This window comes from Planococcus maitriensis (genome assembly GCF_003289925.1).
Taxonomy (GTDB): domain Bacteria; phylum Bacillota; class Bacilli; order Bacillales_A; family Planococcaceae; genus Planococcus; species Planococcus maitriensis.
Map to the genome: position 1 here is coordinate 922,747 of NZ_QLZQ01000001.1, position 57,671 is coordinate 980,417.

Annotated in this window: 57 protein-coding genes (2 of these 57 only partly in view); 38 read left to right on the forward strand and 19 right to left on the reverse strand. The window is 49.7% G+C overall.

Annotation, left to right across the window (positions count from 1 at the left end; translation table 11 throughout):
- The 10 genes from DP119_RS04430 to DP119_RS04475 all read left to right on the forward strand — a co-directional run.
- Nucleotides 1-639, forward strand: partial view of a M42 family metallopeptidase gene (locus DP119_RS04430; RefSeq protein ID WP_112231211.1) — the 3' portion only. It extends 411 nt beyond the left edge of the window; only the last 639 of its 1,050 coding nucleotides appear in the window; its start codon lies off the left edge, out of view; the stop codon is at nt 637-639.
- A 17-nt stretch (nt 640-656) separates the two neighbouring features.
- Nucleotides 657-2,120 (forward strand): UDP-N-acetylmuramoyl-L-alanyl-D-glutamate--2,6-diaminopimelate ligase, encoded by a 1,464-nt coding sequence (locus DP119_RS04435; RefSeq protein ID WP_112231213.1) that lies wholly within the window; start codon nt 657-659, stop codon nt 2,118-2,120.
- Nucleotides 2,121-2,267: 147 nt separating this feature from the next.
- Entirely contained in the window at nt 2,268-3,836 is a 1,569-nt protein-coding gene (locus DP119_RS04440) for a peptide chain release factor 3 (RefSeq protein ID WP_112231215.1), read from the forward strand.
- Between the two features lie 185 nt (nt 3,837-4,021).
- A complete protein-coding gene (locus DP119_RS04445) occupies nt 4,022-7,108 on the forward strand; it encodes an efflux RND transporter permease subunit (RefSeq protein ID WP_112231218.1) in 3,087 nt (1,028 codons plus the stop codon).
- Nucleotides 7,109-7,210: 102 nt separating this feature from the next.
- Nucleotides 7,211-8,293: an SDR family oxidoreductase gene (locus DP119_RS04450; protein ID WP_112231220.1), complete on the forward strand. Its 1,083-nt coding sequence runs from the start codon at nt 7,211-7,213 to the stop codon at nt 8,291-8,293.
- Nucleotides 8,294-8,509: 216 nt separating this feature from the next.
- Complete coding sequence (locus DP119_RS04455; RefSeq protein ID WP_112231222.1) at nt 8,510-9,268, forward strand: TerC family protein; 759 nt, start codon at nt 8,510-8,512, stop codon at nt 9,266-9,268.
- A gap of 193 nt (nt 9,269-9,461) precedes the next feature.
- A complete protein-coding gene (sigI, locus tag DP119_RS04460) occupies nt 9,462-10,208 on the forward strand; it encodes an RNA polymerase sigma-I factor (RefSeq protein WP_112231224.1) in 747 nt (248 codons plus the stop codon).
- The gene (locus DP119_RS04465; protein WP_112231226.1) at nt 10,208-11,545 is read left to right on the forward strand and encodes an anti-sigma factor domain-containing protein; all 1,338 of its coding nucleotides are present in this window, start codon (nt 10,208-10,210) and stop codon (nt 11,543-11,545) included. The genes sigI and DP119_RS04465 overlap by 1 nt, the downstream gene beginning before the upstream one ends.
- A gap of 223 nt (nt 11,546-11,768) precedes the next feature.
- Nucleotides 11,769-13,118, forward strand: a complete 1,350-nt coding sequence (locus DP119_RS04470) for a TrkH family potassium uptake protein (RefSeq protein WP_112231228.1) — start codon at nt 11,769-11,771, stop codon at nt 13,116-13,118.
- An 81-nt stretch (nt 13,119-13,199) separates the two neighbouring features.
- Entirely contained in the window at nt 13,200-13,643 is a 444-nt protein-coding gene (locus DP119_RS04475; protein ID WP_112231230.1) for a MarR family winged helix-turn-helix transcriptional regulator, read from the forward strand.
- Nucleotides 13,644-13,671: 28 nt separating this feature from the next.
- On the opposite strand, the gene DP119_RS04480 is transcribed toward DP119_RS04475, so the two are convergent.
- Complete coding sequence (locus DP119_RS04480; protein ID WP_112231232.1) at nt 13,672-14,310, reverse strand: hypothetical protein; 639 nt, start codon at nt 14,308-14,310, stop codon at nt 13,672-13,674.
- A 99-nt stretch (nt 14,311-14,409) separates the two neighbouring features.
- A complete protein-coding gene (locus tag DP119_RS04485) occupies nt 14,410-15,024 on the reverse strand; it encodes a CPBP family intramembrane glutamic endopeptidase (protein WP_112231234.1) in 615 nt (204 codons plus the stop codon).
- A 136-nt stretch (nt 15,025-15,160) separates the two neighbouring features.
- On the opposite strand from DP119_RS04485, the gene DP119_RS04490 reads away from it, so the two are divergent.
- Nucleotides 15,161-15,349, forward strand: coding sequence for a hypothetical protein (locus DP119_RS04490; RefSeq protein WP_112231235.1), 189 nt, complete (start codon nt 15,161-15,163; stop codon nt 15,347-15,349).
- 237 nt (nt 15,350-15,586) lie between these two features.
- Complete coding sequence (locus DP119_RS04495; RefSeq protein WP_112231237.1) at nt 15,587-16,456, forward strand: NAD(P)-dependent oxidoreductase; 870 nt, start codon at nt 15,587-15,589, stop codon at nt 16,454-16,456.
- 36 nt (nt 16,457-16,492) lie between these two features.
- Here DP119_RS04495 and DP119_RS04500 read toward each other — a convergent pair whose 3' ends face one another.
- Entirely contained in the window at nt 16,493-16,954 is a 462-nt protein-coding gene (locus DP119_RS04500; protein ID WP_112231239.1) for a YkyB family protein, read from the reverse strand.
- A gap of 126 nt (nt 16,955-17,080) precedes the next feature.
- On the opposite strand from DP119_RS04500, the gene fadH reads away from it, so the two are divergent.
- From fadH to DP119_RS04530, 6 genes are all read left to right on the forward strand, one after another.
- Nucleotides 17,081-17,848 carry a 2,4-dienoyl-CoA reductase gene (gene fadH / locus DP119_RS04505; protein WP_112231241.1) on the forward strand — a complete coding sequence of 256 codons (768 nt, stop codon included), beginning with the start codon at nt 17,081-17,083 and terminating at the stop codon, nt 17,846-17,848.
- A gap of 100 nt (nt 17,849-17,948) precedes the next feature.
- Nucleotides 17,949-18,392: a cyclic-di-AMP-binding protein CbpB gene (gene cbpB, locus DP119_RS04510; RefSeq protein ID WP_058383441.1), complete on the forward strand. Its 444-nt coding sequence runs from the start codon at nt 17,949-17,951 to the stop codon at nt 18,390-18,392.
- Nucleotides 18,393-18,456: 64 nt separating this feature from the next.
- Complete coding sequence (locus tag DP119_RS04515) at nt 18,457-19,935, forward strand: MDR family MFS transporter (protein WP_112231243.1); 1,479 nt, start codon at nt 18,457-18,459, stop codon at nt 19,933-19,935.
- Nucleotides 19,925-20,800 (forward strand): LysR family transcriptional regulator, encoded by an 876-nt coding sequence (locus DP119_RS04520; protein WP_112231245.1) that lies wholly within the window; start codon nt 19,925-19,927, stop codon nt 20,798-20,800. Before DP119_RS04515 ends, DP119_RS04520 begins: the two co-directional genes overlap by 11 nt.
- A 66-nt stretch (nt 20,801-20,866) precedes the next feature.
- Nucleotides 20,867-21,580 (forward strand): 2,3,4,5-tetrahydropyridine-2,6-dicarboxylate N-acetyltransferase, encoded by a 714-nt coding sequence (dapD, locus tag DP119_RS04525; protein WP_112231247.1) that lies wholly within the window; start codon nt 20,867-20,869, stop codon nt 21,578-21,580.
- Between the two features lie 11 nt (nt 21,581-21,591).
- Entirely contained in the window at nt 21,592-22,707 is a 1,116-nt protein-coding gene (locus tag DP119_RS04530; RefSeq protein ID WP_112231249.1) for an N-acetyldiaminopimelate deacetylase, read from the forward strand.
- Between the two features lie 328 nt (nt 22,708-23,035).
- Here DP119_RS04530 and DP119_RS04535 read toward each other — a convergent pair whose 3' ends face one another.
- The 6 genes from DP119_RS04535 to DP119_RS04560 form a co-directional block, all read right to left on the reverse strand.
- Nucleotides 23,036-24,229: an MFS transporter gene (locus DP119_RS04535; protein WP_112231251.1), complete on the reverse strand. Its 1,194-nt coding sequence runs from the start codon at nt 24,227-24,229 to the stop codon at nt 23,036-23,038.
- A gap of 107 nt (nt 24,230-24,336) precedes the next feature.
- Nucleotides 24,337-25,413, reverse strand: a complete 1,077-nt coding sequence (locus DP119_RS04540; RefSeq protein ID WP_112231253.1) for an ABC transporter substrate-binding protein — start codon at nt 25,411-25,413, stop codon at nt 24,337-24,339.
- The gene (locus tag DP119_RS04545) at nt 25,410-26,216 is read right to left on the reverse strand and encodes an ABC transporter permease (RefSeq protein ID WP_112231255.1); all 807 of its coding nucleotides are present in this window, start codon (nt 26,214-26,216) and stop codon (nt 25,410-25,412) included. The genes DP119_RS04540 and DP119_RS04545 overlap by 4 nt, the downstream gene beginning before the upstream one ends.
- Nucleotides 26,200-27,024 (reverse strand): ABC transporter permease, encoded by an 825-nt coding sequence (locus tag DP119_RS04550; protein ID WP_112231257.1) that lies wholly within the window; start codon nt 27,022-27,024, stop codon nt 26,200-26,202. Before DP119_RS04550 ends, DP119_RS04545 begins: the two co-directional genes overlap by 17 nt.
- On the reverse strand, nt 27,017-28,120 hold the full coding sequence (locus DP119_RS04555) for an ABC transporter ATP-binding protein (protein ID WP_112231259.1): 1,104 nt from the start codon (nt 28,118-28,120) through the stop codon (nt 27,017-27,019). Before DP119_RS04555 ends, DP119_RS04550 begins: the two co-directional genes overlap by 8 nt.
- A gap of 15 nt (nt 28,121-28,135) precedes the next feature.
- A complete protein-coding gene (locus DP119_RS04560; protein ID WP_112231261.1) occupies nt 28,136-28,675 on the reverse strand; it encodes a helix-turn-helix domain-containing protein in 540 nt (179 codons plus the stop codon).
- A 360-nt stretch (nt 28,676-29,035) separates the two neighbouring features.
- On the opposite strand from DP119_RS04560, the gene DP119_RS04565 reads away from it, so the two are divergent.
- Nucleotides 29,036-29,341, forward strand: coding sequence for a hypothetical protein (locus tag DP119_RS04565; protein ID WP_240616380.1), 306 nt, complete (start codon nt 29,036-29,038; stop codon nt 29,339-29,341).
- A gap of 69 nt (nt 29,342-29,410) precedes the next feature.
- Nucleotides 29,411-30,070 (forward strand): potassium channel family protein, encoded by a 660-nt coding sequence (locus DP119_RS04570; protein WP_112231948.1) that lies wholly within the window; start codon nt 29,411-29,413, stop codon nt 30,068-30,070.
- Nucleotides 30,071-30,531: 461 nt separating this feature from the next.
- Here DP119_RS04570 and rnjA read toward each other — a convergent pair whose 3' ends face one another.
- On the reverse strand, nt 30,532-32,199 hold the full coding sequence (rnjA, locus tag DP119_RS04575; RefSeq protein ID WP_112231265.1) for a ribonuclease J1: 1,668 nt from the start codon (nt 32,197-32,199) through the stop codon (nt 30,532-30,534).
- Nucleotides 32,199-32,414 carry a DNA-dependent RNA polymerase subunit epsilon gene (locus tag DP119_RS04580; protein ID WP_112231267.1) on the reverse strand — a complete coding sequence of 72 codons (216 nt, stop codon included), beginning with the start codon at nt 32,412-32,414 and terminating at the stop codon, nt 32,199-32,201. The genes rnjA and DP119_RS04580 overlap by 1 nt, the downstream gene beginning before the upstream one ends.
- A 279-nt stretch (nt 32,415-32,693) precedes the next feature.
- Between DP119_RS04580 and DP119_RS04585 the strand changes: the two genes are divergently transcribed.
- Nucleotides 32,694-33,467 (forward strand): Cof-type HAD-IIB family hydrolase, encoded by a 774-nt coding sequence (locus DP119_RS04585; protein ID WP_112231269.1) that lies wholly within the window; start codon nt 32,694-32,696, stop codon nt 33,465-33,467.
- A gap of 72 nt (nt 33,468-33,539) precedes the next feature.
- Here the strand turns inward: DP119_RS04585 and def are convergent, their stop codons facing one another.
- Nucleotides 33,540-34,112, reverse strand: coding sequence for a peptide deformylase (gene def / locus DP119_RS04590; RefSeq protein WP_112231271.1), 573 nt, complete (start codon nt 34,110-34,112; stop codon nt 33,540-33,542).
- A 146-nt stretch (nt 34,113-34,258) separates the two neighbouring features.
- On the opposite strand from def, the gene DP119_RS04595 reads away from it, so the two are divergent.
- The 6 genes from DP119_RS04595 (at nt 34,259) to DP119_RS04620 (ending at nt 41,180) form a co-directional block, all read left to right on the forward strand.
- Nucleotides 34,259-34,903, forward strand: coding sequence for a YkyA family protein (locus DP119_RS04595; RefSeq protein ID WP_112231273.1), 645 nt, complete (start codon nt 34,259-34,261; stop codon nt 34,901-34,903).
- Between the two features lie 255 nt (nt 34,904-35,158).
- A complete protein-coding gene (gene pdhA, locus DP119_RS04600) occupies nt 35,159-36,271 on the forward strand; it encodes a pyruvate dehydrogenase (acetyl-transferring) E1 component subunit alpha (RefSeq protein WP_112231275.1) in 1,113 nt (370 codons plus the stop codon).
- 3 nt (nt 36,272-36,274) lie between these two features.
- Nucleotides 36,275-37,252, forward strand: a complete 978-nt coding sequence (locus DP119_RS04605) for an alpha-ketoacid dehydrogenase subunit beta (protein WP_112231277.1) — start codon at nt 36,275-36,277, stop codon at nt 37,250-37,252.
- 178 nt (nt 37,253-37,430) lie between these two features.
- A complete protein-coding gene (locus DP119_RS04610) occupies nt 37,431-38,819 on the forward strand; it encodes a dihydrolipoamide acetyltransferase family protein (protein WP_112231279.1) in 1,389 nt (462 codons plus the stop codon).
- A gap of 5 nt (nt 38,820-38,824) precedes the next feature.
- Nucleotides 38,825-40,234 carry a dihydrolipoyl dehydrogenase gene (gene lpdA / locus DP119_RS04615; RefSeq protein WP_112231281.1) on the forward strand — a complete coding sequence of 470 codons (1,410 nt, stop codon included), beginning with the start codon at nt 38,825-38,827 and terminating at the stop codon, nt 40,232-40,234.
- Between the two features lie 88 nt (nt 40,235-40,322).
- Complete coding sequence (locus tag DP119_RS04620; protein ID WP_112231283.1) at nt 40,323-41,180, forward strand: polysaccharide deacetylase family protein; 858 nt, start codon at nt 40,323-40,325, stop codon at nt 41,178-41,180.
- Nucleotides 41,181-41,236: 56 nt separating this feature from the next.
- On the opposite strand, the gene DP119_RS04625 is transcribed toward DP119_RS04620, so the two are convergent.
- Nucleotides 41,237-42,706 (reverse strand): aminotransferase class I/II-fold pyridoxal phosphate-dependent enzyme, encoded by a 1,470-nt coding sequence (locus DP119_RS04625; RefSeq protein ID WP_112231285.1) that lies wholly within the window; start codon nt 42,704-42,706, stop codon nt 41,237-41,239.
- A gap of 191 nt (nt 42,707-42,897) precedes the next feature.
- Here DP119_RS04625 and DP119_RS04630 point away from each other — a divergent pair, with 191 nt between their 5' ends.
- A complete protein-coding gene (locus DP119_RS04630) occupies nt 42,898-43,869 on the forward strand; it encodes an NAD(P)H-dependent flavin oxidoreductase (RefSeq protein WP_112231287.1) in 972 nt (323 codons plus the stop codon).
- 9 nt (nt 43,870-43,878) lie between these two features.
- On the forward strand, nt 43,879-44,154 hold the full coding sequence (locus DP119_RS04635) for a UPF0223 family protein (RefSeq protein WP_112231289.1): 276 nt from the start codon (nt 43,879-43,881) through the stop codon (nt 44,152-44,154).
- A gap of 14 nt (nt 44,155-44,168) precedes the next feature.
- Here the strand turns inward: DP119_RS04635 and DP119_RS04640 are convergent, their stop codons facing one another.
- Nucleotides 44,169-44,813: a YktB family protein gene (locus DP119_RS04640; RefSeq protein WP_112231290.1), complete on the reverse strand. Its 645-nt coding sequence runs from the start codon at nt 44,811-44,813 to the stop codon at nt 44,169-44,171.
- 156 nt (nt 44,814-44,969) lie between these two features.
- Here DP119_RS04640 and DP119_RS04645 point away from each other — a divergent pair, with 156 nt between their 5' ends.
- Entirely contained in the window at nt 44,970-45,164 is a 195-nt protein-coding gene (locus DP119_RS04645; RefSeq protein WP_068869495.1) for a hypothetical protein, read from the forward strand.
- A gap of 91 nt (nt 45,165-45,255) precedes the next feature.
- Nucleotides 45,256-46,053: an inositol monophosphatase family protein gene (locus DP119_RS04650; RefSeq protein ID WP_112231292.1), complete on the forward strand. Its 798-nt coding sequence runs from the start codon at nt 45,256-45,258 to the stop codon at nt 46,051-46,053.
- A 38-nt stretch (nt 46,054-46,091) separates the two neighbouring features.
- On the opposite strand, the gene DP119_RS04655 is transcribed toward DP119_RS04650, so the two are convergent.
- Entirely contained in the window at nt 46,092-46,301 is a 210-nt protein-coding gene (locus tag DP119_RS04655) for a YlaF family protein (RefSeq protein WP_112231294.1), read from the reverse strand.
- A gap of 108 nt (nt 46,302-46,409) precedes the next feature.
- Between DP119_RS04655 and typA the strand changes: the two genes are divergently transcribed.
- Both typA and DP119_RS04665 read left to right on the forward strand, forming a co-directional pair.
- Nucleotides 46,410-48,257 carry a translational GTPase TypA gene (typA, locus tag DP119_RS04660; RefSeq protein ID WP_112231296.1) on the forward strand — a complete coding sequence of 616 codons (1,848 nt, stop codon included), beginning with the start codon at nt 46,410-46,412 and terminating at the stop codon, nt 48,255-48,257.
- Between the two features lie 23 nt (nt 48,258-48,280).
- Nucleotides 48,281-48,610 (forward strand): YlaH-like family protein, encoded by a 330-nt coding sequence (locus DP119_RS04665; protein ID WP_112231298.1) that lies wholly within the window; start codon nt 48,281-48,283, stop codon nt 48,608-48,610.
- Here DP119_RS04665 and DP119_RS04670 read toward each other — a convergent pair.
- The 3 genes from DP119_RS04670 to DP119_RS04680 are packed head-to-tail and all read right to left on the reverse strand — an operon-like array spanning nt 48,604 to nt 49,774.
- Complete coding sequence (locus DP119_RS04670) at nt 48,604-49,053, reverse strand: hypothetical protein (RefSeq protein ID WP_112231300.1); 450 nt, start codon at nt 49,051-49,053, stop codon at nt 48,604-48,606. The two genes, DP119_RS04665 and DP119_RS04670, sit on opposite strands and share 7 nt — an antisense overlap.
- On the reverse strand, nt 49,053-49,256 hold the full coding sequence (locus DP119_RS04675) for a YlaI family protein (RefSeq protein WP_058383473.1): 204 nt from the start codon (nt 49,254-49,256) through the stop codon (nt 49,053-49,055). Before DP119_RS04675 ends, DP119_RS04670 begins: the two co-directional genes overlap by 1 nt.
- Before the next feature lie 11 nt (nt 49,257-49,267).
- On the reverse strand, nt 49,268-49,774 hold the full coding sequence (locus tag DP119_RS04680; RefSeq protein ID WP_112231302.1) for a peptidyl-prolyl cis-trans isomerase: 507 nt from the start codon (nt 49,772-49,774) through the stop codon (nt 49,268-49,270).
- A gap of 164 nt (nt 49,775-49,938) precedes the next feature.
- Between DP119_RS04680 and DP119_RS04685 the strand changes: the two genes are divergently transcribed.
- The 3 genes from DP119_RS04685 (at nt 49,939) to pyc (ending at nt 54,912) form a co-directional block, all read left to right on the forward strand.
- A complete protein-coding gene (locus DP119_RS04685) occupies nt 49,939-50,220 on the forward strand; it encodes an Fpa/YlaN family protein (protein ID WP_058383475.1) in 282 nt (93 codons plus the stop codon).
- 69 nt (nt 50,221-50,289) lie between these two features.
- Entirely contained in the window at nt 50,290-51,456 is a 1,167-nt protein-coding gene (locus DP119_RS04690) for an FtsW/RodA/SpoVE family cell cycle protein (RefSeq protein ID WP_112231304.1), read from the forward strand.
- 15 nt (nt 51,457-51,471) lie between these two features.
- Complete coding sequence (gene pyc, locus DP119_RS04695; protein ID WP_112231306.1) at nt 51,472-54,912, forward strand: pyruvate carboxylase; 3,441 nt, start codon at nt 51,472-51,474, stop codon at nt 54,910-54,912.
- Between the two features lie 35 nt (nt 54,913-54,947).
- On the opposite strand, the gene DP119_RS04700 is transcribed toward pyc, so the two are convergent.
- Nucleotides 54,948-55,865 carry a COX15/CtaA family protein gene (locus DP119_RS04700; RefSeq protein ID WP_112231308.1) on the reverse strand — a complete coding sequence of 306 codons (918 nt, stop codon included), beginning with the start codon at nt 55,863-55,865 and terminating at the stop codon, nt 54,948-54,950.
- Between the two features lie 347 nt (nt 55,866-56,212).
- Here DP119_RS04700 and cyoE point away from each other — a divergent pair, with 347 nt between their 5' ends.
- Together cyoE and coxB are read left to right on the forward strand one after the other, a co-directional pair.
- A complete protein-coding gene (cyoE, locus tag DP119_RS04705) occupies nt 56,213-57,130 on the forward strand; it encodes a heme o synthase (protein WP_112231310.1) in 918 nt (305 codons plus the stop codon).
- A 55-nt stretch (nt 57,131-57,185) separates the two neighbouring features.
- Nucleotides 57,186-57,671: the start of a cytochrome c oxidase subunit II gene (coxB, locus tag DP119_RS04710; RefSeq protein ID WP_112231312.1), read on the forward strand. It continues 597 nt past the right edge of the window; 486 of the gene's 1,083 nt are visible here — the first part of the coding sequence; its start codon is at nt 57,186-57,188; the stop codon falls past the right edge of the window.

Here is a 57,671-nt window from a genome sequence, read left to right on the forward strand (position 1 = left end):
CGTTCTGCGGACAATATGGAAGTGCGGTTGGATTTGAAATGCGATTCCGCGGAAGATGTCCGCAAGCAAGGCATCGAAGTGGGCGATTTCGTCTCCTTCGACCCGCGCTTCACGAAAACGGAAAGCGGTTTTATCAAATCCCGCCATCTGGACGATAAAGCGAGCACGGCACTTTTGCTGGAGCTGGCAAAACAATCGGCAAACGGTGATCCCTTGCCCCAGACGACCCATTTCTATATCTCAAACAATGAAGAAATCGGCTATGGCGGAAATTCGAATATTCCGGTGGAAACGGAAGAATACATTGCTGTCGACATGGGAGCGATTGGTGACGGGCAGGCTTCCGATGAATTCACGGTTTCCATTTGCGCAAAGGATTCAAGCGGCCCTTACCATTACGGGCTTACACGCCAATTGATTGCAATGGCCAAAGATCATAACATTGATTATAAAGTAGACATTTATCCGTATTATGGATCCGATGCTTCGGCAGCAATCGGTGCAGGAGCAGACGTGAAACACGCGTTGTTCGGCCCTGGAATCGAGGCATCCCATGCGTATGAGCGAACGCATACCGATTCATTGAAAGCGACGGCAGCGCTTCTTCATGCGTATATCAACTCACCGCTCGGGTCATAATACTAGGAGGATTTCAGATGGACAGCAAGCAACTATTTCATAATATTCCCATAGCATCCATAAAGGGAGAATTGCCGGAAACGATTTCACATATGACGATGGATTCCAGGGAGATTGAACAAGGTTCTCTCTTTGTCTGCATTGAAGGCTATACAGTCGATGGCCATGATTTCGCCGATCAAGCGGTACAGCAGGGTGCGGCGGTCATCTTGGCGGAAAAACCGCTGGATATAGAAGGGGCAGCTATCGTGACGGTAGCCGACACGGCAAGGGTCCTCGGGATTCTCGCAGCACGCTTTTACGGGCACCCATCCCAGAAGTTGAACATGATCGGCGTGACGGGGACGAACGGAAAGACAAGCGTCGCCGGCATGCTTCACGCCATGCTCATGGAGCTCGGGAATACATCCGCTTTGACAGGGACGATCGGCTTCAATTTGAACGGCGAATTGCATCCGTCGGCGAATACGACGAGCGATGCATTGACCACCCAGCAAATGATCAGCCGTGCATTGGAAGCGGGCAGTTCCCATATGACAATGGAAGTCTCTTCCCACGGCCTTGTTCTGGGGCGCCTTGCCGGCGTTGAATTCGATACCGCGATTTTCACGAACTTGACGCATGATCATCTCGATTTCCACGGGACAATGGAAGAATACGGCCATGCCAAAGGGCTGCTGTTCTCGCAGCTTGGCCAGGACCTGACACAAAACAAGCGGGCAGTGTTGAATGCAGACGACGAATGGTCTGAGAAATATGCAGCGATGACCCCATTCCCGGTCTACACATATGGCGTAGAAAACGAGGCCATGTTCCGCGCGTCAAACATCGAGCTCAAAGCACAAGGCACGTCGTTTACACTCGTTTGCCCCCAGGGGGAATTTCCGGTGGCGATGAATTTGCTCGGCCATTTCAATGTCTATAATGCATTGGCGGCGATAGCGGCTTTATCTGCAGAAGGCTATCCGCTCGAGCGGGTGATCGCTGCACTCGAAGCCATTTCACCTGTCGAAGGCCGTATGCAAAAAGTGGACATCGATGCACCGGTATCGGTTTTCATCGATTATGCCCATACACCGGATGCAATTGAAAAAGCCATAGCGGCTGTCGATGATTTCAAGACCGGCCGCCTCATTTTCCTGGTCGGCACAGGCGGGAACCGCGACAAGACAAAGCGGCCGATCATGGCGGAAAAGGCTTCAATCGCCGATTACGTCGTCCTGACGACGGATGACCCCCGCTATGAAGCGTATGACAGCATCTTGAATGACTTGGCAACGGGCATGCGGCATGATCGCTACGCCTGCATCGGCGACCGTGAACAGGCGGTGCGCCACGCAGTACAGCAGGCTGAGGCAGGTGATATCATCATCTTGGCCGGCAAAGGCCACGAAGATTACCAAATTATCGAAAATACGAAATATCCGCATAGCGACAAGGAAATTGCAGCAAATGAAGCCCAACGAAAATTCGGATCATAAAAATGGAACGGAGAAAAATCGCAGCATTTTTCTCCGTTCATTTTTTGCGTTTGGCCGGTGGCGTTTTCCGCGGCTTCAGGCGATAGTTCTTGTTTTTTGCACGTCCCTTCTCTAAGATAGAGAGAGGAAATTAAAGGAGCGTATACAATGTCAGACCAATTACAACAAGCAATCGAAAGCAGAAGAACCTTCGCAATCATCTCCCACCCGGATGCCGGGAAAACGACGTTAACGGAAAAACTCTTGCTGTTCGGCGGTGCAATCCGCGATGCGGGGACCGTCAAAGGGAAAAAGACCGGCAAGTTCGCCACATCCGACTGGATGGAAATAGAAAAGCAGCGCGGCATTTCCGTTACATCGTCCGTCATGCAATTCGATTATTCCGGACACCGTGTCAACATCCTCGATACCCCAGGGCACCAGGATTTCAGTGAAGACACATACCGCACGCTGATGGCGGTCGACAGCGCCGTCATGATCATCGATGTCGCAAAAGGGATTGAAGCGCAGACCGTGAAATTATTCAAAGTCTGTAAAATGCGCGGCATCCCGATTTTTACGTTCATCAATAAAATGGACCGCCAAGGGAAAGAGCCGCTTGAGTTGATGGAAGAGTTGGAAGAAGTGCTGGGCATCCAGTCTTACGCGATGAACTGGCCGATCGGCATGGGGAAAGAATTCATGGGGATTTACGATCGCTACAATAAGCGTATCGAGCCGTTCCGCACGGATGGGGAGCGTTTTATGGAACTCGATGAAAACGGGCATCTCGCCGGGGAGCACGAAATGACGAAAACTTCCTATTATACACAAGCGCTGGAAGACATCGAGTTGTTGGAAGAAGCGGGTAACGAATTTTCCATAGACCGGGTGAAAAAAGGTGAATTGACACCGGTATTCTTCGGCTCCGCCCTTGCGAATTTCGGGGTGGAGACATTCCTGGAGACGTATTTGCAATTTGCGCCGCAGCCGCAGCCTCGCCTGACGAAAGAAGAAGACATCATCGATCCGGTGGAAACGCCGTTTTCCGGGTTTGTCTTCAAGATCCAAGCCAATATGAACCCGGCACACCGCGACCGTATCGCTTTTGTCCGGATTGTCTCGGGGAAATTCGACCGCGGCATGAACGTCACCCTCTCCAGAACCGGGAAATCGTTCAAGCTGTCCCAAACGACCCAATTTTTGGCGGATGACCGGGAAATGGTATCCGAAGCTGTCGCTGGCGACATCATCGGCCTCCACGACGTCGGGAATTACCAGATCGGCGATACCATCACAAGCGGCAAGAAGTTCGAATTCGAAGCCTTGCCTCAATTCACCCCGGAACTGTTCATGAAAGTGACGGCGAAAAATGTCATGAAACAAAAACATTTCCACAAAGGGATCTTGCAGCTCGTTCAAGAAGGCGCGATCCAGTATTATAAAACGCTGCATCTGGAAGAGGTCATTCTCGGTGCGGTCGGCCAGCTCCAGTTTGAAGTGTTCGAGCATCGCATGAAAAACGAATACAATGTCGATGTCAGGATGGAGCCGGTCGGCAGTAAGATTGCGCGCTGGATCGAGAACGAAGAAGACGTCAAAGAGTCGATGTCGAGCGGGCGTTCGATGCTGGTCAAAGACCGCTATGACAACTTGGTGTTCTTGTTCGAAAATGATTTTGCAACGCGCTGGTTCCAGGATAAGAATCCGGAAATCCGCCTGTACAGTTTGCTTTGATAAATGGAATCTTCAACAGCCCGCCGTTTACGGCAGGCTGTTTTTATTTAATGAGGACAAGCCTGGGACGGTTTTCCGCCAGCCAGGAAAAACATGTCGTTCTTGTGAACACACGTCCTCAAGTTTGCGGTATAAGGCTTTTTTTCTTATGATAAAGGGACCAGGCATAGAGAGGGATTGAACAGATGAAACTAAGCGATTTTTCCATCAAACGACCAGTATTGACCATTGTCACGATGCTGTTGGTCATCATTTTGGGGGCAGTGTCATTTCTCCGCATCCCCGTCACTTTGATTCCCGAATTGAATCCGCCGATTGGCGTAGTGGTCACGAATTATCCGGGGGCCAGCCCGACGGAAGTGAATGAAAAAGTGACCAAACCGCTGGAAGAGAACCTGGCGACATTGCCCGGTATCGAATCGGTTCAATCAAACAGCCAGGAAGGTTCCAATTTCATCTTGCTGGAATTCGGATGGGATACGGATATTGATGATGTACAGGCGGAAGTCACCCAGCGGATCGACCAGACGCCGATTCCCGATGATTCGAACGACCCCCGCTTTCTGAAATTCGATCCTTCCCAATTCCCGATCATCCAATTATCCCTGCGTGCGACTGATGCAGAACAGGATGTCCGAGTCATCGCAGAAGAATTGGAAACGCAGCTGCGCCAGACAGATGGCGTGGCAAGCGTGAATATTTCAGGTTCATTGATAGAGGATATTTCAATCAAACTGGATCCTGAAGAACTTGAAGAACGTGGCCTGCAGCAGGCAGATATCGTCCAATTGATCCAGGCAAACAATATATCCTTGCCAGGTGACCCGATTGAAACGGAGGACGGGCGCAATTTGACGACGCGCATCGTCAGCACCTTGGAAAGTGTGGAAGACATTGAAGGCCTCATCGTTACGGTCGACCCGATGTCGGGCAACAATGTCACCGTGGCCGATGTAGCTGAAGTTGCAGTGACGGAACGGGAGGCCAGCAGCGAGACGCGGGCCAATGAAGAGTCTGCTGTATTGCTGTCGGTGCTGCAGGAATCCGGCGCCAATACAGCCGACGTCTCGACTGCATTCCAGGAGCGCCTGGATGACTTGCTGGCAGAAGAACGCTTTTCGGCTGTAGAGGCCGATATCCTATTCGACCAAGGGGATTACGTTAAGCTGGCAATCAATAATATCGGCCAGACCTTGATTCTGGGCGGGGTTTTCGCGATGCTCGTCTTGTTCTTCTTCCTTCGCGGAATCAAGAGCCCGATCATCATCGGGGTAGCGATTCCTTATTCGGTCATCGTGACTTTCGTATTGATGTTCTTTGCCGATTTCGCCTTGAACATCTTGACGCTCGGTGCCTTGGCGCTCGGTATTGGGATGCTTGTCGATAATGCCATTGTCGTTATCGAAAACATCGAGCGGCATTTAGCGATGGGCAAAAAGCCGAAAAAAGCCGCTTCCGACGGTGCACGTGAAGTCGCCGGGGCGATCACCGCTTCGACATTGACGACCATTGCCGTATTCGTGCCGGTCATTTTCATTTCGGGCCTGATCGGGGAGATTTTCTTCGAATTCGCATTGACGATTTCATTCAGCTTGATCGCCTCGCTGGCTGTCGCCTTGACCGTCATCCCGATGATGGCTTCACGCATGCTCGGGCAAAAAGATGGCCAAGCCAAACCCGTCAAGCCCGATTCCAAAGGCGTGCAGCGCTTTGAGATAAGCGTATTGTGGGCATTGCGCCACCGCATCCTAGTGCTCTTGACGGCACTTTTGTTCCTCGGAATCGGCGCTTACGGCGTCTCCCAAGTGGGGACGGAATTTTTGCCGGCGACTGACGAAGGGTTTGTCAGCGTCACGGTTGAACTCGAAAACGGTTCTTCGACAGCTGCGACCGATGAAGTGGTCCAGAGCATCGAAGAAGAGCTCCAGGCTGAAGAAGACGTCGATGTTTACGTCAGCTTGATCGGGGCGACCCAGCAAGGGCAAGCACAAGGCAGTGCAGAATCCAACACGGCAGAAATTTACGTGAAATTAGTGCCGCTCGATGAACGCGAGCGTTCGGTATTCGAATTCGTGGATGATGTACAGCCGCAGGTGCTGGAGAAAGTCGGCGACGAGGCACTTGTCAGCTTCAATCTTCAGACAGCTGCCGGTTCTACGCCGAACACCTTAAGCTTTACCGTTACCGATACGGACAAGCAGCGCCTGGATGAAGCAGTCGCTGCAATCGATGGGGAATTGTCGGGCTTGCCGAATGTAGTGGAATTGACGAATGACCGGCAGGAGACCATCGATGAAATCCAGATGACGATTGACCGGGAAGCGGCGACTGAAAATAATCTGGCGCCGGCACAAATCGCCCAGACCGTCAATAATATTACGCGCGGCGTGCTCGCCACACAGGTCATTGACGAACAGGACGAAGTGCTTAGTGTCTTTGTCTCCTATGACGAAGAACAGCGCAACAGTGTAGACAGCTTGCGTGAATTGACGCTTCGCACGCCATCCGGTGCCTTCGTCGAGCTTCAGGAACTGGCGGACATCGAAGTCGCGCAAGGGCCAGTTTCGATCAGCCGCGTCGACCAGGCGGAAAGTGTATCCTTTACATTGCAATATGCATCAGACCAGACTTTGGGCGATATGTCGACAGCTGTCGACACGGCCATAGCGGATCTTGACTTGTCTGAACAGACGGAAGTCTCTTTCGGTGGGGACCGTGAACTGTTCGATGATGCAATTGACGATATGCTGCTCGCGGTAGTATTGGCGATCGTTTTAGTCTACATCGTCATGGCAGCGCAGTTCGAATCGTTCAAATATCCATTGGTCATTATGTTCACGGTGCCATTGATGGTCATTGGCGTCTCCATCGCTCTATTTGTCACCCAGACACCGATCAGTATTACTGCAGTCATCGGCGTGCTGGTCCTTGTCGGGATTGTCGTCAATAACGGGATCGTGCTGGTCGATTACATCAACCAGCGAAAAGCTGCAGGCCTGGATTCTTTCGACGCGATTGTGACAGCAGTCCATGACCGGAGAAGGCCCATCCTGATGACGGCCCTTACAACGATTCTGGGCCTCTTGCCGCTGGCAATTGGCATCGGGGAAGGCACGGAAATCAACCAGCCGATGGGGATAGCCGTCATCGGCGGGCTGATCAGTTCGACTTTCCTTTCCTTATACGTGGTGCCGGTCGTCTACAGCTTGTTTGACAGTGAAACCCGTTTCATGAACAGCAAGAAGAGAAAAACAGCAAAAGCTGAGAAATAGCCAAACCCGTGCAGATAATTCTGCATGGGTTTTTTAAATTCTGGGAATTCCCTGTCGCAGCCATCCATTTTTTAGTAGAATACAGAAAAGGGGTGTGATTGGATGAAGATGACAGTGTTTACCGGTTTTCCGGGATTTATCGCCACACGGTTGATGGAAGCATGTGCCCGAAAAGGATGGGGTTTGGCAGCGATCGTTCTGCCCAGCGAAATGGAAAAAGCAAAAAAACAGGCAGCTATTACTGAAAGACGAACAGGCTGTGCCCCGGTCCGCCTAATGGCTGGAGACATCACTGCAGAAGGCTTGGCACTTTCAGGTGAAGACCGGTTATGGCTAACTGGGCAGCAGCTTGTCTTTTGGCATTTGGCCGCAATTTATGATTTGGCGGTCCCTGAAGATATCGCAAGAAAAGTTAACATCCTAGGCACTCAACGCGTTAATGAATTGGTGAAGACGCTCGATCATCATCTGGAGCGCTATATGTATTTCAGCACGGCCTATGTAGCTGGCAAGCGCGAAGGCTTATTGCTCGAAGATGAACTCGTCCGCCCGGATGCCTTTAAAAACCATTACGAAGAAACGAAATTTGAAGCGGAACTCTTGGTCGAACAATTGAAAAAAGAAGTGCCGACGACCATCGTCCGCCCGGGAATCGTCAGAGGGCATTCAACAAGCGGGGAGACCTCCAAATTCGATGGCCCGTATTTCTTTTTGAACATGATCGACCGGATGAAACAGTTGCCTGCCATCCCATACATCGGGCGGTCGAATACAGCCATCAACGTCGTGCCTGTTGATTACATCCTGGATGCTTCCGTCTACTTGAGCGAGCTCAAAAAAGCTGAATCCGCCACGGTTCATTTGACCGACCCTCATCCCCATCCTGTAGAAGAAGTGTATCGGGCAATGGTCCATGAAATGACCGGGCGCTATCCGAAAGGAAGGATACCGAAAAAACTTGCGGCTCTATCGATGACTGTGCCGGCAATACGGAAATATCTCGGAGTCGAAGCAGAGACTTTGGACTATATGGATTGGCAAGCACAATTCGATACGCGCATCGCCCAATCCTTGTTGGAGGGAAGCGGCATACAGCCGGCTGATTTTCTGGAGACAATTCCCGCCATGGTGGCATTCTATGAGCAGCATAAAAAAGAAAGCAAATACCACGTGACAATCGCCTAATTGTTTACACTTTACGTTCAAGTGCTATAATTATATCTAGAAACCGATAATTCGAACTCTCGACAAAGGGGAGTAGCTATGGGGAAACCTATTTCACAGTCGTCAAGACGTGGCTTCTGGCCATCGGTTGTGATAGCGTGCTCTTTAACGCTTAGCAAGACCTTTGCCTGTTATTAGGCATGGGTCTTTTTTGTCGGGAAAAACAGGAGGGTAATTATGGATACTATCTTATTGGAATATGCATGGGTGCTGCTGGTACTCATCGGGCTGGAAGGTTTGCTCGCTGCAGATAATGCGGTGGTCATGGCTGTGATGGTCAAGCATTTGCCGAAACCCCAGCAGAAGAAGGCCTTGTTCTATGGTTTGGCAGGCGCTTTTATCTTCCGTTTCGCGGCTTTGTTCATGATCACTTTCCTAGTGAACATTTGGCAGATCCAGGCACTTGGCGCAGCATACCTGCTGTTTATCGCGGTCAAGCATATCTACGACCAGAGAAAAGGCAAAGAACATACGATTGAACCCGAAACGACAAAAGGATCCGGTTTTTGGATGACTGTGCTGAAAGTGGAACTGGCCGATATCGCCTTCGCCATCGACTCGATGCTCGCGGCTGTAGCGCTGGCGGTCACTTTGCCGCACCTCGGGGATTTTGATATCGGCGGCATCAATGGCGGGCAGTTCGGCGTCATGCTTGCGGGAGGGTTAATCGGCGTGATCATCATGCGTTTCGCTGCCCATAAATTCGTCCGGCTGCTGGAAAAATATCCGCAGCTTGAAACGGCAGCGTTTGTCGTAGTCGGATGGGTAGGGGTCAAATTGGTCGTGTTGACTTTGTCCCACGACAAACTGGGCGTCCTGCCGCATGATTTTCCGCATTCGACACCTTGGACAATCACATTTTGGCTTGTCCTTCTGGGCATTGTGTTGACGGGTGTACTTACTGGCCTTAAGAAGAATAAGCAACAAGATGCTTAAGCGGATGAAAAAGGACTGAATAGCCCAGTGGAGTGTTTTCTCCGCTGGGTTATTTTTTCTGCCATTATTTTTATGACGGACAGAAAGGGGCGTTGTCACACGAATGTAATAGTCAGCAGGACCGCCTCAATCTTCCAAATTCCTGGACTGAAAGATACAATAGAGAAAAAGGATTTGAAACGGGGTGAGTTGCATGCTATTGACTGCTTTGGGCGGTTTGTTTGGATATGGCGCGGAAAGGCCTGCTGAGACATTAGTCAAGCTCGCACAACAAGGCGATGAAGAGGCCGAAGAACAATTGATCTCTTCACATATCCCATTCGTGAAAAAAACCGCCGCACAAGTATGCAAACGGTTCATCGATGATAACCAGGATGAATACAGCATTGCACTCTTGGCCTTTCATGAGGCGATACGCCAATACCGTCCGGGACATGATGCGTCGTTTTTAACGTTTGCGCATATGGTCATCCGGCGGAGAGTGATCGACCATATCCGGAAAGAAAGCAAACGGCTAGAATTCAGCCATGATTTCATGGCTTCGCCGAATGAAGATCACCATAATCATATCGGCGACCGAGCGTCGGCCGATTTCCATACCGAACAAGAGCGGGCCGGCAAGCGGCGTGAAGAGATTATCCAATTCGAGGAAATGCTCTCAGCTTTTGGCTTATCCTTCCAAGTGATCGCCAAAGTTTCCCCTGCCCATGAAGATGCCAGGCGAAACGCCATCCAAATCGCACAATTGGTGGCGGAAACGGCTGAATACAAACAGTACTTGCTCGATAAGAAAAAACTTCCGGTCAAGGATATCGAGGAACTTGTCCAGGTCTCGAGAAAAACCATTGAGAGAAACCGGAAATACATAATCGCAATGGCGCTATTGATGATGAGCGATTTGCATTACCTAAAAGATTATTTGAAGGAGCGGTTGAACTGATGCGAATGCAAAAAGGCATATGTATGGAACTCGACGGTGACCGTTCTGTCTACATGCTCGCGGATGGCAGTTTTGTGACGGGCAAGCCGACCACAGGCACTTCAGTGGGGGAAGAGGCATATTTTGAAGTTATAGGGAATGCTTCAAGAAAGCGCCGCTTCAAGCCGCTCGCAATGCCGCTTATCGCCTCGGTAGCTGCACTGTTCCTGCTGATTTCCTCATGGATGCTTCCAGCACAGGAAGCATATGGGTATGTCCAAGTCGAATCAAATCCGGGCATTGAACTCGGTGTAGACGATGAATGGCACGTCATTTCATTGAGGGAACTGAATGAAGACGGCAAACAATTGATCGCCCAATTAGCAGATTGGGAAAACCGTGAACTCGAAACAGTCTTAGAAAACGTGCTGGCTTTATCAGTGGATGAGGACACAGAACACGTCACGATTACAACGGTGCAGGAAGGCGATGAAACGGATGCCGCCATCAAAGTGGAGAAAATTGCGCTAGCGGCGTTGTTCGCCGGCAGCAACAGGCAATTGCATGTCCATATGAAAGAAGCGAACAAGAAACAATGGCGCAAAGCGAAAGAACAACAAATGCCAGTGGCGAAGCTGGTCGAAAAGGATCGTACATTTACAGCACCGCAAGGGCCAAGAAATGACGTTCAGCCGGCGCGAAATAAAGGGAAACAGGAAAAAGAAGCCCCGAATGGCCATACTGTCCCTTCCAAAGCTGAAACCCCGGCTATTCAAAAGCCTCAGCCAAAAAATGAAGAGCCGGCCAGTAGAGGCAAAAGCAATCCGGAAAAGACGCCAAAAGCGGAAGATAAGAAAAAAACCGCCCCTGCAAATAAAAATAGTGGCAAACCAAAAGATAATGGGCCAAAAGTCCCGGTCGGACAAAAGGGATCGAAAAAGGCAGAACCCCCTGAACCTGCTAAACCGAAAAACCCGAACGCTGGGAAAGGCAATAATTCCGGCAAGCCAAAAGCTGAAACAAAACCCAAGAAAGAAAAGCCTTCATCCGGCAAAAACAAATCCGTGCAGCCAAAAAACGATAAAGGCAATCCCGGCAATACGAAGCCTGGAGAAAAGAAAAGCAATAATGGCAACGGAAAAGACAAAGGCAGGGACAATGGCAGGGACAATGGTAAAGAAAAAAGCAGCAATAACGGCAATTCACCCAAATCCAACGGTACAAAAACAACAGAACCGGGTAGCTTAAAACCAGAACAGGCAAAACCTCCAGCGAAGGAGAAGGGATTCCCGGATGCATCGAAAGCCGAAGAAAAAAACAAGCCGGACGCTGAGAAGCAAGAAAGAAATAACCAATGAGCACAACGCACGTAAATAGCGCCTATTCCGTTAGAGCCGCAAGAAAGCGGCGCAACCTAATGGAATGGGCGTTTATTCTGTAGCATCAAAACCAGTCATGAAAAACGGCTCTTTGCCATTCAATTACGCGAAGGGGCTGTGCTTTACAAAAAAGCCCTTTTCTTTTCTCTGTACTTTACATAGAATGGGAAGAGAGTCAGTTGCGGAAGGGAATTTTACGCCTATGAATAAATCATTTCAACGTGTCCGAAATCTTACACCTGCACAGGCAATCGTAGCGTATTATTTCGTGGCGATTGCTTTTTCCTTTTTACTCCTGAGGCTTCCGGGAGTCCTTCAGCCCGGGGTAAGCATGACGTATATCGACACCTTATTTACCGCCGTCAGCGCAGTAAGCGTCACCGGCCTGACGGTCATTGACGTCTCGCAAACCTTATCGGTATTCGGCATTATCGTACTGATGGTCATCCTTCAATTCGGGGGGATCGGCATCATGTCGATCGGGACATTTTTCTGGATCTTGCTTGGCAAACGGATCGGGCTCCGTGAGCGGCAATTGATCATGGTCGACCATAACCAGTCAAGTATGGCCGGCGTCGTCAAGCTGATCACGGAAATCGTTAAAATCCTTTTGTTGATCGAAGTGATCGGGGCGCTCATATTGACCGTCTATTTCACTCAATACTTTTATTCTTTCAGCGAAGCGCTTTTGCACGGCGTGTTTGGTGCGGTTACCGCGACCACCAATGGCGGGTTCGACATCACGGGATCTTCCTTGCAGCCTTATGTCGATGATTATTTCGTGCAGATCGTTAACATGATCCTGATCATCCTGGGTGCGATCGGTTTTCCTGTACTGATCGAACTGAAGGAATTCCTATCGAATGAGACGAAGAATTTCCGCTTTTCGCTGTTCACCAAAATCACGACGAGCATCTTCGGGCTGCTTCTCGTGGTCGGCACAGTGGGGATCCTGATCTTGGAGTCGGTCAATGCGTTTAAAGGGATGTCTTGGCACCAGACCTTGTTCGGGGCCTTGTTCCATTCCGTCTCATCCCGCTCCGGCGGTTTGGTCACCATCGACATCACGCAGTTCAGCGACGCGACCAATGTATTCATGAGTGCGCTCATGTTCATCGGGGCATCCCCAAGTTCAGCGGGCGGCGGCATCCGGACCACCACTTTTGCGATCGCGATCCTTTTTTTGATCAATTTTGCGAGAGGCAAGAACACGATCCAGATTTTCAACCGTGAAATTGAATTAATCGACGTATTCCGGTCATTTGCAGTGCTGTTCCTCGCAGGGGCGATGGTACTGCTGGCGACCATGCTATTGATCATCACCGAACCGAATGCCTCCATCGTGGAAATTCTCTTTGAGATCACCTCGGCTTTCGGTACTTGCGGAATGTCGCTTGGGCTGACAAGCGAATTGTCCTCGATCGGCAAAGTAATCGTCATGGTCCTGATGTTCATCGGGCGAGTCGGCTTGATATCCTTCCTGTTCACTATCGGCGGCAAGACGGACCCGACGAAATTCCATTATCCGAAGGAACGCGTCATCATCGGATAAGTCGGCTGCGCGTGCTATTCGGCCATCAAAAGGATATAATTATAGCAATCGAGTAATCATAGCGGAAATGAGTGAACGAAAATGAATGAAGACATCAAACAGTCATTGAAACTGTTTATCGTTTTGTCCCGTGCGCATAAAGCGATTTCGGAACAGACCAATCAATTTTTCCAGGAGAATGGTGTCAATCCGACAGAGTTTGCCGTCCTGGAGCTGCTCTATCATAAAGGGCGCCAGCCGCTGCAGAAAATCGGCGGGAAAATCCTGCTGGCCAGCGGGTCGATCACCTATGTCATCGACAAGCTGGAAAAGCGCGGGTTTATTGCACGCGTCAATTGCCCGACTGACCGCCGCATCACCTATGCGGAAATAACGGATGAGGGAAAAGCGTTCATGTCGGACATTTTCCCGGCACATGAACAAAAGCTTCACGAACTGACGGCAGCTTTATCTTCGGAAGAAAAAGAGCAGGCCATCGAATTGATGAAGAAGATCGGCTTGTCGATCAAAGACTTGTCCTATTGAAAAAAGATCCTCCGCTTGGAGGATCTTTTTATTTCTGCACACGCTCGATCGTTTGGGCCATTTGGATGAAATCGTCCCTCGCGCCGACTGTGCTATGGTCGAAGATCGTCACCCGGACCACAATATTATCGGATTCGAAGGCGATGCCGGTCACGTTCCCTTCAGCCGTTTCCACTTCATAAGCTGCTGAATTATTGAATGCTGAACTGTCATAGCCTGTAAACTCTGCCAGTTCACCATCCGGATTGGAAGCCTGTACGGTATCTTGCGTATTGCTGGCCAGTTCGTCGAAATTGATGTCATTTGGATAATAAGTTTCGACACGCATGAAGACTGCATCGTTTTCCTGCAGGAAAATGACATCGCGGTTTGGTTCTTCCGCAGTGAACCCATAACCATCAAGCACGTAAAGCTGGTAAGACTGGTTATCGCTCATCGTCAGCTCGCCTTCAGGTGTTTCGCCGTGTTCATCCCCAGAACCGCCTTCTGTTTCTTCATCCGGCTCTTCAACTGTTTCCGTTTCTTGGTTCGTCTCGCTGCTTTCTTCCTCGGCCGTTTCAGCCGGCTCGGTATCAGTCTCTTCTCCGGCAAGGTCTGCAGTACCGCAGCCTGCAAGCAGGATGCCGGCAGCAAATAATGTTGGAGCGAATAATGCATTCTTTTTCATGAATCAAATTCTTCCCTTCCAATTTCCCTATTAGACGGGCAGAAAGAGGAAATGTTTCAAACTTTTTGATAGAGCCAGCCCTTTAAGTCAAGGACAAGCTTAAACCGGCAGTGGCATGATGATGAACAGGAGCACGAGCACAACCAAATGGGTGATGATCAGTAACGGCATGCTGCGCTTCCATTCGTACAGGATGCCGAGCAATGCCCCTGCCACAACTCCTGCCACAATGCTCGGCCAAAAGCCGCTGAAGGCAAGTGCGATGCCGAATAAGAGGGAAGCTCCCAAAATGGCGAACGGCAACTTCATGTATTTCTTCAATTGCTGCTGGATATAGCCGCGCCAGAACAGTTCTTCTCCTGGAACGATGACGAACATCAATAACAGGTAATGCCAGATGCTTGTGGGCGCGAACAGGGTTTGGATGGCAGCGACGGGGCCTGCCACATTAAGCGGAAGCATGTTGAAGAATAGGTAGCCAAGGGCAAAGACGGCATAGATCATGGTCCCGAACAAGGTGCCGTATACCAATGATTTCCAGGTTTTCAATTCATCGAATACAGAGTAATTGGTAATTGCAATCGACATCAGAACTAAAATGGCGAATGTATACATATACCAGAAAATGGCTGTGTTCTCGAAAGCAAGATAATACAAATAAAGCGACAGCGGCAATAGCCAAATCAGCGTATGGCGCTTTAACACGGTAAGCATAAAAAATCCTCCTAAAATCAACAAAGGCTGCCCAGGTTTTGGGCAAGCACGCAATGTGGCTGGACGGGTATGGTTTCGTCCGTATAGTATTATAACAGAAGGATTTTAACAAAACGAAAGGAAAGGGGAACATTTCATGGCTGATTATGCAAACGAACTGGAACGCCTGAAAAATGGCGAGATCGATAAGCTTGATATACCGAAAGAGGAGTTTCTTGAATTCCGCAAAATATTGACAGGGCGTGAAGACTTTAAGCATTTTCGGGGAACAGCCTTCCATCACGGCAAAACACAATATGAATACACGGAAGAACCGTCGAAATAACGATTAATTTTTAACCGTTGGGGCAAGAAAAATTAAAAAAGCATAAAATCAAATTTTTTTTTGCAAAAAAGGTTTATCCCATGTTTGAAGGGGGTATAGTATACTTGAACACAGCAACATTCTCATTTCCCCCTTTTGTGGCCGGCCCTTTATGGACCGGCCTTTTTTTTATGCAAAAAAGAAGAGTGAATAGACTGATGATTTTTGCTATTATGGAAATATAAAGGAGGCAATAAAATGAAAATTGGATTTATCGGGACCGGGGTCATGGGCAATAGCATCGGACGCCATTTGTTGGAGGGTGGCCATGAATTATCCGTCTTCACAAGGACAGCTGCAAAAGCAGATGAGCTGCTGGAAAAAGGCGCAGCCTGGAAAGACAATCCGCGTGAACTGGCTGAATCTGCGGAAGTGATCTTTACGATGGTCGGTTATCCGTCTGACGTCCAAGAAATCTATTTTGGCGAAAACGGCTTGCTGGCGAATGCCGCCAAAGGCACGGTACTTATCGATTTGACCACTTCCCAGCCGAAGTTGGCACAGGAAATAGCAGAAGCTGCACGGGCAAATGGCTTGCACGCCCTCGATGCACCCGTTTCCGGGGGGGATGTAGGGGCGAAAAATGCTGTGCTATCCGTGATGGTGGGCGGTGAAGAATCCGTTTTCAATCAAATGCTTCCGCTGTTTCGTTTGTTCGGGGGCAATATCATTCTTCAGGGGCCCGCCGGTTCAGGACAGCATACAAAGATGTGCAACCAGATCAATATCGCGAATAATATGCTCGGCGTCTGCGAATCACTAATATACGCGAAAAAGGCAGGGTTGGACCCCGAAAATGTTTTGCGCTCCATTTCAGCCGGGGCAGCTGGATCCTGGTCATTGTCGAATTTGGCCCCGAAAATGATCGAAGGCGATTTCCATCCAGGCTTTTACATCAAGCATTTCATCAAGGACATGAAAATAGCGATGGAAGAATCTGAAAGATGGGGCCTGGAGCTTCCAGGGCTGAAATTGTCACTTGGCATCTATGAGGAATTGGAACGCGCAGGGGATGGGGACCTTGGCACCCAGGCCTTGATCCGCCATTTTGATTTTGCGGAAAAATAAGCAGAAAAAAACGGCAGTCCACAACTGCCGGCCGGGTCAATCAAAATAGGATTTCTTTGGTGAATAAAACCGATTCATTTCTTTCGGTTCGTAGCGTTTGGGAAAAGCGGAGATGGCGGGTTTCTTCTCAGGCGGTTCCAGCCCGGTGTAATTTTGCAGCAGTTCTTTCGCGTGCTTCAAGTTCATGCGGCTTGGCGGGTTGCGGTAGGATTCATCCAAGTCGCCAAAATGCTCAAGCGAATGGAAATCTTCCTTCTTGGGGAGCATGTGGAAATAATAATTGCCGCATTTCACGAGGACAGATGATTGTTGTTGGCTTTTTCGGGGGTTTTTGCTGAAGTGCAGGCCGAGCTTTTGCGCACGGTTTTGCTGGATCATGAGATTCAATGCTTGCTTTTTTAAGGCATACAGAAATTGATTGTCAGGGGCGGTCTTAGCATGGCGGTTGACAGTGAAAATAGCTTGTGCGATTTCCGAATCTTTTGTCTTTGAGGGCATGGGCTCATTCCTTTCGCGGTAATGGATGGGTCAGTCTTCGTTTATCATATCAAAATTTTCAGTCACTGTACATAAACCGGGCCTTGCCGAAGCTCCAGGAAACGATTCAGAAAAGGGGTTGTTGAGATGTTGAATGGACAAACGATAATCGTGACCGGAGGCTCCAGCGGGATGGGCCTTCATATGGCGGAAAAATTTGCCGCTGAAGGGGCGAACGTCATCATTACGGGGCGTGATATGGAAAAGCTGAATGAGTCATTGACAAAACTATCCGGGCTGCGGGGGCAGGCGGAAGCATTTCAGATGGACGTGCGTGAACCTGAACATGCCAAAGCGATGGTCAATTTTGCGCACGAAAAATTCGGGCGCATCGATGGGCTCGTCAATAATGCAGCGGGGAATTTCATTGTCCACGCAGAAAAATTGTCGCCGAATGGCTGGCGCTCGGTTATCGATATCGTCTTGAACGGGACGTTTTTCTGTTCTCATGCCGTGGGCAATTATTGGATTGAAAACGGCACAAAAGGGAATATACTTAATATGCTGGCTACGTATGCCTGGAATGCCGGTGCAGGCGTCGCTCATTCAGCTGCCGCCAAAGCTGGGGTCATGTCGTTGACCCGCACACTGGCAGTTGAATGGGGCACGCAATACGGCATCCGCGTTAACGGGATCGCTCCCGGGCCGATCGAACGCACGGGCGGTGCCGATAAACTTTTCGAGTCTCAAGAAGCGATGCAGCGGACCTTGAAATCTGTCCCTTTAGGACGGCTTGGAAAACCGGAGGAAGTGGCAGATCTTGCAGCCTTTATCATGTCAGAGAAAGCGGCTTATATGAACGGGGAAATCGTGACCTTGGACGGTGGCCAGTGGTTGAATAAATTCCCTTTTTAATCCAAAATCCCCAATTAAATAGTTTCGGGAAACGTGTTATGTTATGATGTAATCGAAGTGTTTCAGCATCAGTCCATACGATGCAAAAGGAGTAGAGCACATGATTTCATTACCGAGCAAAGATTTTCTTGAAACCCCGATCGAAGAATTTGTCATCTCGTCCGAAAAAGTAGCACATGTCCAGATCGGCAATAGTGCCGAGCATGCTTTATTGGTTTTGACGAAGACCGGCTATTCAGCCATCCCGGTTTTGGATGCGAAGTACCGGTTTCACGGCTTGATTAATGCCCAGCGCATCACTGATGCCATTCTTGGAATGGACCATATAGAGTACGAGAAACTTGGCGATATTCGAGTCGAGGAGATTATGCAGACCGACCTGCCGCTGATCCATCTGAATGACCGCTTCCAAAGAGCTTTGGATCTGGTGATCGACCAGAACTTCCTTTGTGTAGTGGATGACGATGGAATGTTCATGGGGATTTTGACAAGACGCATCGTCTTGAAGCAATTGAAAAAACAACTTTACCAGTTCAAACGATAATCACCCTGAAAAAGGTCTCATCCATTGAGGCCTTTTTTTCTGCTGGTTGAAAGAAGGGATCAATATGGAACAAACGAAACGCCCGCTCATCCTGATCGCAGTCATGCTGGCGATGTTCGTTTCAGCGGTCGAGGCGACCATCGTCTCGACCGCTATGCCGAGCATTGCCGCAGACCTCGGCGGGTTTTCGAAATACAGTTGGGTATTCTCCGCTTATTTGTTAATGAGCACGGTTACTGTGCTGCTATATGGAAAGCTGGCGGACCTTATCGGCAGGAAAGCGATTTTTGCTTTCGGCATGCTATTATTTTTAGTTGGTTCGCTGCTCTGCGGTTTAGCGGATTCGATGGAGCAATTGATCGCTTTTCGTTTCATTCAAGGAGCGGGAGCTGGAGCTATCATGCCGATTGCGTCGACAATCGTGGGGGATATTTATTCTCCTGAAGAACGGGCGAAGATCCAAGGATATTTATCCAGCGTTTGGGGCATCTCTGCTATCGCGGGCCCTGCCATCGGCGGTGTTCTAGTCGCGACCATCGGCTGGCAATATGTGTTCTGGGTCAACTTGCCCCTCGGGGCCTTAGCGCTGCTTGGCATTTTGGTTTATTTGAAAGAACCGGTGCGCAGCGAGCGTGCAAAGGTCGACTACAGGGGCGCCTTGTTCTTGACGCTTGCACTTAGCAGCGTGTTATATTTGCTGATCGAAGGCGGTGTATCGTTTAGCTGGCTGTCTGCGCCTTCCTATCTGCTGGCCGCGACCGGCGCTTTGTTCATCTTTTGGTTTGTCAAAGCGGAGCGTGCATCGAATGATCCGATGATGCCGTTTGAAATTTGGCAAAACCGGGCGATTCTGTATGCGAATTTGGTTTCGCTCGCAACGGGCATTATCCTCATCGGCATCTCCAGCTATTTACCGGCTTATGTGACCGGCGTCATGGAACAGCCAGCGGCAATCGCGGGCTTCACCTTGACGACCATGTCGATCGGATGGCCGATCGCTTCCGTCTTGTCAGGAAGGCTCTTGATCAGCGTCGGGTATTTCCGTACCTCGCTTCTTGGGGGATCGTTCCTTCTGCTCGGAACAGCCTTGTTTGTGGTGATGCAGCCGGGATTTGGTCCGCTATGGGCAGGGATGTCAAGCTTCTTCGTCGGTGTCGGCATGGGGTTGACCAGCACCGCCTTCATCGTCTCGATCCAATCCGCCGTGCCATACGATAAGCGGGGAGCGGCAACCGCTTCTAATATGTTCATGCGCAACCTTGGCAGCACGATCGGCGTGGCGCTTCTCGGCAGTATATTGAACAGCTCTTTATTGAAGCAATTGGGCGGTTCGGGAAATAGCCTGTCACTTGAATCCGTCAACTCGATTTTAAGTATCGATAGCCGTGGGGAGCTTCCGGCAACAGATAAGCTGGTGCTGCAGGAAGCCTTGGCCTTCGGGCTGAGGAATGTATACAGCATTGCGTTTCTCTGTGCCTTGATCAGTTTCCTGCTGATTTTCGGCTTGCGTGGATTGAAAGGAGTGAAACGGGATGTCAAATGAAGAAATGATCATTAAAGTGCTGGCTGAAGAAGGCAATATGCGCAAAGCGGCGGAACGGCTTTTCTTATCGCAGCCTGCCTTGTCTCAGCGGCTGCAATCGATCGAAAAGGAATGGGGCCAGCAATTATTTGTGCGTTCCCAGAAAGGGCTGACGCCGACTTCAGCCGGCGAATTGGTGATCCAATACGCGAAAGAAGCGGTTGTGCGGCGTGAAGAGATTTTCGAACAGCTGCATACTTTAAGCGAAAAAGTGCATGGCACCTTAAAAATTGCCTGCGCATCGATCATCGGACAGAACTGGCTTCCGAAAGTGCTGAAAGACTTCATCACCCTGTATCCGGAAGCGAAAGTGCAATTGATCACCGGCTGGAGTTCGGAAATTGTCCGGGCGCTGTACGAGGGGGAAGCCCATATTGGCATCGTCCGGGGGCAGACCGATTGGAAAGGGCCAAAAATCCATTTGTTCAAAGACACCTTGTATTTGGTTGATAAGGAAATCAGTTCGCTGGAGGAAGTGCTGCAGACGGAACGGCCGTTCATCCAATTCAAAAGTGATTCGACCTATTATGAGGAAATCCAGCATTGGTGGCAAAAGCATTTCGCTTCCAACCCGAAACGGCAAATCACGGTGGACCAGATCGAAACGTGCAAGCAGATGGCGGTCAATGGCATAGGCTATGCGATTTTGCCTTCCATTACCTTGACGGGGGCAGAAGATGTCCACACGATGCCGCTGACGAATAGCGAAGAAGAACTTGAGCTGACCCGCGACACATGGCTGATCGGCTATGAATCGTCTTTCCAGCTGCTGCAGGTCGAGGCATTTGTCGATATTGTCAAAAAACATGCCACTCTGTTAGACTAAAGGATGTATTATTATACTGAGTCAGATATAATAACACCATTACACGAGAGAAAGAGGTTTTGACCAATGGAACAAATGGATGCAAATCAAATTATTTCGTACATACAGAATGCGAAGAAATCGACGCCTGTAAAAGTATATGTCAAAGGTGAAGGCGTTGCGGCGCTTGATTTTGGCGAAGGCTCGAAAGTGTTCGGGGAAGGCAATCATGCAACGGTATTCGGCGAATGGGCTGAAGTGGAGAAAGCGCTTGAGCAGCACGCTTCTGTCATCGAAGATTCCGTAGTGGAAAACGACCGCAGAAATTCAGCCATCCCGATGCTAGACTTGAAAAACATCAATTCCCGCATTGAACCCGGCGCATTTATCCGCGAAAATGTGGAAATCGGCAGCAATTGCATCATCATGATGGGCGCCGTCATCAACATCGGCTCTGTCATCGGCGATGGCACGATGATCGACATGGGCGTCATCATGGGCGGCCGTGCGACAGTCGGGAAAAACTGCCATATCGGTGCCGGAGCTGTATTGGCAGGCGTAATCGAGCCAGCATCTGCCACACCGGTAATCGTTGAGGATGACGTCATGATCGGCGCGAACGCAGTTGTTTTGGAAGGCGTCCGCATCGGCAAGGGCTCTGTCGTCGCTGCAGGGGCTGTCGTGATCGAAGACGTGCCTGAAAACGCAGTCGTCGGCGGGACACCAGCGCGTGTATTGAAATTGATGGATGAAAAAACCCGTTCGAAAACGGAAATCAAACAAGAACTCCGCCAGCTGTAAGAGGCCTTCCTATGGATCTTATTCAAATCAGGAGAGAGCTACATGAAATTCCTGAAATCGGATTTCAGGAATTCAAAACGCAAAGCTATTTGAAAGATATTATCGGCAGAATGGCATCCGAGCGCATCGAACTGGTTGAATGGCGCACGGGCCTGGTTGTTAAGGTGAGTGGCAGCTCGCCCGAAAAAACGATCGGCTGGCGCACGGATATCGATGGCTTGCCGATACGTGAGGAAACAGGCCTGCCATTTGCTTCCCGCCATGAAGGGTTCATGCATGCCTGTGGGCACGATGTCCATATGGCAATAGCGCTCGGCTTGCTGGAGCTGCTGGTTGAACGTCCGCTCAATGACGATGCGGTAATCTTTTTCCAGCCTGCAGAAGAAGGCCCAGGCGGTGCTCAGCCACTGCTGGAATGGCTCGAAACAGAACGACCGGACCTATTGCCGGATGAACTTTTCGCCCTGCACATTGCACCTGAACTGCCGGTCGGCACTGTCGCGACGAAGCCTGGGCTTTTGTTTGCCAATACATCGGAATTGTTCATCGATCTGCACGGCAAAGGCGGCCATGCCGCATACCCGCACCAGACGCGTGATATGGCCGTGGCTGCTGCGGCTTTATTGATGCAGTTGCAGACGGTCGTCAGCCGCAATGTCGACCCGATGGATTCGGCCGTTTTGACGGTCGGGAAGATGTCAGCCGGAACCGTGCAAAACATCATCGCCGAACGGGCGCGCCTGGAAGGGACGATCCGCACCTTGACGCCTGAAGCGATGGAAAGCGTGAAAAAACGTGTCGAATCGCTGTGCCGGTCGATCGAGGAAGGCTACGAATGCCAGGTGTCGATTGATTACGGGGCGAATTATCGCCAAGTGGACAATGAAGAACGGCTTGCCGAATCGTTTTTGAGCTATGCACAGGACGTCCCGGACATACAAGCCGTCCGCAGCAAAGCCGCCATGACAGGTGAGGATTTCGGCTATTTCACGGAACGTTTGCCGGCTTTGATGTTTTGGGCAGGGGCCGGGTCGGGTTACGGCTTGCACCATGCCAAGCTGGCACCGGATGAGCGGCTCCTGTCGTTCATGCCCGAATTCCTTTATGATTATTTCAAGCAACGATGAAAAAAAGCGAGACGCTGCTATGGCGTCTCGCTTTTTCAGGCTGTCGAGAAAGCTAAGAAATCGTATTTTCCGAAGCTTATCGCTCGCTTTCCGTGGGCTCGCGCCCAAGCCTCCTCAGTCGCTTTGCGCCTTGCGGGGTCTCGGTCGTCTCGCTAATCCACAGGAGTCGAGCGAACGCTTCTCCAAATACTTAGAAAGATCATTGATTATTGAGTATAGAAAAAATGACTCCATTCTAGTTCGTTATGGATTAATAGACTTCTTCAACACTCTGAAAAAGCGAGGCGCCGACATGGCGTCTCGCTTTTTATGTTGATTAACTGTTGATTCAGCTGCTGCGGCTTTCCTGGAGCAACTCTTTTTTGCGTGTCGACCAGTTAAAGGCGATAAAGAAACAGAGGAGCAGGATGAAAGTTCCGGTAATGTACGGGAAGCTCATATCGATGTCGAAAAGAATCCCTGCGAGCGCGGGTCCGATCATATTGCCGAGGCTCATATAGGCATTGTTCATCCCAGCCGCATACCCTTGCGAGTCACCTGCGAGTTTCGAAATGAGCGTATTGATCGCCGGGCGCAGGAGGGAGGCAGCTGTGAAAAAGACTGCTGCCACGAAAAGGATCGTCCAGAACGTATTGACGAAAAGTATGCCGATCATTGCGGCGGCGGAAATGAGCAGATTGACGAGAATGACGCGCATCTCGCCGAAACGCTTGAACAAACTGTCGATGACGAAGGTTTGGACAACGACACCGACAAAGCCCCCGACGGTGATGACGACTGAAATTTCCTTCGGCGTGAACTGGAATTGCTTGTCCACGTATAAGGCAATCGTCGATTGGAAATTCGACAAGCCGAAAGCGAAGATGAACATGACCAGCAGCATGACGAAGTAGGGCGTATAGACAGAGCGCTTCATCTGCTGGTACAGGTTCTCGCGTTTCCGGTCCGCGGCTTGTATGGCCGGCTTGACGTTCGGTAAGGCAATATAGGACAGGAGAGCCGACAGTAAAGCGACCGAAGTCGCCACATAGAACGGGAACTGCAGGCTGACTTCAGAGAGGAATCCGCCGATGCCGGGCCCGATCATGAAACCGAGTGACATCGAGGCGCCAAGCAAGCCCATCCCTTTGCCCCGTTCTTCGTAAGTCGTGATATCGGCCACAAAAGCCATCATTGGCGGGATCAGGAAAGCGCCGCCCAAGCCGCTGAAGAAACGGGCGACATAGAGAATCCATAATTCGGTCGCCAAGCCGAAAACCAGCTGGGACAACCCAAAAACGATGAGCCCGAAAATGATCAGGTTCTTGCGTCCGTATTTATCGGATAACTCTCCGGAAATCGGTGAAAACAGGAATTGGGCAAAAGCGAAAGTAGCGATCAATGTGCCGAGTGCCTGGCCTGCGACGCCGAAGGTCTCCAGATAAGCTGGCATGATCGGGATGATGAGGCCTATTCCGCTCATGGCGATGAACATATTGAACATAAGAATATATAAGGCGAATTTAGTGGATTTGACGGCCATGAGCCTAACCTTCCCTCGTTATTATTTCGTGTGGCTAAACTTCGGTATTATGAACTTATTTACTATACCTCATTTAAACAGAAAAAAACAGGCAGAAGTTCTGCCTGTCATTTTTCCATATCCATCTTGAATTCCAAAAACAATTCGTTGTAGATGCCGAGCATTTCCAGCCCGAGGTTTTCGTAGACTTCAAGGCGGTCGCGCATTTCTTCCGTCGGATAGAAGCGCTCGTCACCCGTCACTTCAGGGTCCATCAACTTGAGCCCTTCCGCATTCGGGGAAGAATAGCCGACATAATCCGCATTCTGCGCGGCCACTTCCGCGTCGAGCATGAAGTTGATGAATTGATGTGCACCGTCGATATTGCCGGCTGTCGACGGGATGATCATATTATCGAACCAAAGGTTGGAACCTTCCTCCGGTACTGAATAATCGATGTCTTCATTGATCCACATCATATCTGCAGCTTGCCCGGACCAGGTGACGGCAACCGCCGCTTCCTCGCGGCGCATCATTTCGACGATTTCATCGCCGATGATCGCTTTGACGTTCGGGCCGAGCGTCTTCAGTTTATCGGTCGCTTCGCGCAATTCCCTGAGATCAGTGGAATTCAGCGAATAGTCAAGACTGTTCAAGCCCATGCCGATGACTTCGCGTGCGCTGTCGACCAAGATGACTTCCTGTTCGAGCGTCGGATTCCACAGGTCATCCCAGCTTTCGAAAGTCTGCCCTTCGAGAAGTGTCGGATTGTAGGCAATGCCGACTGTGCCCCAGAAGTAGGGGATGGAGTATTCGTTGCCCGGGTCGAATGGCAGGTCCAGGAAATACGGATCGATGTTTTTGAGGTTCGGGATCTTGCTATGGTCGATCGGCAGCAGCAAATCGTTTTCCTTCATTTTTTCGATGGCGTATTCCGACGGCATGGCCACGTCATAAGACGTACCGCCCTGCTCGATTTTGGTCATCATCGATTCATTCGAATCAAATGTCTCGTAGATGACCTGGATGCCGGTTTCTTCTTCAAATTGGCTGATCAGTTCGGGGTCGATGTACTCGCCCCAGTTATAGACTGAAATCGAGCCGCTGCCGCTTGTGGCAGTACTGCTCTCCAGCAGATGGACGCCATAGAAGAGGATGGCGGAGATGATTACGATGGCTGCACTTGCTCTGATGATGCCTTTCATGGTCGTGTCCCTCCTGTTCCAGCGTTCGCCCCGGACCGCTGATTAAAGAAATAATATCCGAGGACAAGGCCGAGCGTCACGACGAAGATCAAAGCGGATAGGGCATTGATGGTTAGCGTGATGCCTGCCCGCGCCATCGAGTAGATCTCGACGGACAAGGTCGCGAAACCATTGCCGGTGACGAAGAACGTGACGGCGAAATCATCTAGCGAATACGTCAGCGCCAGGAAAAAGCCGGCGAATATCCCCGGTTTGATGTAAGGGATGATGACGCGCGTCAAAATATCACGCTGCGAGGCCCCGAGGTCCGTCGCCGCATCGATTAAGCTTGAACTCATTTCCTGCAGTTTCGGCAAGACCATGATGACGACGATCGGGATGCTGAAGGCGATATGCGACACCAGGACGGACGCGAAGCCGAGCTTGACGCCGACCATTGTGAAGAGAATCAGGAACGATGCCCCGATGATGACATCCGGGCTGACGATCAACACAGTGTTCAAGGACAATACGGCGTTGCGCATTTTCCGGTTGCGCAGGAAAATGATGCCGATTGCGCCAAGTACACCGATCGCTGTCGAGATGAGTGCGGACAGCAAAGCGACGATGACGGTGTTCAAGACGATGATGAGCAGGCGTGTGTCATTGAATACGGCCGCATAATGCTCCCACGTGAAATTTTCAAAGCCCGACATGGTGCCGCCGCTATTGAAGGAATAGAAAATCAAATAGAAAATCGGGGCATAGAGAATAAAAAAGACGAATGCCAAATAGATTTTGGCGGGATTACTTAGCTTTGCCATTCAATGCCCCTCCTTTCTCTTTCGGGCCTGTGAGCAGCATGATGATGATCATGAACAAGATCAAGAACACTGCGATCGTCGAACCCATCCCCCAGTTTTGCGTGACCAGGAATTGCTGTTCGATGGCGGTGCCGAGCGTGATCACTTTATTGCCGGCAATCAGGCGTGTAATGACAAATAGCGACAGGGCCGGAATAAAGACGGCCTGTACGCCGGATTTGACGCCGTTGATCGCGAGCGGGAAAATGACACGGCGGAACGTCGTCCATTGGGATGCGCCGAGGTCGCGCGATGCATCAATCAAAGCCGGATTGATTTTATCGAGCGAGTTGAAGATCGGCAGCACCATGAACGGGATGAAAATGTAGACTGCGACAAACACAAAGCTGAAATCGGTGAACAGGATCTGAAGCGGTCCCGCACCGAAAAATTGGATCAATTGGTTAGCGGGGCCGTACAAACCGAAAATACCGATGAACGCATAGGCTTTCAGCAACAGGTTGATCCAGGAAGGGATGATGATCAACAGGAGCCATAGCTGCTTATGCTTCGTTTTTGTGAGCCAATAAGCTGTCGGGTAGGCAATCAGCACAGAAATGAGCGTGATGAGGAATGCATACCAGAACGAGCTGAGTGTCATGCGGAAATACGTCGATGAGAAGAAATTCGCGTAGTTTTCCAATGTGAAATCGCCTGACAAGTCAAGGAACGAAAAATAGACGACGAGCGCTATCGGTGCAATGACGAATAATGCAATCCAGATATAATATGGCGCCAAATACCATGGGCGTGATGAGCGATTAGTCATTGGAAACGGCTCCGTATGACTCGAGCCTTGCATCGAATGCTTCTTCGGATTCGTTCAAGCGCATGACATGAATCGCTTCCGGATCGAAATCGAGGCCGATTTGCGCGCCGACTTCCACGCGTTTTGTCGAATGTACGAGCCATTCATTGCCAGTTTCGTCATAAGTGGAAATTTCGTAATGGACGCCGCGGAACAATTGGCTGTCGACACGGACAGCCATCTTGCCGGTTTCCGGTTTGGTGATTTCCAAGTCTTCCGGCCGGATGACAATTTCCACTTGTTCGTTCGGGCTCAGGCCTTTATCGACGCATTCGAACTCCTTATTGGCAAAGCGCACACGATAATCAGCGACCATGACACCTTCGGCAATATTCGACTCCCCGATGAAATCGGCGACAAAACGGTTGATCGGCTCATCATAAATGTCCATCGGCGTGCCACTCTGCTGGATTTCCCCGGCATTCATTACGAAGATTTCATCGGACATCGCGAGGGCTTCTTCCTGGTCATGCGTGACGAAGACGAAAGTCTTGCCGAGGCGCTGCTGCAGCTCACGCAGTTCATATTGCATTTCAGTACGCAGCTTCAAGTCGAGTGCGGACAGCGGTTCGTCGAGCAGGATCACTTCCGGGTCATTGATGATGGCCCTGGCGATGGCGACGCGTTGGCGCTGGCCGCCGGACATTTCGTGGATCTCGCGGTTTTCATAGCCGCTCAAATTGACGAATGCCAAAGCTTCTTTGACGCGGCGCTCGACTTCTGCTTTTTTGACCTTTTTGATGCGCAAGCCAAATGCGACATTCTCGAATACATTCAAATGGGGGAATAGCGCGTAATCTTGGAATACCGTATTCACTTGCCGTTCGTTTGCGGGGATCTTATTGACTTTTTTGCCTTTGATATAAATATCGCCGCTGGTCGGCTGGTTGAATCCAGCAATCAATCGCAAGATCGTCGTCTTGCCGCAGCCGGAAGGGCCGAGCAAGGTATAGAATTTCCCTTTTTCCATTTCAAAACTGATATTGTTCAATACATTGCCCGCGCCTTCAAAAGTCTGGACAACATTATCAAAGCGGATGATCGCTTGGTCCGTCATAGTATACCTCCTGGATTATAAATAAGATTTCGTTGCGACGATGATCATTTCTGCGCGGCCGGTCGAATGGTTCGCTAATTGATGTTCATGATCCGCGCTATAGTAGATGGAATCGCCTGCTATCGCCGTATAGGACCGGCTGCCGATATCCAAGCGGACTTCGCCTTTTAGGACGTAGACGAAGGTTTCGGAAGCTGAAGGTTCGAAAGTTTTGAATTTACCTGCCGGTTCCAAGGTCAGGTAAACCGGCTCCATTTCCTTTTTATTCGAAGTCGGGACGAGCCAGTCGATTTCATAGCCGGATTCTCGGTCGATATGGACTGTATGATCTTCTTCCTTGAAGACAAGTTTTGCCTCTTCAGCATCCGTAAAAAACTCTTTAGGAGTTGTTCCAAGGACTTCAAGGAGGGAAAACAGGGTTTCGATGGAAGGGGAGTTCATATCGCGTTCAAGCTGCGAAATGAACCCTTTGCTCAAATCCGTCCTCGAGCCGAGTTCTTCCTGGGTCAAGCCATTCTTCAGCCGCAGATTCTTGATCTTTTTGCCGATTTGCATACAGTCTCCTCGATTCTTCAGTAATGGGACAATTATAGAAAGAAATTATGAAAGGCGGTACAAGACCCGCCCTTCAGATAGAATAAATGCAAATTGCTAAAGTGAATGAAAAGAAGCGGTAGTTTAGTTAAAATATACTTTTAGTTTAGTTAAAGTATTTATTCATTATACAAAACCTGTGCTGAAATTCAAGGGAAAAAAACTTTCGAAAATGAATCCGAATCTATTGCAATCAGCTAAGGCAATTACTATTATAGAGAAAGTGCAAAAACTACAAAGTCCGCAAAGACTGATATAGAAGTTGTCGGTTGTGCAAAATTGACAGATGACAGGGACATAAAAGCCCAACCAACTACGGGAGTGATCAACTTGAACGGAAAGATGAATTTTTTCCTCGACCCGAAAAGCCGGGTAGCGCAAAAACCATCCATCATGAATTATAAGCAAGACGAAAAAGGGCTTTATCTGCTGGCTGACAAGAAGTTCATCAATTGGATGGACGTCCATACGTTTTGCCATACGTGCATGGACCCCTTGACTTTCGATAACGAATTCGACGCAAGTTATTGTGCAAGCTGCAACGAATGGCGCGAAGAGCGCTGCAGCGATATTAGCTGCGAGTACTGCGAGAATCGCCCTGAACGCCCACTCGATCCCCGCAAATAAGCGGGGGTTTTTTTATGGAAGAAAGAAAGCTATGATGAATAAGAGGAAACAAGAAGATGGGGGATGGACATGAAAAAGGAATTCGTGGTAATAGGCTTGGGGCGTTTCGGCGGAAGCATCGTCCGGGAATTGATCGAACAAGGTGCTGACGTGATGGCCATCGATAAAGACCATGAGCGGGTGGATGAATTCGCTTCGATTGCGACGCAGGCTGTCGTAGCCGACACAACAGACGAATCAGTATTAAAATCCCTCGGGGTCCGCAATTTCGAGCAGGTCATCGTCGCAATCGGTGAAAATATCCAGGCGAGCATCCTGACGACGCTCATGCTCAAGGAAATCGGCGTCAAGAAAATCACTGTCAAAGCACAAAATGATTATCATGCCAAGGTGCTCCATAAGATCGGTGCGGATAAAGTCGTGCATCCTGAGCGTGACATGGGAATCCGGATCGCCCATAATATCCTGTCGAATAATGTGCTCGATTACCTGGAGCTGTCCGACGAACATTCGATCATGGAGATCAAAGCGAATGAAAAGCTTGCGGGCTATACCTTGATCGAGTTGGACATCCGTGCCAAATACGGCATCAACATCGTCGCAATCAAAAGAGGCGACGACATCATCGTCTCCCCGCAGGCCGATATGGACATCGAACGGGACGACATCCTGATCATCATCGGGTCCGATGCCGACATCAACCGTTTCGAAAAGAAAGTCATGAACTAAACAAGGCAAAAAAAGAAGCCGCTGAGGGCTTCTTTTTTTGCTGTAGTGAATTCAGAAGACCGTATTCTCCGAAGCTTATCGCACGACTCAGTGGGCTCGCGCCCAAGCCTCCTCAGTCGCTTCGAAACCCTTGTGCTCAACTCTCACTGCGTTCGAGCATCGCAGAAAACCCGCTTTCTCAACTTTCGCTTCGCTCAAGCATCGCAGAAAAAATTTGCTCCCACATCTGCGTGGCAGATGCGTCGCAAATGAATGAGCGAAGCTAAGCTTCGCTCATTTATTCCTTGCGGGGTCTCGGTCGTCTCGTCGCTTTCGCAGAAGGGGTTACGAGCAAACGCTTCTCCAAATACTCAGTCATTTCATTGATTTTTGTGTTTATTAAAGGTGACCAATTTCTGTTTTACAGTGGTTTATAGATATATTTAACACTATAAAAAAGAAGCCGCTGAGGGCTTCTTTTTTTATACTTCCATAATTACCGGGAGAATCATCGGGCGGCGTTTCGTTTTTTCGTAAAGATACGGCCCGAGGACATCTGAGATTTCAGTCTTCAGTTCAGCCCAGTCAGTATTCTTGCTGTGGATTTTCTTGTTCAGGTGGCGGTTCAGCATTTGCTGAGCCTCGTAGATCATCGTGCCGGATTCGCGCATATAGACGAATCCGCGTGAAATGAGGTCAGGCCCTGACACCATACGGCTTTTCTTCTTATCGACGCTGACAACGACGATGACAAGCCCTTCTTCAGACAGCACGCGGCGGTCGCGAAGGACGATGTTGCCGATATCGCCGATTCCGCTGCCGTCGATGTAAACATCGCCGGAAGGGATGCGGCCCGCTACGGATGCCTCATCTTGGCCAAGCGCCAAGACATCGCCATTTTCCATGATGAAGGTATTCTCACGCGGGACATCGCAATCGACTGCAAGTTCAGCGTGTTGAGCCTGCATTCGGTATTCGCCGTGGATCGGCATGAAGTATTTCGGCTTGATCAGGCGCAGCATCAATTTATTTTCCTCTTGCGAACCGTGGCCGGATGTATGGATATCATTCAACGAACCGTGGATGACATCAGCCCCTGCACGGAACAATAGGTTGATCGTGCGGTTGACGCTGCTCGTGTTACCCGGAATCGGGGAAGACGAGAACACGACCGTGTCATTCGGCTGGATCTGGATCTGGCGATGCGTGCCATTGGCGATCCGTGACAGTGCAGCCATCGGTTCGCCTTGTGAACCTGTACATAGGATGACGACTTTATCTGCAGGCATCCGATTCAAGGTTTGGGTATCGATGAACGCATCTTCAGGAGCCGTGATATAGCCGAGTTCGCGGCCGATCGTTATGGCATTATCCATGCTGCGTCCGAAGACCGCAATTTTACGGCCTTGGCGCACCGCTTCCTCGGTCACTTGCTGCAATCGGTAAATATTGGATGCGAACGTAGCGAAAATTAAACGCCCTTCGACTTTCCGCATGATTTCCTTGATGGTCTCGCCGACTTTGCGTTCGGACATCGTGAAATTCGGGATTTCCGCATTGGTCGAATCGGAGAGCAGGCATAGTACGCCTTCGCTGCCGATCTGGGCCATCTTCAGCAGATTGGCCGGTTCGCCGACCGGGGTGAAGTCGAATTTGAAATCTCCCGTATGGACGATATTTCCGGGTGGGGTTTTGACGACAACACCGAACGAATCCGGGATACTGTGTGTCGTGCGGAAGAAACTGACCGAAGTTTTGCGGAATTTGATGACATCTTCCTCTTCGATTTCGATCATCTTCGTCTGGCGCAGCAAGCCGTGTTCTTCCAGTTTTTTGCGCAATAAGCCAAGTGCCAGCTTACCGCCGTATACCGGCATGTTCACTTGCTTGAGCAGGTAAGGGATACCGCCGATATGGTCTTCGTGGCCGTGCGTGACAAACAGGCCTTTGATTTTATCGGCATTTTTGACTAGATAAGTGTAATCCGGGATGACGTAATCGATTCCGAGCAAATCGTCTTCCGGGAATTTGATGCCGGCGTCAATGAGGATGATTTCATCCTGGAATTGGACGCCATAAGTGTTTTTGCCGATTTCGCCCAGTCCGCCGAGCGCGAAAACAGCTGTTTGGTCATTTTTCACGAATTTCATTAGGCGTCGACAGACTCCACTTTATAATCTTGGGAGGCCTGTTCATATTCGAGGTGCTGGCCTTCCAATAGCTGCACGAGCTCGATATTGAAGTTGCGGTCCTTCAGGTGGTGACGGACTTCCCGCTCGGTGGAAGCTTCTACATATAAACTTTTTGTGTTTTCGCGAACTGGTACTTCAAAACGGTTTTCTTGGTAATATACTTTAAAAATCATATTTTGCTCTCCTTTTTCCACGTTCAATATAAATGCACTTTCTTTATATTATCATGTCATTGTTTTAAAATAAAGAATAGCCCTCCTATTTGTTAAGAAGGGCCGAAATGAACTTTATGCTATCTTCTTTTTGTTCATAATGCCGTTGAGCTGTCTGAGTAGTCTGCGTTTCAACCGTTTCAGCATGGCTCACCACTCCTTATGTATAGTATACTGTTTTTTCTGACAAAAGCAAAGAGGGCGTATCAGGAAACGGCCTAAAAGATTGGGGATAGGAATATGTCGAAATTATTATTATTGGATATCGATGGCACCTTGCTCGATACGAAAAAGCAGTTGCCGGAAGCTACGAAAGAAGCGTTGATCGCAGCACGCGCAAACGGTCATCAGCTCGCTATCGCGACGGGCCGTGCCCCGTTCATGATCGGTTCGCTGCTGGAGGAACTATCGATTGATACGTACATCACGTTCAATGGCCAGTACATCGCATTCGAGAACGAAGCGGTGCACAAACAGGCCATCGATTCCGATACTTTGGAAAAAGTGCTGGCATTTGCGGAGCAGCGCGACCATCCGTTGGTTTTCTTGAACGAGCATAAGATGGTCTCTTCCATCGATTTCCATCCGGATATTGATGAGAGCATCAAGAGCCTGAAATTCCCGCATCCGGAAATGGACAAGGAATTCTACCGGACGAATGATGTGTATCAGGCGCTCGTTTTCTGCGAAGAGCACGAAGAAAGCCAATACCATGAAGAATTCCAGAACGTGGATTTTGTCCGCTGGCACCGCGTCTCGTGCGACATCCTGCCGAAAGGCGGCAGCAAAGCGGAAGGCATCAAGCAATTGATCCGCGCCACAGGCCACCGCCTTGAAGATACAATTGCTTTCGGTGACGGCTTGAATGACCTTCAAATGATGGAAATCGCCGGCTTCAGCGTAGCGATGGCGAACGGCCACGAAGAAACGAAGAAACGCGCGAACCACATCACGGGCCACGTAGATGAAGGCGGGCTTGCCAGCGCATTCGAGTTCCTTGGCCTCAGCCGCTGAACTTTGGACCGGCCAAAGGCAGTTTTTCAATCCCGCAAAAAACCCCGTCCATGAAAATCGGACGGGGTTTTATCAATCCACTGTTTCTGTTTGAAGGTCGATGGCTGAAGCGTTCTCAACTTCCTGGAACGGGTCGTTCGGGTTGATGTGGTCATAGAACATGATGCCGTTCAAGTGATCAAGTTCATGCTGGAAGGCGATGGCTGGCAGGCCTTTCAAACGCATCTTGAATTCTTCTCCTGATAGCGTATGGCCTTTGACGGTGATGCGTGCATAGCGCGGGACATATCCCGGCACCGAACGGTCGACCGACAGGCAGCCTTCACCGCTGGATAGATAGGCTTTCTCGACGGAATGGCTGACTATTTTCGGATTCACTGCCACCAGGCTCAAGTTCTCGCCGGAATGCTCGTCAAAGTGTAACGCGAAAATCCGCTTGGAGACGTTAACCTGCGGAGCGGCGATCCCGACGCCCGGACGCAAATCGTATTTCTCCGCCAGCTCGTCATCCTGGCTGTTCTTCACATATTCCAAAAGCTCTTCGCCGAGCTTGCGGTCTGCATCGGAAAGCGGTAGTTTGACTTCCTCAGCTTTCTGGCGAAGAGTGGGGTGCCCTTCACGGATAATGTCATTCATCAAAATCACGTATGTTCATCCTTTCATGGTGCTCTCTATTATATCTATTGTAGCGTATGATCGCCTTTTTGAAAAAAGAAAAAGCTCTTGCCGTTATTGTATTTTAACGCTAATCATTCTATAGTTAATTCATGGAAATCAAGGGGGACTCTATTGTGAAGAAACTAGCCATCGCCACGGCCTTGACCGGCATCCTTTTCCTGTCGGCATGCTCGGGGGCATCGACAGAGGAACAGTTGAACGAAATTTTGGAGACGACTTTCGAAGAAGAGGCCGAATACCGTGAAGTGCAGAGTGAATTGCAGAGCCGTGAGCAGAACGAGCAGGAAATTTTCGAATCGATCATGGCTTTAACTAAAGAGCAACAGTCGGAAGTAGAAGAGAAATCGCAGGAAGCGATCGCTTCGGCCGACGAACGGCTTGAACTTCTTGGCACGGAGCGGGAATCGATGCAAAACGCAGCCGAGGAATTCAAGGGAATCGACCAATTGATTGAAGAAACAGAAGAGGAAAACGTGAAATCGGACTTAGAAGCGCTGAGAGAGCAGATGGATGAGCGCTTTGCGAAGCATAGTGAATTCACGGACGCTTACGAGGCGTTGATTGAACGACAGAAAGAATTGTATGGAATGGTGGCTGAAGAGGATATGGATCTCGCGACACTTCAGGATAAGACGGATGAAGTGAATGACCAGAATGATTTGGTCCAGGAAGCCGTCACAGCCTTCAACAAACAGACGGAACAGTTCAATGAGCTGAAAAACGAAACCATTGAAAAAATGAATGCAGAAAACGACTGAGCAGCCGTGAGGGCTGCTTTTTTCTGTGCTATAAAAGCGCGCATTGAATCAGCTGTATTATAATACAGATTGCATTTTTCTTATAGTACAGTTGCTTTTATTTTTAGAATCTGCAAAAACGGGTATACACGTATAATGTATTGTTCTTCTATGATTGACCGTGATATTGTGGTGGCGTATACTGAAAAAGAATGTGGCGATTGTATCACTAAGCTAGTGTTAAAATTTTAATACAGATAAAGGAGAGTTGCTTTTATGGCTGCGAAAAAGAATCAGCAATTCGATCCGGTGGAAACACTCCAGGCGATCGAAGAAAAGTTCGAAATGGTTCAAGTATTGAACGAAGAAGGCGAAATTGTTAATAAGGAATACGATCCGAATCTATCAGATGAGCAATTGGAAGAATTGATGAAGCGCATGGTCTATACGCGCATCTTGGATCAGCGCTCGATTTCATTGAACCGTCAAGGGCGCCTCGGATTCTATGCACCGACTGCGGGCCAGGAAGCGTCTCAATTGGCTTCACATTTCGCGCTGGAGAAAGATGATTTCATCTTGCCTGGATACCGCGATGTACCGCAATTGATCTGGCACGGCTGGCCATTGCACCAGGCTTTCCTATTCTCACGTGGGCATTTCAAAGGAAACCAGATGGCTGAAGGCTTGAACATCCTGCCGCCACAGATCATCATCGGCGCACAGTTCATCCAGGCGGCGGGTGTTGCACTCGGATTGCAAAAGCGCAAAAAAGAAGCAGTCGCGATTACGTATACAGGCGACGGCGGTTCTTCGCAAGGCGATTTCTACGAAGGTATCAACTTTGCCGGGGCATTCCGCGCACCAGCGATATTTATTGTCCAAAACAACCAATACGCGATTTCGACCCCGCGTGAATTGCAGACATCCGCTAAAACAATCGCTCAAAAAGCGGTTTCAGCCGGTATCCCGGGCGTTCTTGTGGATGGCATGGACCCGCTGGCAGTATACGCAGTCACTCGCGATGCACGTGAGCGCGCGGTGAAAGGCGAAGGGCCGACACTGATCGAAACCATGTGCTACCGCTACGGCCCGCATACGATGGCAGGGGATGACCCGACACGCTACCGTACTTCAGACATCGACAGCGAATGGGAAAAGAAAGACCCGCTCGTCCGTTTCCGCAAATACCTTGAAGCAAAAGGCTTGTGGAATGAAGAAAAAGAAAACGAAGTAATCGAGAAAGCGAAAGAAGAAATCAAGGCAGCAATCAAAGAAGCAGATGGCACGCCGAAGCAAAAAGTTTCTGACCTTCTCGGAATCATGTATGAGGAAGTTCCATTCAATGTACAGGAACAGCTCGATATCTATAAAGCAAAGGAGTCGAAGTAAGCCATGGCACAAATGACGATGATCCAAGCGATTACGGACGCTCTGAAAACAGAAATGAAAAACGATGAAAATGTTCTGGTTTTCGGTGAAGACGTAGGTAATAACGGCGGTGTATTCCGCGCAACTGAAGGTTTGCAAAAAGAATTCGGGGAAGACCGTGTATTCGATACGCCACTCGCTGAGTCAGGAATCGGCGGCCTGGCGATCGGCCTTGCATTGCAAGGCTACCGCCCGGTACCGGAAATCCAGTTCTTCGGCTTCGTATTTGAAGTCATGGACTCCATCAGCGGCCAAATGGCGCGCATGCGCTACCGCAGTGGCGGCACGCTGACATCGCCGGTGACGATCCGTTCCCCGTTCGGCGGCGGCGTACACACGCCGGAAATGCACGCTGATTCACTGGAAGGGCTCATGGCTTCACAACCCGGCTTGAAAGTAGTCATCCCGTCGACACCTTACGATGCAAAGGGATTGTTGATTTCGGCGATCCGCGATAATGATCCAGTCATTTTCCTGGAGCACATGAAATTGTACCGTTCATTCCGCCAAGAAGTGCCGGAAGAAGAATATACGATCCCGCTCGGCAAAGCCGATGTAAAGCGTGAAGGGACAGACCTCTCCATCATCACTTACGGTGCGATGGTACAGGAAAGCATGAAAGCAGCTGAAGAATTGGAAAAAGATGGCCATTCAGTGGAAGTCATCGATTTGCGCACAGTCCAGCCGCTCGATATCGAAGCGATTATCGCATCCGTTGAAAAGACGAACCGTGCAATCGTGGTACAGGAAGCACAAAAACAAGCTGGAATTGCAGCGAATGTCGTAGCTGAGATCAACGACCGCGCAATCCTGAGCCTTGAAGCCCCAGTACTCCGCGTAACAGCGCCGGATTCCGTCTTCCCATTCTCGCAAGCTGAGCAAGTTTGGCTGCCGAATGCAAAGGATATAGTAGAAACAGCGAAAAAAGTACTGACTTTCTAATTGATGGACAGCGGGCTCAGGAACACCGTTTCTCGCATGTGAAATTAGAAAACAGCCTGATTCCAGCTTAACCGGCCGCCCTGATAACCGGGAGCCGGTGCTGGATCATTTGCCAAACAGCAGCATTCCGTATGGCGCGCCGTACCGTACCGAATGGACAATAGAAAGGGTGACTAGAATGGCTTTTGAATTTCGATTGCCGGATATCGGTGAAGGTATCCACGAAGGTGAAATAGTAAAATGGTTTATCAAGGCCGGAGACACGATCGAAGAAGACGACATTCTGTGTGAAGTGCAGAATGACAAAGCTGTCGTCGAAATCCCGTCTCCTGTTTCAGGAACCATCGAGGAAGTGCTTGTAGAAGAAGGGACAGTCGCCGTGGTCGGGGATGTACTCGTGAAAATCGATTCCCCTGATGCGGATGATGTCCACTTCAAAGGCGGAAAAGACGACGAGGAAAAACCTGCACCTGAAGAAAAACAAGAAGACCAGCAGGAAGAGACAGAAGAGCAGGTTCAGTCGGGAACAGCTGAATCAGGCGAAAACGTCGAAAAAGAACCGGCACCGGAAAGCAAGCCGGAAGGCGAAACCGGGGCAGGCGAACAGCCGCAAGCAGATGAAGCTGACAGCGACCCGAACAAACGCGTGATCGCGATGCCATCCGTACGCAAATTCGCGCGTGAAAAAGACGTCGATATCAAGAAAGTCAAAGGATCCGGCGACAACGGGCGCATCATGAAACAAGATATCGAAGCGTTCTTGGAAGGCGGCCAGGAGCAGGAAGCCCCTGCAGCAGAACAGGAAACAGCTTCACAAGAAGCGCAAGAAACAAAAGAAGCACCGGCAGCAGCTCCGGAAGGCGAATTCCCGGAAACTCGCGAAAAAATGTCCGGCATGCGCAAAGCGATCGCCAAAGCGATGGTACATTCTAAGCACACTGCCCCTCACGTTGCGTTGATGGACGAAGTGGATGTGACCGAACTCGTTGCACACCGCAAAAAGTTCAAAGATATCGCTGCGGAAAAAGAAATCAAGCTGACGTATTTGCCGTATGTCGTCAAAGCCTTGGTCAGCACATTGCGTGAATTTCCTGCGCTCAACACGTCGTTCGACGATGAAACCGGCGAAGTGATCCACAAGCATTACTTCAATATCGGGATTGCAGCGGATACAGAAAAAGGCTTGCTCGTTCCTGTCATCAAGCATGCAGACCGCAAATCCGTCTTCGCGATTTCAGACGAAATCAACCAGCTTGCAACGAAAGCGCGCGATGGCAAATTGTCATCTGCCGAGATGAAGGGCGCTTCATGCTCGATCACGAATATCGGCTCTGCTGGCGGCCAATGGTTCACACCGGTCATCAACCACCCGGAAGTCGCGATTTTGGGCATCGGGCGCATTGCCGAAAAACCGGTAGTGAAAAATGGTGAAATTGTAGCGGCTCCTGTGTTAGCATTATCATTGAGCTTCGATCACCGCATGATCGACGGAGCAACCGCACAACACGCATTAAATCACATCAAGCGTTTACTAAGTGAACCAGAATTACTATTAATGGAGGCGTAAAACTTATGGTAGTAGGAGATTTCCCAATCGAAACAGACACGCTCGTCATCGGCTCAGGCCCTGGCGGCTATGTCGCAGCTATCCGTGCAGCACAGACTGGCCAAAAAGTTACCATCGTTGAGAAAGAATACATCGGCGGCGTTTGCTTGAACGTCGGCTGTATCCCTTCAAAAGCGATGATTTCTGTCGGCCATCGTTTTGAAGAAGCCCAACATTCAGACGACATGGGCATCGTGGCGAAAGAAGTTTCCCTGAACTTCGAAAAAGCCCAAGCTTTCAAAGATGGCGTAGTCAAGAAATTGACTGGCGGCGTCGAATCCTTGCTAAAAGGCAATAAAGTGGAAATCGTCCGCGGCGAAGCATATTTCGTAGACGAAAACACTGTCCGCATCATGGACGCGGATTCTGCCCAAACGTACAAATTCAAGAACGCCATTATCGCAACGGGTTCACGCCCGGTTGAAATCCCGACATTCAAATACTCAGAGCGTGTCATCGACTCAACTGGCGCTTTGGCCTTGAAAGAAGTACCGAAAAAACTGATCGTCATCGGCGGCGGCTATATCGGGACCGAGCTCGGGACTGCCTATGCAAACATGGGATCTGAAGTGACGATCCTTGAGGGCGCACCGGATATCCTTGCGGGATTCGAAAAGCAAATGACATCCATCGTCAAAAAAGGCTTGAAGAAAAAAGGCGTCGAAGTCATCACGAAAGCGTCTGCTAAAGGCGTAGAAGAATCAGATTCAGGCGTATCGGTTTCATACGAAGCCGGCGGCGAAGAGAAAACAATCGATGCAGATTATGTATTGGTAACTGTCGGCCGCCGTCCGAACACGGATGAAATGGGCCTTGAAGAGCTCGACATCAAAATGGGTGAGCGCGGCCTGATTGAAGTCGATAAGCAATGCCGTACAAGCATCCCGAACATTTATGCGATCGGTGATATTGTGGCAGGACTTCAATTGGCACATAAAGCATCATACGAAGGCAAAATCGCTGCTGAAGCGATTGCCGGCGAAAAATCGGAAGTCGATTACTTGGCGATTCCAGCGGTTTGCTTCACGGACCCTGAACTTGCGAGTGTCGGTTTGACTGAAGAACAGGCAAAAGAGGAAGGCTTTGAAGTGACGGCGGCGAAATTCCCGTTCGGCGCAAACGGCCGTGCTTTGGCATTGAACTCTTCAGAAGGATTTGTTAAATTAGTATCCCGTAAAGAAGACGGCTTGTTGCTAGGCGGACAAATCGTTGGGGCGGGCGCTTCTGATATGATCGCAGAAATTGGCTTGGCCATCGAAGCGGGCATGACTGTGGAAGATATCGCGATGACGATCCACGCTCACCCAACCTTGGCTGAGATTACAATGGAAGCGGCAGAAGTGGCTCTAGGCACGCCGATTCACATCATCAAATAAATAATGATAAAGGGCCGCAAAATGCGGTCCTTTTTTCTATGCTTTGTACGCCCTGCGTATGTTAAAATTTTACACAAGGAGGGTGATTATGAAAAAACGAAATTGGCTGCTGCCGGCATGTGCAGCATTCCTGCTCGGGGCATGTTCTGATGAAACAGCTCAAGAGCCAGAAGAGGCAAAACAGGAAGAATCAGCGCAAGCGGATGTCGAGGGAGACGTGGCATCAGATCAATCCGTAAGCGATCAGGCAGAAATAGAAGAACAAGAGGATGCGGAAGAGCAGGCGCCGGAAGAAGCTGGCGAACAGGCTGTTGAACCGCGTTATCGCATTAATCCGCAAAACTCGAAAGTTGAACCGATAGGGGATGCGAATGCACAGGCGGTCCTGATCACGATCGATGATGCACCGGATACATATTCGCTTAAAATGGCCAAAACCTTGAAAGAGCTTGATGTGCCGGCTATCTTTTTCGTCAACGGGCATTTCCTCGACACAGAGGAAGAGCAAGAGACCTTGTCGAAAATTCATGATATGGGCTTTGCCATCGGCAATCATACAAACACCCATGTGAATTTAAAACAGTCTGCAGAAAGCGTTCAGCAAGATGAAATCGTTTCACTGAATGAGCAAGTGGAAACGATTATCGGGGAAGCGCCAAAATTTTTCCGTGCCCCGTTTGGCGTCAACACTGATTTCAGTAATGCGCTTGTGCAAGAAGAAGGCATGGTGCGCATGAACTGGACTTATGGCTATGATTTTATGCAAGGCTATATGGAACCGGAGGCACTGGCAGAAATCATGGTCAATGCCCCTGAACTCAATGACGGCGGAAATCTGCTGATGCATGACAGGGAGTGGACCAAGGAAGCCTTGCCGGAAATAATAGAAGGCCTCCGCGATAAAGGCTATGAATTTGTGGATCCGGATGAAATAGAAGGAATTTGACCTAAAAAAGGTTCCGGCGCAATTTGCGCCGGAACCTTTTTGCTTGTTGTCTATCGTTAACGGAACGCTTGATGTTCCTTTATGACGTGCAGTGTTCTGAGTGAATCATCTTCCGGCCCCTGAACCGGCAACCCTGCTTTGACGTTGGTATGGATATAGGAAATGTTTTCCTCTGTAATGATTTCCCCAGGGATGAAAATCGGGATACCCGGCGGATAGACCATGATGAACTCGGCGGAAATGCGGCCCACCGCTTCGTCGATCGGGATGATTTCCGTCTCTGCGTAAAAAGCGTCGCGCGGGGTCATCGCGAGCCGTGGAATTTCGGGTAACAAGACAATCGGTTCCGAAACGGCATGCTCAGTTTCCAGGGCTTCGCTCATGCGCTGCAAGGCATTGACAAGCAGATTGATTTCTTTCCGGCTGTCGCCGAGCGTGACAAGGCAGAGAATATTGTACAAGTCAGACAGTTCAATTTCGATATTCGCGTTCTCGCGCAGCCATTCCTCTGCCTGGTGGCCGGTAATGCCAAGATTCTTGACGCTGATCAATAATTTAGTCGGGTCCATATCATAGGTCGCGGAAGAATTAAGCAGCTCTTTACCGACACATAGCAGATGCGGAATCTTATTGATCCGCTTGCGTGCATCCTGTGCCAGTCGGATGGTTTGGTCGATCAAGTCAAATCCGTGGATAGCGAGCTGGCGCCGCGCAGTATCGAGCGATGCCAATATCGGATAGGAAGTGGATGTCGTCGTAAGCATCGATAGGGTTGCCTGGACGCGTTTCGGCGATACCAATCCTTCACGCACATTCAAAACGGAACTCTGTGTCATGGAACCACCCAGTTTATGGACGGATGTAGCGGCCATGTCCGCGCCTGCCGCCATCGCGGAAACAGGCAAGGATTTATGGAAATGGATGTGCACGCCATGCGCTTCGTCGACGAGCACCGGAATCGATTTGGCATGGGCGATATCGACGATGCGCTTCAAATCAGCCGCCACGCCAAAATAAGTGGGGTTGATGACGAGCACCGCTTTGGCATCGGGATATTCGGTCAAGGCCTTCTCCACCGATTCAGGCGAAATGCCGTGGGAGATGCCCAGTTCCGGATCGACTTCCGGGTGGATGAAGACAGGAATCGCACCCGCAAATACGATGGCGGACATGATGGATTTATGGACATTGCGCGGGACGAGGATCTTATCGTTCGGCCCGACCACGCTCAGAATCATCGTCATGATTGCGCCGCTTGTACCCTGGACCGAGAAGAAGGTGTGGTCTGCGCCAAAAGCCTGTGCCGCCAATTCCTGCGCTTGTTTAATCGCGCCTTTTGGGGAATGGAGGTCATCGAGTGGCGCTATATTGATCAAGTCGATCGACAGGATATTGTCGCCGACAAATTCCCGGAAAGCGGGATCGATCCCTTGGCCTTTTTTGTGGCCGGGGATGTGAAATTGTATAGGATGCCGGTTCCGATGCTTCAATAGTGCATCGAAGAGCGGAGTTTCGAGTTGTGACAATGGGACGTGCACCTCACTTTATCAAAATGAAAACAAGAGAAATTATAGCACGCAAGACGCTTTGTTACTATACTTAGAGTGAAGATGTATGGCTAATTTTCCGTGGCAGGGCATAAGCTGTAGGAGTGGAAAAGGGAATTTCGGAATTGAAGCGAATAGACAATTAGAGGACGAAAAAAAGGAGTGGGATTATGGCGTTTGAAACAAGGATTACGGAACTTTTAGGAATCGACTATCCGATCATCCAGGGGGGCTTGGCATACTTGGCGTATGCCGATCTGGCAGCAGCGGTCTCGAATGCGGGGGGGCTTGGGCAAATCACTGCCATGAGCCTTCCTGGGCCGGATGAATTGCGGGACGAAATCCGTAAAGTCCGTGAATTGACGGATAAGCCGTTTGGGGTGAACTTTGCGATCGGTGAGCACGGGCGGGCATTTTCGCATATGCTCGATGTGGCGATCGAAGAACAGGTACCGGTTGTATCGATGACTGGTGGCAACCCGACGCCGATTTTCGAGCAATTGGAAGGAACGGATATCAAGAAATTGGTGTTGGTTGCAGCAAGACGGCAAGCTGAAAAAGCGGAAAAACTTGGTGCGGATGCGGTGATGGTCGTCGGGCATGAAGGCGGCGGGCATCTTGGCCGTGATGATATCGGAACGATGGTCTTGATCCCGCAGGTGGTCGATGCCGTATCGATTCCTGTAATCGCTTCCGGAGGCATTGGCGATGGCCGGGGATGGATGGCGGCGCACGCACTCGGAGCCGAAGGAATTGAAATGGGGACGCGCTTCATCGCCACCAAAGAATGCGTTCACGCCTCGCAGCTGTATAAGCAGCATTTGATCGACAGCACGGAAAACGATACAGTGATCATCAAGCGCAGCATCGGCGCACCGGCCCGCACTTTGTCCAATTCTTGGACAACCCGGATTTTGGAAATCGAAAAAGAGGCGCCGAGCTATGAAGCGTTGAAAGATTATATTAGCGGCACCGCCAATAAACGCTATATCTATGATGGGGAAGAAGAAAGCGGCTTTGGCTGGGCAGGCCAAGTGACGGGCCTGATCCGGGATGTGCCGACTGTCCAGGAATTGTTCGACCGGATGATCCAGCAGACAGAGGAAATACGGAAACGCTGGGGAATTATTGAAAAAGGGTAGGTGAAGGCAATGGAATACTCATATCCATTTTCCATCGATTGGACGACTGATGAAATCGTCGATGTCGTGGAATTTTTCGAAGCGATAGAAAAGGCTTATGAAAAAGGGATCAATCGCCAGGAGTTGATGGAAAAGTATCGCAAGTTCAAGAAAGTCGTACCCTCGATGGCGGAGGAAAAGACGTACTTCCGCGAATTCGAGGAAGAAAGCGGCTATGTCAGTTTCACCGTTGTCAAGAAGATGAAAGAAGCTTCAGGCGATGAAACGATCCGCCTCAAAAGATAAGGAAAAACCGCCGTTCATCGCTGAACGGCGGTTTTTTCGTTTGCCTGGAGCAACTTCCGGTAAATCGGGAGCAGCTCACGGAATGTTTCTTCTGCAAAAGCATAGAATCCGTCTTTATCGAGCACGGCAGCATCTGTTCTTGCCAAATGCCTGCCGATGACGAGTTCCCCTTTTTTAACATCGCGAAGCCGTATGAGCAATTTTTCCACGCCCTCTTTACCGAGCGACTCGATGGCATCCGCATCGGGCTTCATATGGTCGCCTGAAACGACGAAACCGGAAGGCAGTTCGGCTAATGTTCCTGCAGAAAGCAGTTTGTTCGCCATTTCCGGTTTGCCCGGCGCTTCATAAATGACGGCTAGAATGACAAATACGTGGCTTTCCCACAGCCCGATCTGAAAATGCGGTACGGCTTTATAACCTCGTTTATAAGGCGCGAATGCCACCCAGCTGTCATTCGGCGGATTGACGGTCCGGCGCATATGTTTCGCCACATGCGGAAAAAACTCATCCCCGGTTTCCCCGGAGAAATAAGCGGAAAAGTCTTGGCCCAGAGCTTCGAATTTCGGCCGCACATGAGCGGTTAAAGCTTCCATGCGCGCCTCGAGTCCTGGCGTTTCGAATACTTCAAAGTCTTGTTCAGTCCAGTACGGTTTCACGGACTTCGCCTCCTTAAATGATCATCACGGTTTATTTTAACGAAGTTTGGAAAGAATGAATATAAATAAGTTTTCAAGAGGAAAAAATGGGGTAAAGATGTGTAACAAACATCGCAGTCGGAATATTCCGATTATGAGGGAAGGGGGGGCTCACTTATGAAGCAGATGATACAGATTATCCGGAAGGCGGATGTAGAAAAGGAGTACATTAATACCTTGAAGCTGGAACTTGATTACGAATTGGCCACCTTGTATGATGCAATGCAGCAAGACGACAGCAGCCAAAAGGAAAAAAGCAAGAAACGGCTGGCAGAAATACAGGTAGAACTGGAGGCTCTTCATGCATTGTAAACGAACAACCATACCGTAAAAGCATCTGCTGGCTAAAGACAGTGGATGCTTTTTTCGTTATACTGAAAAGAAACAAGGGGGGAGCTCATACATGGACCAGCACGCAATGGACCGTTACATAAAATCAATGATCAAAGAAGCTGGGCATCGGATCCGCAATTCATTTCTCAGCGATATTTCAGTGGATACGAAAGCCCATGCGAATGATTTAGTCACGAACGTCGATAAAGAAGTGGAAAAGTTCTTCATCCGCCATATCCGGGAAGATTTTCCGGGCCACCGTGTCTTTGGCGAAGAAGGATTTGGGGACCAGATCGATGAATTAAGCGGTACGGTGTGGATGCTCGATCCGATCGACGGCACCATGAATTTCGTGCATCAACGCCGTAATTTCGCCATCTCGCTCGGCATCTATCAAGATGGGGTCGGAAAGATGGGCTATATCTATGACGTCGTCAACGACGATCTGTATCATGCGATTGCAGGCGGCGGCGCTTATTATAACGATGAACGCCTGCAGCCGCTTTTAGAGACGGACATCAGCGAATCGATCATCGGCATGAACGCCATGTGGGCAACGCCGAACCGGCACGTGGAGCATGAAGCCACCATCCGGCTCGTTCATGAAGCACGCGGCATGCGTTCATACGGTTCCGCGGCGCTTGAGCTCGCTTACCTGGCGAGCGGGCGCATCGATGCTTATATATCCATGAGGCTGTCGCCATGGGACATTGCCGGGGGATTGGTCATGGCAAAAGAAGTAGGTGCTGTCGCGAGCAATTTTTCGGGGCAACCTGCCAACCTGCTGAAGTCGGATACATTCGTCGCCGCTAACCCGTCCATCCACCGGAAATTGCTTCAGGAATATATCAAACCGAAGCACACATAAAAAAGAGGCCGGGATCTCCCGGCCTCTTTTTCATGCGTTTATAATGCGCCTGCTTCACGCATTTCTTTTTTGCGCTTGAACCCGAAGCCCATGATGACCATTAACAATAGAATAGAAAGGAAAATGCCGGTCACGCTGCGAAGTGCCACTGCGACGCCGATGAGCACCATAGCCCCGATTGCGGCCAATGAATATAGTACGAAAATCCATTTAATATTATGCCACGATTCAACAATCGCTTCTTTCATACCATCTAACCTCCTGCATACGCATGAAATAAAATCGTAGGGTTTTTCCCCTATATGTGCTATACTAGCACAGTTATAGGCTCGAAAAAAGAATATTGGAGTGAAAGTATGACTAACCTTAGAAACGATTTACGAAACATTGCGATTATCGCACACGTTGACCACGGCAAAACGACATTGGTGGATCAGTTGCTTCAGCAATCAGGGATCTTCAGATCGAACGAACATGTTGAGGAGCGGGCGATGGATTCTAACGACATTGAAAGAGAACGCGGAATCACAATCCTGGCGAAAAATACCGCGATTCAATATAAAGACGCTAAAATCAATATCCTGGATACTCCTGGACACGCCGATTTCGGCGGCGAAGTGGAGCGCATCATGAAAATGGTTGACGGTGTCCTGCTTGTTGTCGATGCTTACGAAGGCTGTATGCCACAGACACGCTTTGTATTGAAAAAAGCGCTTGAGCAAAACCTCAAACCGATTGTAGTCGTCAATAAAATCGACCGCGATTTCGCGCGTCCGGATGAAGTTGTCGATGAAGTCATCGAATTGTTCATCGAACTTGAAGCAAACGACGACCAATTGGAATTCCCGGTCATTTTCGCATCGGGCATGAACGGAACTGCCAGCCTTTCATCTGACCCGGCTGACCAGGAAGAAAACATGCAGGTCATTTATGATGCCATCATGGACCACGTCCCGGCACCGATCGATAACCGCGAGGAGCCATTGCAATTTCAAGTGGCGCTTCTCGATTACAACGACTATGTCGGCCGTATCGGAATCGGGCGCGTATTCCGCGGCACGATCGAAGTGGGGCAATCCGTATCCTTGATGAAACTGGACGGATCTGTCAAAAACTTCCGTATCACGAAAATCCACGGATTCATGGGCTTGAAGCGCGTTGAGATCCAAAAAGCCGAAGCGGGCGATTTGATCGCAATCTCCGGACTCGAAGACATCAACGTTGGTGAAACAGTATGCCCTCAAGACCATCCTGAAGCATTGCCGGTTCTCCGTATCGATGAACCGACACTGCAAATGACATTCCTTGTCAACAACAGCCCGTTCGCCGGTAAAGAAGGCAAGTTCATCACTTCAAGAAAAATCCAGGAGCGTTTGGATGCCCAATTGGAGACAGACGTTTCCTTGCGCGTCGATCCTACTGATTCCCCTGATGCATGGGTCGTTTCGGGCCGTGGGGAACTGCATTTATCGATCCTGATCGAGAACATGCGCCGTGAAGGATTCGAACTTCAAGTGTCAAAACCTGAAGTTATCGTCCGCATGGTGGATGGCGTCCGCTGTGAACCGGTTGAACGCGTCCAAGTGGATGTTCCTGAAGAATATACTGGCGCGATCATCGAATCACTCGGCGAACGCAAAGGCGAAATGCTCGATATGATCAATAACGGAAGCGGACAAGTCCGTTTGGTATTCAATGTCCCTGCACGCGGATTGATCGGTTATACGACTGAATTCCTGACGCAGACACGTGGATACGGCATCATCAACCACACATTCGACAGCTATCAGCCAGTCGCGGCAGGACGCGTAGGCGGCCGTCGCCAAGGCGTACTTGTTTCCATGGAACGCGGAAAAGCTTCCACTTACGGCTTGATGGGCATTGAAGACCGCGGTACTTCATTCGTGGAAGTCGGCACTGAAATCTATGAAGGCATGATCGTCGGTGAGCATAACCGTGACAACGATTTGACAGTTAATATCGTCAAGATCAAAGCGGCTACCAACATCCGTTCAGCCAATAAAGACCAGACGACAACGATGAAAAAAGCACGCCTCATGAGCCTCGAGGAAGCTCTTGAATACTTGAACGATGACGAGTATTGTGAAATCACTCCTCAATCGATCCGTTTGCGCAAGAAGATTCTGGATAAGAATGAGCGTGAGCGTATGGCTAAGAAGAAGAAAGTAGCCATCGAAGAATAAACAACTGGAAGGATGTATAATCAGTGGACGAGCAGGCTTTTGTCTATGAAAATATGTATCCGGTAGCCCGCATTCTTTACCAGAATATGCCGAATTTCGATGTGGCGGGATATGCACTGTTTGCCGTCATCTTCCTATTATCGGCAGTCGTGTACAAATTGGGCTTTGCCAAAAAACTATCGATCGGAAAAAATGCAGTCATTATCTTGTTCTTGGCTGCGGGAGGACTCGGCCTGACATTCTTGGCCTTTTTCCTGCCCGTTGTCGAAGGCTTGGTCATAGCCGCATTGATCCTCATCCTTTACAAAATCCGCCTTTGGCGCGAAAAACGCGAAAACGCTGCTTCTCAATGAGAGGCAGCGTTTTTGCGTTCAAATGTCTTATAGAGTATCGGCAGGAGCAGTGCATAGGTCAGATGAGCCAGGATCCAGTAGAGGAACGCGCCCATATCGGTCGGTTCCGGGACATCGGCTTCCACCGCCAGCATGGCCAGCGGGAAAAACAGGATGTAAGTCGGCAAGGTAAGCAACAGGCTGATGATCGTCAATTGGCCGAACGTATAGCGCCGGCGTTTGGCGATATACACATAAACGATGCCGATCACCAGCGAGATGATCAAATGCAAAACGAATTCAGTCAGCTCTGACCAATTCACTTGGTTGACCAGTGGGATGAAATCGACGTTCAATAGCAATTCGTAATTCCGGACGCCGGTCACTGCCTGCATCCATTTCAGCAACAATCCTAGAATGAGTCCGCTCCAGAAACCGATCCACAAGCCCTTCAATACCTTCATCAGAAATCATCCTCGATGCTGCGGGAGCTGCGGAAGAAATGGAAATGCCCGGTCGCCAGGCGCTCTTCAGTCCGTTTGGTGATCCGGTCATGGCATTCTTCGCACATATGGGTGTGGATCGGACGGTTACGGAGGCGCTTGGCTTGCAGCGTATCGTCTTCAAGTTCTTCGATTTTATCGCAGATGACGCATTGAACACGCATAGATATTCCTCCTATTCGACCCGGATAGCGGTGACATGGGTGATCGGCTGATCGATATTCGAACCATCCGGCAAGAGGATATGGACTGGCCCATCTTCCCGGAGCGGTTTCCCGTCCTGGCTGAACTTGAAGATCAATTGCTTGGCCTCTTCAATCGGGAAGGCATGTTCGCCTGAAGCGGTTTCGAATACGACCTTCGACGCGCTGCCGGCCGGCTCTGCATTTTCGAGGAATGGCTGGAAACGCATGCCGAATGTGCCTGTCAGCATGTCTTGTTTTTCCTGGCGCTTGTATTTCTTCTCGGAATTCAAGGTTGGCGGAACGGTGGCGCCTTCCATGATTTCGCGCGACCAATGTTCGCCCATGCCGCGTTTGTACTCTTCTAGATCGTCCTTATCGACATGCTCTTCTGTGAAAAATGTCTTAAGATCCAGTTTGCGGTCATCGAAAATCCACACGGTCGGATCCAAAGTCACTTTGTATTGGACTTCCCCTTTAAATGGTATGATGAATTCCATAAATAAAACCCTCCATTATAGTATCTCTCTTCTTCAGTATAACTGTTCGGCCCCGATTCCCAAAGGGTTTAATCCCTTTTATGAGAGACTTGCAATTTGACAGCGTAAAAGATACACTTTAAACAGGCTAATGGAGCAGAAATACAAGTGATGGGGGAGTCCTCATGGAACATACAGAAGAACAGACTTATCAGGAAAAAGCGCTGGAACTCCTTAAAGCTGATGCAGAGAAAATCGAGCAATTGATCAAGGTGCAGATGGATCATCTTACATTGCCGTCCTGCCCTTTATACGAAGAAGTTCTTGATACGCAAATGTTTGGCTTATCACGGGAAATCGATTTCGCCGTCAAGCTCGGTTTGATCGAACGTGAGACCGGTAAAAATTTAATGGATACGCTGGAGAAGAAACTGTCCATCCTCCACGATGCGTATACAAATAAATGACCCAAAACTCAAACGATTCCAGTTTGGGTTTTTTTACTAATGAATCCAATTGAATGAGGTATAAAAACAATGAAATCCTACATCAAGAAATACGGCAAGTACATAGACTACCCGCTTCTCTTTACATACCTAGCCCTCACCATTTTCGGGCTGATCATGATTTACTCCTCGAGCATGGCCTGGTCCGTGAACTATTATAATGACTCGCCCGACCGCTTCTACATACAGCAATTGATCAACTTGGCCATCGCTTATCCTGTATTCTTGCTCGCTGCCGTATTCCCTTATAAGCATTTCAAGAAAAAGTGGATGATGGCGACCGTTCTCGCGGTCATCTTTACAGGGCTCATCCTGGTCCACTTTATCGGCTTCGCGGCAGGCGGTGCAAAAAGTTGGATCAGCCTCGGGTTCGCCAATATCCAGCCATCGGAAGTCGCCAAAGTCGGCTTGATTTTCTATTTGGCAGGCGTGTTTTCCAATAAATACCGCAATGGCTCCATCAACAAACTGAACGAATCGATCATTCCGCCGGTCATTATCCTGACGGCTGTTTTGCTGTTGGTTTTCCTTGAGCCTGACTTAGGGTCGATGGTCATCATCGGCGCAGTCGGCCTGTCGGTAATGGCGGCATCTGGCGTCCGTTTAAAGCCGTTCGTGAAATTGGCGGGAATCGTCATTGCAGCTGCCGCTGTTTTCATCGTTCCTGCGATGTTGTTCGCCAAAGACCTGATTTTCACGGAAAAACGCATGGGGCGCATCGATGCTTTCTTCAACCCGTTTTCGGATGAACTCGGGTTCGGCTTCCAGATCGTCAACGGTTATTTGGCGATCGGTTCAGGCGGGCTGGGCGGACTCGGGCTCGGCCAATCGATCCAGAAGCTTGGCTATCTGCCGGAACCCCATACGGATTTCATCATGTCGGTCATTGCGGAAGAGCTTGGCGTTCTAGGAGTCTTCGTTGTCATCGGCGGATTGGGCTTCGTCGTCCTGCGGGGGTTGTGGATCGCGATGACGACTAGCGACCCGCTTGCGCGCATGCTTGCCGCCGGTGTCGCAAGCATGATCGGCATCCAATCTTTTGTCAATCTCGGCGGCCTCTCAGGAATCATTCCGCTGACAGGGGTGACTCTTCCGTTTATAAGCTATGGCGGAACCTCGGTAATTTTGTTATCTTTAGCTATGGGAGTATTGATGAATGTTTCCATGTTCAACAAATACGAAAAAACGAAAAAGTAAAGGGTGTGCGACGGAGTGAAAGAGATTAACAAGATCTTAGTAGCCAACCGCGGAGAAATTGCCATTCGGATTTTCCGCGCCTGTACAGAACTGAATCTTCGGACAGTTGCGGTTTATTCGCAGGAAGACAGCGGTTCGTTTCATCGTTACAAAGCTGACGAATCGTATTTAGTCGGCAAAGGAAAAAAGCCGATTGATGCTTATTTGGACATCGAAGACATCATTCGCATCGCCAAGGACTCAGGAGTGGACGCCATTCACCCAGGGTACGGATTCTTATCCGAAAACGTGCATTTTGCGCGGCGCTGTGAAGAAGAAGGCATCGTATTCATCGGGCCAACCTCACGCCATCTCGATATGTTCGGCGATAAAGTCAAAGCCCGTGACCAAGCGATCGCTGCAGGCATTCCTGTCATTCCGGGAACGGACGGACCTGTCGAATCATTGGCTGAAGTAGAGGCATTTGCTGACCAAGCCGGATTCCCGTTGATGATCAAAGCATCACTAGGCGGTGGTGGACGCGGCATGCGCATCGTCAAAGACGCCAGTGAACTGGCATCATCTTACGAACGTGCGAAATCCGAAGCGAAAGCTGCCTTCGGTTCCGAGGAGATGTACGTGGAAAAATTCGTCGACAAACCGAAACACATCGAAGTGCAAATTCTGGGCGATGCTGAAGGCAATATCATTCATTTATATGAACGTGATTGCTCGATTCAGCGCCGGCATCAAAAAGTCGTGGAAATTGCGCCTTCCAACTCCATCAGCGAGAAGTTGCGCAACGAAATTTGCGATGCTGCAGTCAAATTAATGAAGAATATCGATTACATAAACGCAGGGACAGTGGAGTTCCTGGTAGCGGGTGATGAGTTCTATTTCATCGAAGTCAATCCCCGCATCCAAGTCGAACATACCATAACCGAAATGGTGACGGGCATCGACATCGTCCATGCCCAAATCCATATCGCCCGCGGGCACTCGCTCCATAGCGAAGCGATCGCGCTGCCGAAACAGCAAGACATCCCGCTGTTCGGCTATGCTATCCAATCGCGTGTGACGACGGAAGATCCGTTGAATGATTTCATGCCGGATGCCGGAAAATTGATGGTTTACCGCTCAGGCGGAGGATTCGGCGTACGTCTGGATGCCGGAAACGGTTTCCAGGGGGCGGTCATTTCCCCTTATTACGATTCATTGCTCGTGAAAGTGTCCACATGGGCGACAACGTTCAAAGAAGCTGCAGCGAAAATGGATCGCAACTTGCAGGAATTCCGCATCCGCGGGATCAAGACGAATATCCCGTTCCTTGAAAATGTCGTGAAACATCCTAATTTCATCAACGGGGACTTTGACACAAGCTTCATCGACAGCACGCCTGAACTGTTTAAATTCCCGGTGCGCCAAGACCGCGGGACGAAATTGCTCAGCTATATCGGCAATGTGACGGTGAACGGATTCCCTGGAATCGAAAAGAAAAAGAAACCGATCCACGCTGCGCCACGCAAACCGGAGATCGATATCATTACGGAAGTTCCATCCGGCACGAAACAGATCCTAGATGAACGCGGCCCGGAAGGCTTGGCGAAATGGGTGCTCGAGCAAGACGAAGTCCTATTGACGGATACGACATTGCGTGATGCGCACCAATCGCTTTTGGCTACACGCATGCGCTCGCATGATATGTTCGCAGTCGCGAAAGAAACGGCCCGCCTCCAAAGCGATTTGTTCTCGATGGAAATGTGGGGAGGGGCCACGTTTGATGTGTCTTACCGTTTCCTGAAGGAAGACCCATGGCAGCGCCTCATCAAATTGCGTGAAGACATTCCGAACGTCTTGTTCCAGATGCTGTTCCGCGGTGCGAATGCGGTCGGCTATAAAAACTATCCGGATAACGTCATCCGTGAATTTGCCCGGACATCCGCACAAGCTGGAATCGATGTATTCCGCATCTTTGACAGCCTTAACTGGATCAAAGGAATGGAAGTGGCCATCGATGAAGTCCGCAACTCCGGAAAAGTAGCAGAAGCGGCGATTTGCTATACAGGGGACATTCTCGACCCGAGCCGCGACAAATATACGGTTCAATATTACAAAGATATGGCGAAAGAACTGGAAGCGGCAGGCGCCCATATTCTTGCGATCAAAGATATGGCTGGATTGCTCAAGCCAGAAGCTGCGTACCGCCTAGTTTCTGAACTGAAGGATACGGTTTCCTTGCCGATCCACTTGCATACACACGATACAAGCGGAAATGGCATCTACCTTTATTCCAAAGCGATCGAAGCAGGCGTCGACATCGTCGACACGGCGCTCGGCACCATGGCCGGGCTTACATCCCAGCCAAGCGCCAACTCGTTGTATTATGCGATGAGCGGCGGCAAGCGGAAAATCAAAGCCGATATCGAATCTCTTGAAACCATGTCCCATTATTGGGAAGATGTCCGCAAATATTACAGCGACTTCGAAAGCGGCATGAACAGCCCGCATTCTGAGATTTATGTCCATGAAATGCCGGGCGGGCAGTACAGCAACTTGCAGCAGCAGGCAAAAGCTGTCGGCCTCGGCATGCGCTGGGAAGAAGTGAAGGAAATGTATTCCCGTGTCAACATGCTCTTTGGAGACGTTGTCAAAGTCACGCCGTCATCAAAAGTCGTAGGGGACATGGCCTTGTTCATGGTCCAGAACGAACTGGATGAAAAAACAGTGCTGACACGCGGCGAGAATATCGATTTCCCTGAATCGGTCATCGAGTTCTTCGAGGGCTATATCGGGCAGCCGCACGGCGGGTTCCCGAAAGAGTTGCAGAAAGTGATCTTGAAAGAGCGCGAGCCGATTACGGTGCGTCCGGGCGAATTGCTCGAACCTGCTGATTTTGAAGCGATCCGCGAGAAACTATTCGAACGCTTGGAGCGCCCCGTCACTAGCCATGAAGTGCTGGCCTATGCGCTATACCCGAAAGTATTCGAAGAGTACAGCGTGACAAACCAGACCTTCGGGGACGTATCCGTGCTTGATACACTGACCTTCCTTTATGGCATGCGCCTCAGTGAGGAGATCGAAGTCGAGATCGAAAAAGGAAAGACCTTGATGATCAAGCTTGTGTCCATCGGCGAACCGCAAAAAGACGGCACGCGCATCATCTATTTTGAATTGAACGGCCAACCGCGTGAAATCAGCATCCAGGATATGACGGTTGAAACCGATTCAGCGGCAAAACCGAAAGCTGACCCGACAAAAGAAAATCATATTGCAGCGACAATGCCTGGCACTGTCCTGAAAGTAGTCGGTGAAAAAGGGCTGAAAGTAAAACGCGGCGACCATTTGCTTGTCACTGAAGCAATGAAGATGGAGACGACCGTCCAAGCGCCATTTGACGGAACGATCCAGGAGATTTACGTGACAGCTGGCGATGGCATTTCAACAGGCGATTTGCTTATTGAAATGGAACCGAAATAAAATAAAAAATCCGGTGCGAATTCGCACCGGATTTTTTATTTGGATTTGATGTACTTGCTTCTGGAGACGAGAAGGACCATATAACATAACAAGCCGAACAGCATCGAGATGAGCAAGGAGTGAAGCAATGCGACTGCCAGGTTCAATTTCGTCAAGACAACGAGCATGCCTGTCGTCGCTTGGAGAAGCACGATGATGAAGGCAATAAGCCATCCCCAATAAATGACGCGTTGGTCGCGGTAATGGCGATATGCATGAAGCGCGATCACGCCGAGCCAGATGACGATAAGCGCAGCTGCAAAGCGGTGGCCCATCTGGACCCATTCGTACATATTGCTTGGCAGCGCGAACTGGTCGTTGCGGCATAATGGCCAATCCGAACAGATGAGGCTCGATTCTGTATGGCGCACAAGAGCCCCTGTGTAAACAACCACGTAAGAATACAAAGCGACGCCGAGTGTATGGTATTTCAATGTGCGGCCGATTTGTACGCGGTCCGCATCGAACTTGCGGTCGACTTCGAATATCAGCAAGGTCAAAAGGAGCACTGCAGCAAATGACAAAAGGGAGATCCCGAAGTGGAGCGCGAGAATGAAATCGCCTTGGCCCCATAGGACTTGGGCAGCTCCGATCAAAGCTTGCAATACAAGGAAGAACACAGCCATGAAGGCGAGGAACTTGGTTTCCCGCACATGGCCGAACTTGCGCCAGGCCCAAACCGCCAAAATCACGATCAAGATCCCGACCACGCCCGTTACCAGGCGATGGGAGAACTCGATCAGCACTTCAGCCGTAATTTCCCGCGGGATCAAGTTGCCGTTGCAGTCCGGCCAGTTGCGGCCGCATCCCATGCCGCTGTCGGTTTTGGTGACCAACGCCCCTCCGAGGAGGATGAGCAACATGCCGATAGAAGCAAGAACCCCGAATATTTTTATATAGATGTTGCTTTTCAAAATGCCACCTACTTTTTCTAGAAAAACTTTTAGCGTTTAACGATATCCTGCATACTCGATGATAGCGAAACTGCGTTTAAAATACAACGAGAAATCAGGGTTCACCCAAACTTTCAAGAATTGGACATATTAACAGCGACCTTCACAAACTGTTCAAAAACAGCGTTTTTTCTATCTTAAAATAACGAGGGGGCTACTGTATGATTAGAGATGAATATTTGTAAGACCAATTGCGTGAAATCATCATTTATATCAGGAAATTTCAGTAATATGTAGAAAAGAAGCTGGAATTTAGATATAGTTATGGTTAGCGGAATATGCTTACAACTTTGAAAGGAGGGAGTTATATGTCAAACGGCCGGTCTTTGCCTGCAGAACCGACCGATGCTGTAGAATCGAGCACGTTCACTAAAGATTTTCTGGCACTTATTAAGATTGGGATTGTCAATTCCAATTTAATTACCGTCTTTACGGGACTGTGGCTCGCTTTCCAGTTTTCGGATAAGAATTTCCTGGATCACATGGATATTCTCGTCTACACTATCGCCGGTTCGGCATTGATCATTGCGGGGTCTGCGGCGATGAATAATTATATCGACACAGACATCGACCCATTGATGGCCAGCAAGAGAGGCCGCCCGACAGTTACGGGCAGGTTCAAGCCATCCGCTGTCTTGGCACTCGCCATTTCTTTCATCGTTATAGGCGAACTCTTTTTGTTTTCCGCTTCTGTTTCAGCAGGTCTGTTTGGAATCGCCGGCATCTTGGCTTATGTTGTTCTCTATTCGATGTGGTCGAAGAGAAGGCATGTCGGCAATACGATCGTCGGCAGTATTTCCGGCGCAATCCCGCCGCTAATCGGCTGGGCTGCGGTGGAGCCGACGCTCGGTACGGGCGCTTGGGCGCTGTTTCTGATTATGTTCATTTGGCAGCCGCCGCATTTTTATGCGCTTGCCATGAAACGGACGGAAGAGTATCGGGCCGCAAATATTCCGATGCTGCCGGTGGTCAAAGGATTCCACCGGACAAAAAAATCGATGCTTGCATGGGTTTTACTGCTTTTCCCATTGCCGTTCCTGCTTATGGAACTCGGGATAGGCTTCATCATCTTAGCTACAGCTTTGAACATCGGATGGCTGGTTCTGGCAATCCGGGGCTTCAAGGCAGCGGATGATTTGAAATGGGCGAAGAAAATGTTCATCTATTCGTTGAACTATATGACGATTCTATTTGTATCGATGATCATTTTCGCTGTATTCGCCTAAATTTCTCTTTTACTTAACTGTAAAACACTTTATTCAGAGAGGGGTATGAAAAGCTATGATGAAAGGACCTAAGAAATGGCGCCTCTTCGCCTTGATGACCGCATTGCTTGTTTTTCTTTCAGGCTGCGGGCGCGAAGAGATCTCGACGCTGATACCGGCTGGTAAGGTTGCGCAAGATCAGTTCAACTTGCTGATTTTGTCATCCATTGTCATGTTGTTCGTTATCGTCGTCGTTACTATCATCTATGTATTGGCAATTGTTAAATTCCGCCGTTCAAAAGTAGGGGAGGACATGATCCCTGAACAAGTCGAAGGAAGCGCGCGTCTTGAGTTTATCTGGACAGCAATCCCGATCGTCCTGCTTTTGATCCTCGCTGTTCCGACAGTCTACTCAACATTCGACCTGGCTGATGTCACGGCAATGGATGCGCAGGACGAAGATGGCGCGGCTGAGAACTTGACGGTCAATGTTACCGGTAAGCTTTACTGGTGGGAATTCGAGTATCCTGAACAGGAAATCATCACTGCACAGGAACTGGTC

Bases quoted from the DNA above. Each gene is read 5' to 3' on its own strand.
- DP119_RS04435 (WP_112231213.1), top strand. From the start codon at position 657: ATGGACAGCAAGCAACTATTTCATAATATTCCCATAGCATCCATAAAG.
- DP119_RS04440 (WP_112231215.1), top strand. From the start codon at position 2,268: ATGTCAGACCAATTACAACAAGCAATCGAAAGCAGAAGAACCTTCGCA.
- DP119_RS04445 (WP_112231218.1), top strand. From the start codon at position 4,022: ATGAAACTAAGCGATTTTTCCATCAAACGACCAGTATTGACCATTGTC.
- DP119_RS04450 (WP_112231220.1), top strand. From the start codon at position 7,211: ATGAAGATGACAGTGTTTACCGGTTTTCCGGGATTTATCGCCACACGG.
- DP119_RS04455 (WP_112231222.1), top strand. From the start codon at position 8,510: ATGGATACTATCTTATTGGAATATGCATGGGTGCTGCTGGTACTCATC.
- sigI (WP_112231224.1), top strand. From the start codon at position 9,462: ATGCTATTGACTGCTTTGGGCGGTTTGTTTGGATATGGCGCGGAAAGG.
- DP119_RS04465 (WP_112231226.1), top strand. From the start codon at position 10,208: ATGCGAATGCAAAAAGGCATATGTATGGAACTCGACGGTGACCGTTCT.
- DP119_RS04470 (WP_112231228.1), top strand. From the start codon at position 11,769: ATGAATAAATCATTTCAACGTGTCCGAAATCTTACACCTGCACAGGCA.
- DP119_RS04475 (WP_112231230.1), top strand. From the start codon at position 13,200: ATGAATGAAGACATCAAACAGTCATTGAAACTGTTTATCGTTTTGTCC.
- DP119_RS04480 (WP_112231232.1), bottom strand. From the start codon at position 14,310: ATGAAAAAGAATGCATTATTCGCTCCAACATTATTTGCTGCCGGCATC.
- DP119_RS04485 (WP_112231234.1), bottom strand. From the start codon at position 15,024: ATGCTTACCGTGTTAAAGCGCCATACGCTGATTTGGCTATTGCCGCTG.
- DP119_RS04490 (WP_112231235.1), top strand. From the start codon at position 15,161: ATGGCTGATTATGCAAACGAACTGGAACGCCTGAAAAATGGCGAGATC.
- DP119_RS04495 (WP_112231237.1), top strand. From the start codon at position 15,587: ATGAAAATTGGATTTATCGGGACCGGGGTCATGGGCAATAGCATCGGA.
- DP119_RS04500 (WP_112231239.1), bottom strand. From the start codon at position 16,954: ATGCCCTCAAAGACAAAAGATTCGGAAATCGCACAAGCTATTTTCACT.
- fadH (WP_112231241.1), top strand. From the start codon at position 17,081: ATGTTGAATGGACAAACGATAATCGTGACCGGAGGCTCCAGCGGGATG.
- cbpB (WP_058383441.1), top strand. From the start codon at position 17,949: ATGATTTCATTACCGAGCAAAGATTTTCTTGAAACCCCGATCGAAGAA.
- DP119_RS04515 (WP_112231243.1), top strand. From the start codon at position 18,457: ATGGAACAAACGAAACGCCCGCTCATCCTGATCGCAGTCATGCTGGCG.
- DP119_RS04520 (WP_112231245.1), top strand. From the start codon at position 19,925: ATGTCAAATGAAGAAATGATCATTAAAGTGCTGGCTGAAGAAGGCAAT.
- dapD (WP_112231247.1), top strand. From the start codon at position 20,867: ATGGAACAAATGGATGCAAATCAAATTATTTCGTACATACAGAATGCG.
- DP119_RS04530 (WP_112231249.1), top strand. From the start codon at position 21,592: ATGGATCTTATTCAAATCAGGAGAGAGCTACATGAAATTCCTGAAATC.
- DP119_RS04535 (WP_112231251.1), bottom strand. From the start codon at position 24,229: ATGGCCGTCAAATCCACTAAATTCGCCTTATATATTCTTATGTTCAAT.
- DP119_RS04540 (WP_112231253.1), bottom strand. From the start codon at position 25,413: ATGAAAGGCATCATCAGAGCAAGTGCAGCCATCGTAATCATCTCCGCC.
- DP119_RS04545 (WP_112231255.1), bottom strand. From the start codon at position 26,216: ATGGCAAAGCTAAGTAATCCCGCCAAAATCTATTTGGCATTCGTCTTT.
- DP119_RS04550 (WP_112231257.1), bottom strand. From the start codon at position 27,024: ATGACTAATCGCTCATCACGCCCATGGTATTTGGCGCCATATTATATC.
- DP119_RS04555 (WP_112231259.1), bottom strand. From the start codon at position 28,120: ATGACGGACCAAGCGATCATCCGCTTTGATAATGTTGTCCAGACTTTT.
- DP119_RS04560 (WP_112231261.1), bottom strand. From the start codon at position 28,675: ATGCAAATCGGCAAAAAGATCAAGAATCTGCGGCTGAAGAATGGCTTG.
- DP119_RS04570 (WP_112231948.1), top strand. From the start codon at position 29,411: ATGAAAAAGGAATTCGTGGTAATAGGCTTGGGGCGTTTCGGCGGAAGC.
- rnjA (WP_112231265.1), bottom strand. From the start codon at position 32,199: ATGAAATTCGTGAAAAATGACCAAACAGCTGTTTTCGCGCTCGGCGGA.
- DP119_RS04580 (WP_112231267.1), bottom strand. From the start codon at position 32,414: ATGATTTTTAAAGTATATTACCAAGAAAACCGTTTTGAAGTACCAGTT.
- DP119_RS04585 (WP_112231269.1), top strand. From the start codon at position 32,694: ATGTCGAAATTATTATTATTGGATATCGATGGCACCTTGCTCGATACG.
- pdhA (WP_112231275.1), top strand. From the start codon at position 35,159: ATGGCTGCGAAAAAGAATCAGCAATTCGATCCGGTGGAAACACTCCAG.
- DP119_RS04605 (WP_112231277.1), top strand. From the start codon at position 36,275: ATGGCACAAATGACGATGATCCAAGCGATTACGGACGCTCTGAAAACA.
- DP119_RS04610 (WP_112231279.1), top strand. From the start codon at position 37,431: ATGGCTTTTGAATTTCGATTGCCGGATATCGGTGAAGGTATCCACGAA.
- lpdA (WP_112231281.1), top strand. From the start codon at position 38,825: ATGGTAGTAGGAGATTTCCCAATCGAAACAGACACGCTCGTCATCGGC.
- DP119_RS04620 (WP_112231283.1), top strand. From the start codon at position 40,323: ATGAAAAAACGAAATTGGCTGCTGCCGGCATGTGCAGCATTCCTGCTC.
- DP119_RS04630 (WP_112231287.1), top strand. From the start codon at position 42,898: ATGGCGTTTGAAACAAGGATTACGGAACTTTTAGGAATCGACTATCCG.
- DP119_RS04635 (WP_112231289.1), top strand. From the start codon at position 43,879: ATGGAATACTCATATCCATTTTCCATCGATTGGACGACTGATGAAATC.
- DP119_RS04645 (WP_068869495.1), top strand. From the start codon at position 44,970: ATGAAGCAGATGATACAGATTATCCGGAAGGCGGATGTAGAAAAGGAG.
- DP119_RS04650 (WP_112231292.1), top strand. From the start codon at position 45,256: ATGGACCAGCACGCAATGGACCGTTACATAAAATCAATGATCAAAGAA.
- DP119_RS04655 (WP_112231294.1), bottom strand. From the start codon at position 46,301: ATGAAAGAAGCGATTGTTGAATCGTGGCATAATATTAAATGGATTTTC.
- typA (WP_112231296.1), top strand. From the start codon at position 46,410: ATGACTAACCTTAGAAACGATTTACGAAACATTGCGATTATCGCACAC.
- DP119_RS04670 (WP_112231300.1), bottom strand. From the start codon at position 49,053: ATGAAGGTATTGAAGGGCTTGTGGATCGGTTTCTGGAGCGGACTCATT.
- DP119_RS04675 (WP_058383473.1), bottom strand. From the start codon at position 49,256: ATGCGTGTTCAATGCGTCATCTGCGATAAAATCGAAGAACTTGAAGAC.
- DP119_RS04680 (WP_112231302.1), bottom strand. From the start codon at position 49,774: ATGGAATTCATCATACCATTTAAAGGGGAAGTCCAATACAAAGTGACT.
- DP119_RS04685 (WP_058383475.1), top strand. From the start codon at position 49,939: ATGGAACATACAGAAGAACAGACTTATCAGGAAAAAGCGCTGGAACTC.
- DP119_RS04690 (WP_112231304.1), top strand. From the start codon at position 50,290: ATGAAATCCTACATCAAGAAATACGGCAAGTACATAGACTACCCGCTT.
- cyoE (WP_112231310.1), top strand. From the start codon at position 56,213: ATGTCAAACGGCCGGTCTTTGCCTGCAGAACCGACCGATGCTGTAGAA.